Below are 57,671 nucleotides of genomic sequence, written 5' to 3' on the forward strand. Positions count from 1 at the left end.
GGATTCCGTGGCCGAGCAGCGCGCGCTGGGGGCGACCTCGCGCGCGCCGCGCTGGGCCATCGCGTACAAGTACCCGCCGCAGGAGGTGACCACGAAGCTGCTCGACATCGAGGTCTCCGTTGGCCGCACCGGCCGCGCGACCCCGTTCGCGGTGCTGGAGCCGGTGTTCGTCTCCGGCTCGACAGTGTCCATGGCCACGCTGCACAACCAGCACGAGGTCAAGCGCAAGGGCGTGATGATCGGCGACACGGTGGTGGTGCGCAAGGCCGGCGAGATCATCCCGGAGGTGCTCGGGCCTGTGGCGGATCTTCGCGACGGCACCGAGCGCGAGTTCGTCTACCCCGAAAACTGCCCCGCCTGCGGCACGAAGTTGGCACCCGCGAAGGAGGGCGACGCGGACTGGCGCTGTCCGAACACCCGCTCCTGCCCGGCGCAGCTGGCCACGCGCTTGGAGTACATCGCCTCGCGCGGCGCGTTCGACATCGAAGCCCTCGGGGAGAAGGGCGCGGTCGACCTCATCGCCTCCGGCGTGCTCGAGGACGAGGCGAAACTCTTCGATCTCACCGAGGACGACCTGAAAAAGTCCAGCGTGTACACCCGCAAGGACGGCGAGGTCAACGCGTCGGGCAAAAAGCTGCTTGCCAATCTGGAGACCGCCAAGGGCGCCGACCTCTGGCGCGTCATCGTCGCGCTATCCATCCGCCACGTCGGCCCCACCGCGGCCCGCGCGCTCGCGTCGCGCTTCCACTCGATGCAATCGCTTATCGACGCCCCCGTGGCCGACCTCGCCGAAACCGACGGTGTGGGCGACGTGATCGCCGAGAGCTTCAAAGAGTGGTTCACCGTGGACTGGCACCAAAACATCGTGGACAGCTGGGCCGCGGCCGGCGTGACTATGGAATCCGCCGAGGAGGACCGCGCCCCGCAGACCCTGGAGGGGCTGACCATCGTCGCCACCGGCACGCTGGAGGGCTTCACCCGCGATGAAATCAAGGAAGCCATCTTGTCGCGCGGCGGCAAGGCGGCCGGCTCGGTGTCGAAGAAGACCGACTACGTGGTCGTGGGCGAAAACGCCGGATCGAAGGCCGCGAAGGCGGAGGAGCTGGGCCGGCCGATCCTCACCGAGGCGCAGTTTGTGCAGCTGCTCGAGGGCGGCCCCGACGCGCTTGCGTAAGGCGCGCGGCGCTCAGGCCGATCAGTGCAGCCGCCCAGACGGCGAGGGCCCACCACAGCCAGATGGGGAACTGGCCGTTCCAGTTCACGCCGAATGAGAGCAACCACACCACCGCTGCGGAGATCACAGCGTTGACGAGGGCGTAAGTGGGGCCCTTGGCGTTCCGCACGGCGCTGAACGTCGCGGACGCAAGGAGCAGCAGGATCATGACGAGTGCGATCATCGGGTCTCCTTCATAAGGTCGATGCCGAGCGCGTCCACCCAGGCTTCGGTGTCGCCCGCGACAAACGCGGCGCGGCTGTGGTCGGTGCGCTCGGGGTCCCAGACCAACATGGTGCGGAAGCCGCCGGTGCCGCCGTTGTGGAACGTGATCTCCTGTCCGTCTTCGTCGAGGCTTGCCCAGCCATAGTCGGGCACACCGTGCGAGGACACCCATTCCACGTATTTCGCCATGTCGGCAGCAGTGGAGCGGATCGCGCCGGCCGGGGCCCAGCCGTCCATGTCCCACGGGCCGGCGGGGTGCCCGTTGGCGGCCAGGCCTGTGGGTGCTTCGTCGACGGTGCCCGGTAGCGCCACGTAGGTCGACGTCATGCCGGCGGGCTCGAAGATGCGGGTGCGCAGCAACTCGTCGTAGGGCACGCCGGCATGCTTGGCAAGCAGTTGGCCGAGCAGCGCGTGGCCGTAGTTCGAGTACTGCTCCTCGCCGCGGTTGTTCAGCTCGGCGGAACCGGCGGCGTCGAGAATGTCTTGCGGTGTGTCGCGCCGGTAGGGGTTACCGCCATCGCGGATGTTGGCCGCGAACATGTCCGCGAGGCTGAGGCTTTCGGTGGTGGCGAGCCCGGAGGTGTGGTTGAGCAGCTCCTCGATGGTGACATCGGCAACGGGGGCGGAGGGGACGTCGATAAGCTCCTGCACCTGAGTGTCCAGGCTGAGCTCGCCGGCGTCGATGAACTGGCGGACCAGCTCTGCGTTGAATGTCTTGGTGATCGAGCCGATTTCGAATTCGGTGTGCTCGTCGGCGCCGAGGCCGCCGAAGCGGGCCTCTCCGTCGTCATAGGTGAAGGCGGCGAGGTTGTGGTGGCCGTTTTCCGAGAAGCTTTCGAGGGCGGAGGAGATCTCGGTATCGCCAGTGTGCTCGGAGGCCACGGAAATCTCACGGGGGCCGGTGGAGAGCATCAACGCGGCGGCGAGGACGGCGGAGATTCCTCCGGTGGCAATGTTGGTAGCACGCATCAGTGGTCCTCTCCGGCGATCACGATCGCCATCAGTGGGATGACGCGGGCCGGGGGAATCTCAAACATCCCGCCCTGCTTGCGCACCCAGCCGGCGGCCTGCAGTTCCTTCAGGTGGTGGTACGCGGTGCCGGTGGAGGAGACCAGCTCAGATTCGACCAGCTCCGTGACACTCGCTGGTGTGGCTAAGAGGTGGCGCAGGATGGCGCCGCGGACGGGGTGCGCGAGCGCGGCGATGCGGTCCATCGCGTCGTCCCACGGTTGGTCTGCTATCCAGGCTGTGGGGCGGATCCATTCGTACGAGTAAGTGCCGGTCGGCAGCTCCACGTCGCCTTTGAAGGTGACTGTGCCGTGGTGCGTTTTGTCGTCGGAAGCGGGGAGAGTAGTGGGTTCCAGCGATGCCGTCTGTTCGAGCGCGGTAACGCGAGCTTCTAGGTCAGAGAGGCGTGTTTCAATCGGTTGCATAGTTTCCAGAATTACAGAATTCTAGAAAGTGTGCAACGGTGTGGGTTGCGGCTACCGCAGCATCGCGCCGGTGATACAGCCGAGGTCGCCAATCTCGCGCACCTCGGACGCGAGGAAATCCGGTCCGCCCACACGGCCGACCACCAGCACCATGTCGGTGCCGGGCAGGGGAGTGATGGTGAGCGAAGTGCCGAGCTGGAACCAGGACTCCGGGGCCCAGCCGTCGAAGTCCGGCTGGAGGATGCGCGCGACCTCGATGGGCGGCATCTTTGGGTGCGACCCGTCGTCCTCCGGCGCGGCGGGGGAGGCGGCGGCGCGGGTGAGGCCCTCGTCTGAGGTGCGCAGCACCACGGCCCAGGAGGAGGTCACGGCGCTCGGTATGACGTCGACAAGCTCGCTAATCCGGTCCTCGACGCTTCCGGACTGCGCCGCGATTTGGGCGAGCATCTGGATCTGCCCGCGGCGGTCCACGCGTCCGGTGAACGGGCGGATGGAATCCACCTCCGCGCCGTCGACAGAAGAGACGGCGGTGATCAGGGTGTCCACCATCACACCGGTGGGCAGGGTGACCACGATGTCGTCGGTCACAGCGCCGTCGGTGGAGGTTTCCACAATGTCCACGGAGTTGATGTCGGCGTCGACCATGCCGAACGCCTCGGCGAGCTGACCAAGGCTGCCGGGGACGTCCGGAAGGGAAACGCGGATGAGGTACGACATGGCCTTATTTATAGCAATTCGGCACACCGGCAGCGGGTGTACGGTCGAAACCGCAGCAGTCTTCTAACTAAGGAGGAGCACGATGAGCCGCACCGAAATCCCGCAGACCACACTCGCCGGCGCCGAGCCCCGCGCGGTCGGAGACGCGTTGCTTCGCGACGGCGCGAAGTTGGCTCGCGACGGCAAGGAGGTCGTCGTCACGGGCAACGCTCTCGCCCGCGAAGTGGCGGAGAACCCGGAACAGTTCTCGTCGGGTGTGTCGCGATTTTTGCAGTTGCCCAACGGTCTCGACGGCGAAAAGCACACCGAGATGCGCGCGTTGATCGACCGTTACCTCGCGGCGGAGGAGGTCGAGCAGCTCGATCCGGTGTTCCGCAAGATCGCGCGCCAGTTGGCTGAAGAAGCGCTGTCGAACGGCGAGGTCGACGCCGTCGGCGACTTGGGCGCCCAGTATGCGGTCCGCGCCATGACCGCCTGGCTCGGTTGGCCCAGCGAGCTCGACGACACCCTCATTGCGTGGGTGGCCGACAACAACGCGGCAACGCGGTCCGGCGAACTCGAGCGCACAGCGGCGGTCGCTGAGCGTTTCGACGACATCATTCGCTCCGTCGTGCAGCCTCTCCAGGACAGTCCCGACGATTCGGTCACCTCGCGTCTTGTCTCCGACGACAGTTTCGGTCGACGTCTGGAATTCGAGGAAGTGGTCTCGGTGCTGCGCAACTGGACTGCGGGCGATCTGAGTTCGATGGCCTACTGCATCGGGGTTGTGCTGGACGCGCTGATCGAACGCCCTGAGCTCCAGGACCGCCTCGCAGGCGGCGTTTCGCAAAAGGAGTTCACTGCGATCGCCGACGAAATCCTTCGCGCTGACTCGCCGTTTGTGAGCAACCGGCGAGTGACCACGTGCCCGGTGTCGCTCGACGGGCACGATCTGCCCGAAGGCCAAAGGGTGCGCATCCACTGGACAGCGGCAAACCGCGACCCGGAAACGTTTGCAGACCCGGACGGCTTCGAACCGGAGACGAACGCCGACGAGAACCTGGTCTGGGGCGCCGGGCCGCACGCTTGCCCTGGCAAGACGTTGTCGATCGTTGAGCTTCAAGCATTCACCGAGGAACTCCTCGCAGTGGCGGAGCTATCCAGCGCCGGACAAGGCGAACGGGAGGTTCACCCTGTGGGCGGCTGGGCTTCGCTGCCAGTGCGCCTCACCGCTCGCGGGTGAGCGAATTGCGTTGACGTAAGATAAGGCGCGTCATACGCAACCCACGCGATGTGGAAGGGATTGGACTGTGGCTGAGATTTCACGCGACGAGGTGTCGCGCATCGCACGCCTGGCGCGAATCGCGCTGAAGGACGAGGAGCTGGACGACATTGCCCAGCAGCTGGACACGATCGTGGACGCGGTCTCGAAGGTGCAAAGCGTCGACACGGAGGGTGTCACGCCGATGAGCCACCCGCACTCCATCGACGCAGGTATGCGCGAGGACGTGGAGAAGAAGACGCTGACGCAGGCCGAGGCGCTGGACCAGGCCCCGGCCGTGGAAGACGATCGCTTCGTGGTTCCGCAGATTCTCGGAGAGGGAGACTAGAAGGAAATGACGCAGTACACGATTCCGGCCGAAGGTCTCGTCGCAAAGCCAGCGCACGAGCTCGCCGCAATGATCCAGTCCGGCGAAGTCACCTCCCGCGAGGTCACCCAAGCCTTCCTCGACCGCATCGCTGAGGTCGACGGCGATCTCGGTGCCTTCCTGCACGTCGGCGCCGAGGAGGCGCTCGCGGCTGCGGACAAGGTGGACGAGCAGGTGAAAAGCGGCGAGGAGCCGGCCTCCAAACTTGCAGGCGTGCCGCTTGCGCTGAAGGATCTGCTGGTCACCACCGACGCGCCGACCACCGCCGCGTCGAAGATGCTTGAGGGCTACATGAGCCCGTACGACGCCACCGTGGTGGCCAAGCTGCGCGCGGCCGGCATCCCGATTCTGGGCAAGACCAACCTGGACGAGTTCGCCATGGGGTCGTCCACGGAGAACTCCGCGTACAAGCAGACGAAGAACCCGCACGACCTGGAGCGCGTCCCTGGCGGCTCCGGCGGCGGCACCGCGGCGGCGCTCGCGTCCGGCGAGGCCCCGCTGGGCATCGGCACCGACACCGGCGGCTCGATCCGCCAGCCGGCATCGCTGACCGGCACCGTGGGCGTGAAGCCGACCTACGGCGGCGTGTCCCGCTACGGCGTCATCGCCTGCGCGTCCTCCCTGGACCAGGTGGGCCCGTGCGCGAACAACGTGCTGGACACCGCGCTGCTGCACGAGATCATCGGCGGCCACGACGAATTCGACGCCACCTCCGTGGACCGCGAGGTCCCGGCGCTCGCCGACGCCGCCCGCGAGGGCGCTTCCGGCGACCTGAAGGGCGTGAAGATCGGCCGCGTGAAGCAGTTCGAGCGCCCCGGCACGCAGGACGGCGTGAAGGACGCCATCGACAAGGCCTACGCGCAGCTTGAGGCGCAGGGCGCGGAGATCGTCGAGGTGGATTGCCCGAGCTTCGAAGACGTCATGGGCGCGTACTACCTGATTCAGACCTCCGAGGTCAGCTCCAACCTCGCCCGCTTCGACGGCATGCGCTACGGCCAGCGCGTCGGCGACGACGGCTCCCGCTCCGCCGAGGAAGTCATGGCCGCCACCCGCGGCGAGGGCTTCGGCGCGGAGGTCAAGCGCCGCATCATCCTGGGCACCTACGCGCTGTCTGTGGGCTACTACGACGCGTACTACCTGCAGGCGCAGCGTGTGCGCACCCTGGTGGCGCAGGACTTTGCCAAGGCATTCGAGCTTTGCGACGTCATCGCCGCCCCGTCAACGCCCACCACAGCGTTCAAGCTGGGCGACAAGGTGGACGACCCGCTGGCGATGTACAACTTCGACCTGTTCACCCTGCCGCTGAACCTGGCCGGCCTGCCCGGCATGTCGGTGCCGGCGGGCGAGGCGTCCGACACCAACCTGCCGGTGGGCCTGCAGCTGATCGCCCCGGCCTTCGAGGACGCGCGCTTGTACCGCGTGGGTGCCGCTTTTGAAGCCGGCCGTTAATCCCTGGAATACCCTCGCAGCCCTGGCTGCGGGGTATTTTCTTGTCCTGATCGATCAGGGCTTCATGCCCGTGATCACGCCGCTTTTGCCTTTCGACGTCAGCTCCGCCGTGTGGCTGACCAGCATCTACCTGCTGTGCACGGTGGCCCCGATGCCGGCGACGGGCAAACTTGGCGACGCCTTCGGGCAACGCCGCGTCTTCCTCATCGGCTTAGCCATCTACGTGGCCGCACTAGTGTTCGCGGGCGCGTCCTGGTCGTTCTGGGCCCTGGTGGTGGCCCGCGGCCTGCAGGGTGCGGGCGCCGCAGTGTTTTTGCCGCAGGCGTTCGGGCTGATCCCGCGCGTGTTCGCGGAGGACAAACAAGGCCGGGCGTTCGCCGCCTGGGGCGTGATCGGCTCCGTGGCGTCCCTGATCGGCCCGGTGGTCGGCGGGGCAGTGGCAGACGGCTTCGGCTGGCGCGCGGCGTTCTTCGCCCAAGCCGCGCTCGGCGCGGTCGCGCTTGTCGCCGGGCTGGTTGCGCTGCCGCGGCTGCCGCGCAGCGGCGAGCGGGTGACCCTGCTGCCGGTGCTGCTGTCGTTCGGCGGGCTGGGGCTTTTGGTCTACGGCATCCAGTTCGGGCAGTGGCCCTCGATCCTCTTCGGTGCTCTGCTGATCGGCGTGCTGGTGCTCTCCGCCCGCAACGGCACCGACGACGGGTTCCTGCCCCTGGAGCTCATGCTCAACCGCTCGTTCGCCCTCGGCGCCCTGGGCGTGTTCGCGATGGGCTTTACCGTGGCGTCGATGTTCATCCCGCTGATGTACTGGCTGCAAACCGTCGCCGGAGCCTCGCCGACGGCATCCGGCGCGATCACCGCGCCCATGTCCGTGTTCGCGCTCGTGCTCACCCCGGTGGCCGGGTACCTGACGGACCGTCGCGACCCGGGCAAGCTCTGCGCCGCGGGCTTTACCGTCTCCGCGGCCGGGTTAGCGCTCGCGATCGCGCTGATCCACACAGGGGCGGGCGTGTGGTTGTTTACCGCAGTGACCTCGCTTCTGGGCATCGGCGGCGCGTTCGTGTGGGCGCCCAACGCCGCGGTGACCATGCGCGGCATCCCCGAGCACGAAACGGGGGCGGCCTCGGGGCTCTACAACACCGCCCGCCAGGTCGGCTCGGTGCTTGGCGTGGCTCTGGTGGGCGTGGTGCTCGCCTCCGGGGCCATCGAATCCACGGCCGGTTTAGCGCTCGCGCTGCCGTGCGCCGCGATGCTGATCGGGGCGGTGTCATCGCTTCGTCTTCGGGGGTAGCCTGGCAGTCATGCGACTTGCCACTTTGACCTCCGGCGGCGACTGCCCCGGCCTGAACGCCGTCATCCGCGGCATCGTCCGCACCGCCAACACGGAGTATGGCTCCACCGTCGTGGGCTACCGCGACGGCTGGGTGGGCCTGATGGAGGACCGCCGCGTCGACCTCTACGACGACGCCTACATGGACTCCCTCCTCCTGCGCGGCGGCACCGTGCTGGGAACCGGCCGCCTCCACCCGGACAAGTTCAAGGCCGGGCTGGACACCATCAAGGCCAACCTGGACGACGCCGGCGTGGACGCCCTGATCGCCATCGGCGGCGAGGGCACGCTCAAGGGCGCGAAGTGGCTTTCCGACAACGGCATCCCCGTCGTCGGCGTGCCCAAGACCATCGACAACGACGTCGCCGCGACCGACTACACCTTCGGCTTCGACACCGCCGTGTCCGTCGCCACCGACGCCATCGACCGGTTGCACACCACGGCCGAGTCCCACAACCGCATCCTCATCGTTGAGGTGATGGGCCGCCACGTCGGCTGGATCGCCCTCCACGCCGGCATGGCCGGCGGCGCCCACTACACCGTGATCCCGGAGGAGCCGTTCGACATCGCCGAGATCTGCAAGGCCATGGAGCGCCGGTTCCAGATGGGGGAGAAGTACGGCATCATCGTCGTCGCCGAGGGCGCGACGCCTAAGGAAGGCACCATGGACGCCGGCCTGGGCGAGGAAGACGAGTTCGGCCACAAGACCTTCAACGGCATGGGCCAAATCATCGGCGACGAGGTGAAAAAGCGCCTCGGCTACGACGTGCGCACCACGGTGCTCGGCCACACCCAGCGAGGCGGCACGCCAACCGCCTACGACCGCGTGCTGGCCACCCGCTACGGCGTCCACGCCGCCCGCGCCGCCCACGAGGGCAACTTCGGCTCCTGCGTGGCGCTGCACGGCGAGGACATCGAACTCGTGGCGCTCGAGGACGCCGTAGCGCACCTCAAGACCGTGCCGGAGCGCCGCTACACCACCGCGAAGGCCATGTTCACGTAGATGCACGACCGTATCCCGGACCCCTGCCGTCTCCTCATCGTCGGCATCAACCCCGGCCGCCTCACCGAGGAGGTGGACGCGCCCTTCGCGTTCCCGGGCAACCGCTTCTGGCCGGCGCTCGAGGCCGCGGGCATCACGCCCTACCGCGTCCACGCCAACGAGGGGCTGTCCGACAAGGACGCCGCTATGCTCGCCGAGCTCGGCATCGGGTTCACCAATCTGGTGAACCGCATGACGCCGAAGGCGTCCGACCTCACCAAGACAGAGCTTGTTGAGGGAGGCGAGGTCGTGCGGAGTGTCGTCGAAAAGCATCGGCCTAAAGCCGTCATGTTCGCAGGCATCGGGGCGTACCGCGATGCCTATCGACGACCAAAGGCCACCCGCGGCCTCCAGCCCGAGACCCTCGCCGGCGTGCCGGTGTGGGTGGTGGGCAACCCCAGCGGGCTCAATGCGCACGAGACGGTGGTCACGCTCGCGGAGAGCTACCGCGAGGTGTGGGAGGCGACGGCTCGGGAGCGGCGGTAGAGCCAGATCAACAGCACCCACAGCAAGATCGTGATCGCGATCGAGCCGAAGAGACTCGCGACACCGGGAAGCTCTTTGGAGGCGTTGAACGCCCCGTGGATCGCGGCGGCGAGGAGGAACCAACCGATGAGCCGCGACACGCGCCAGCCGAGAGGCTGATCGGTGCGGCACAGGAATTGGCCGAGGCCCCACGCCGCCAGACCGGTGTACACGGCGTGCGAGAACGGGCCCGTGACAACCATTACGAGCATTGACGCGACACCGTCGTAGTACTCGGACTGCAGATCTAGCGCCGCCGCGATCGCGGAATTGTTCACGGTCTCGGCGACGGTGTATCCCGCGCCGATGGCCATGCCGACCACGGCTGCCTCGACGGGCCGGCGCACCGGCGCGAAAGCGGCGATGACAAGGAACGCAGCCAGTAGTTTGGCAGTCTCCTCCGGAATCGAGGAAAACAGGTACGTAACAGCGTCGGGCAGCTCCTGCGCCGCGGCGAGGTACGCGGAGTTGACGAAGGGCACTACGCCGCACAAGCCCGCCGCGGCAATCATGCCGACTGGCAGCCACCACGGATTCTCAGGCCGTCCTGGGTGGCGGTGCAAAAGGAGCCACGCCACCGCGACAGAAATGAGGACGAATGCCGCCGCTGCAGCGCCGAACGCGGGCGTCCACGGCACCTGGGTGAGCGCGTAGACGTAGCGCGCCACGCCCGCGAGGATGACCAGGCCAGCGATGCCTTGGAAAATACGGTTCTTCTGCACTACCGGGCCTCCTCTTCGACTAGACGCTCGACGATCTCTTGGCCGGCGGCGAGAGCCGTTGCCACGTACACCGTGAGGTCACCGCGTTCGACGGCGGCGACGGAAATGTCGTTGCGGTGCACCGCGTACACCCCGGGCGCTGGCTGATCGAGCTCGTCCGTGTCGATTCGCTCGCCGTCTGCTGCCAGCCAGTACATGCGCGTGACCGCGTTGGCGCGCTCGGCCTCGTCGGTCATGGTGTAGTCGGTGCGCAGCTGGATTTTCGTGCCGTCACAGTCCCACACCCACGTGCCGGTGCCGTCACCCGCACTGTCGGCGGCAGCAGTCTGGGTGCACTGTAGAGGAGCGCCGTCCGCGTCGCGCAGTGTGACGCCACCAGCGGACACCTCCGTGGTGGCGGGCTCGCCTCCCTCCGCCGCTGCCTGGGCCACGAATGGTGCCGCCAAGATGAGCGCTCCGACGGCGACGATCCCTATGGTGCCGGTGCGGGTGTTTTTGTCAGAAAAATCGGGGAAATTCACTTGAGCCAGCATAGGGAAACCCTCTCTCGTTCGCATCGGGGTCCTATATGTGCGGGGAGTGGCTAGGGTGATCGCATGAGTCTGCTTGACCAGATGACTAACGCCTACGAGGCGTGGATGCCTCAACAGCTACGCGAGTGGTACACCGCAGACCAGCGGCGTGAGCTCGCGGTGAAGGAGATGCGCCCGCAGGCCGAGCACACTGCCGACGTGGACTTCGGCGCTGGCTTCCGCGACCATCTGAAACCCCTCGGCGGGCCGGACATGTCCGACCCTCTGGCGTGGGCGAACCGGCGCGTGGAGTTTGCGGACGGGCACTGGTGCGTCGCCGGGATCCGCTTTTTGGGGCTGGACCCGGAAAAGCCGTTCGTGCACGTCGTCGCCACGTCGGTGCCGCCGCAGCTCGCTCTCCTAGACGCGTACGCCGAGCAGCTGCACCGCGAGTTCGCGGACTTCGGCCCGCTGGCCATCCGCTTCGAGCTGCCGAACCCGCCGGAGGACGCGGACATCGACCAGTGGATCATCGCCGGGCTCGTCTCCGGGCTGCGGCGGAAACCGCGTCGCCCGCAACACGAACGCGTGCGCCTTACCCCGGCGGACCCCGCGGAGACGGCAGGATATGCCGACGAGGTGCTCGGCAACGTCGCAAAGCAGTTGCCCGAGGTGCGCACCTGGACGGAGGCCGCAACTCTGGAGCAACTGCAACGCTGCGCGGACACGGGCGCGCTGCGCGAAATCGAGGTGGACGGGCAGCGCGCGGGCATCATCGCCGCAGCCCGCGACGACGCAAACGGCATGCGCGGATTCCAGGTCTACGAATTCCTCCTCGACGACAATGCTCGCGGACGCGGCCTCGCACCGGCGGCGATGCAGTTGCTTTGCGACGTCCTACCGGCCCAAACCGGCGACACATTGTGGGGAAGGTGCACGTGGGCAATGGGCCGTCGATAGGCAATGCGCTCGCTGTCGGCCGTGAGAAGACCGCCGCATTTGTGTGGGTGCGGCGGCGCGGCGAGCTGTAGCGCGGGTGCGCGGGGCGGGGCAGTAGACTGATGCGCATGACTGCGTACGACCTGATGGATTACGACGAAGTACTGGAAAAGTACGACCCCGTGATGGGCCTTGAGGTGCACGTCGAGCTCGCCACCGAGACGAAGATGTTCTCCACCTCCTCCGCCCACTTCGGCGCGGAGCCGAACACCAACATCGACCCGGTCTCGCTCGGGCTGCCGGGCGCGCTGCCGGTGGTCAACGCCAAGGGCGTGGAGTGGGCCATCAAGATCGGCCTGGCGCTGAACTGCAAGATCGCCGAGTCCTCGCGGTTTGCGCGCAAGAACTACTTCTACCCGGACCAGCCGAAGAACTACCAGATCTCCCAGTACGACGAGCCAATCGCCTACGACGGCTACCTGGACGTCGTGCTCGAGGACGGCACCGAGTGGCGCGTGGAGATCGAGCGCGCGCACATGGAGGAAGACACCGGCAAGCTCACCCACCTGGGTTCCGCCTCCGGCCGCATCACCGGCGCAACCGCGTCGCTTGTGGACTGCAACCGCGCGGGCATCCCGCTGATCGAGATCGTGACTAAGCCGATCATCGGCGCCGGCGAGCGCGCACCTGAGGTGGCGAAGGCCTACGTGGGCGCGCTGCGCGAGCTGGTCAAAGCCCTCGGCGTCTCCGACGCCCGCATGGACCAGGGCAGCATGCGTTGCGACGCCAACGTGTCCCTGCGCCCGGTCGGCCAGGAAAAGTTCGGCACCCGCACCGAGACGAAGAACATCAACTCCCTGAAGTCCGTGGAGCAGGCCGTGCGCTTTGAGATGCAGCGCCAGGCCGCCGTGCTGCAAGACGGCGGGGAAGTGGTGCAGGAGACCCGCCACTACCAGGAGAAGGACGGCACCACCTCCAAGGGCCGCCCGAAGGAAGAGGCTTCCGACTACCGCTACTTCAACGACCCGGATCTGCCGCCGGTGATCGCGAAGCCGGAGTGGGTCGAGGAGATTCGCGCGACCCTGCCGGAGCTGCCGTGGGTGCGCCGCGCACGCATCCAGGAGGAGTGGCAGCTGCCGGAGAAGGAGTTCCGCGACCTGGTCAACGCCGGTGCGCTCGACCTGATCGTGGACACCGTTGAGGCCGGCGCCACCCCAGATGAGGCCCGCGCCTGGTGGGTCTCTTACATCAACGGCAAGGCCAACGAGTCTGGCAAGGACCTGGACGCGCTCGGCGTCACCCCGGCCGACGTGGCCCGCGTGGTGGAGCTGGTCAAGGAAGGCAAGTTGACCACCAAGCTGGGCCGCCAGGCCATCGACGGCGTCATCGCCGGCGAGGGTGCTGTCGACGAGGTCGTCGCCGCACGCGGCCTCGAGGTCGTGCGCGACGACGGCGCGATTGAGAAGGCTGTCGACGAGGCGCTGGCCGCCAACCCGGACATCGTGGAGAAGTACCGCGCCGGCAACAAGAAGGTCACCGGCGCCATCGTCGGCGCCGTGATGAAGGCGACCCAGGGCAAGGCCGATCCGGGGCAGGTCAACCAGCTCATCGCGAAGAAGCTCGCGGAGTAGCGTCTAACTTCACTAACCCGCCACGAAACCGGCTACCTAGAACCGGCTACCACACGAAATATCTGCTGGTAGCCGGGTGTAGGAAGCCGGTTTTCGCGTCGTTGCCGCGGGATCCCGACGATTCCGAGGCGCCACGCAAAACCCCGACCAACAAACGTTGGCCGGGGCGGAGCTGGACGTCGTAAAGCGAAACGCGCTTACTTGTCCTGGGGCTTGACGGCGGGGAACTCGCCCGTCTTGTACATCTCCTCGTACGCCTCCCAGTGGATCTTCTCGCCCTGGGAATCCGGAGCGCCGGCGTAGGAGTCGGACTCGGGGTCCAGGGCCGGGACGGTCTTGATGTCGAAGTCGCTGGAGGAGTCGGCGTGCATGTCAGCCGCCACTTCCTCCTGCACGGACTGCCACAGCTCGCTGCCGCCGACGTTGGAGTCGGAGGTCAGCTCGTCGACCTCGCTGCGCTCCGCACCGGTGAGATCCGAGCTCTCGGGGTCCAGCTGGCTGCCGGCGAGCTCGGCCAGGCGCTCGCGGCGGCCCGTCTCGTCCTGGATGTTCTTGCGGTCGCGGAACCAGGCAACGCCCATGACGATGCCCAGCACGAGGCCCAGGTAGCCCAGGACCGGGTAGACCCAGCCGACCAGGTCGGCGAAGCCGATGAAGGACAGCGCGAAGCCGACCAGCACGACGATGCCGTAGTAGACGCGGAACTTGCCCGGCTTGTCGTTGCTCAGGCGGCGGCCGAGGGCGTAGAAGAGGCCAACGGCGGTGTTGTAGATCATCAGGTAGATCACGATGGACACGAACACGCCCACGGCTGGGTGCATGGTGTCGAAGACCTTCAGCAGCGGCAGGTCGGCGTCCATGACGTTTTCCATGTTGCAGAACAGGATGAACACCAGGATCATCAGCAGCACCGCGAACATGATGCCGCCGAGCAGGCCGCCCTTGCCGGTCTTGGCCGGGTTCATGTGGGAGCCGGCGAAGACGAGCATCATGGAGGTGTCCATGATCATCACCAGCGTGGCGTAGTTCAGCGCGGTGATCAGCCAGTTGTCGAAGGTGCCGGATGCGTGCGGGTTGGTCTGGGCGATCTCGTTGATGTAGCCGAAGTCGTCCGGGATGTTCATCAGCGTGATCACGAATGCGCCGAGCAGGCAGATGATCAGCAGCGGCGTGATAAAGGAGATCACGCTGGTGAGACGGTCAACGTCGAGAAGCCCGGAGAGCAAAAGCAGCACGACCATGATGGCCGAGCCAACCCAGGTGGGGAAGCCGAACTGCTGCTCCAGGTTGGCGCCTGCGCCGGCGACCATGACGAAGCCGATGCAGAACAGTGTGAACATGGTGGTGATGTCCATGTACTTGGCCAGCCATGGTCTGGACACGCTGCGGAAGACCACACTGTGGTTGTCTGCCAGGTAGTAGGAGCCGAGCTGGTAGACCCAGCCGCTGAACACAGCGATGGCGGTGCCGGCCACCGCGGCGCCGAGGATGCCCCAGTAACCGAATGACAGGAAGTACTGGATCACCTCCTGGCCGGATGCGAAGCCCGCGCCGACCGTGAGGCCCACAAGCGCAAGGGCGATTTTAAAGGTTTTACCCATAATTTTCCTCAAAGAAATCTAGAAAAAGAGCGGAGCCGAGGGTAACACCATTAAGGGGCCATTGCTAGCCGACGCCCACAGGTTCTCCCCGCCAACAGCGCAGCGCACAGGCTCGGATTTGCTGTTTCAACGGCGCGTTACCAAGGATCAGGCAGCGCTTTCGCATACATTTGTTGGCATGGCTAACAACCCACGTGACCTCACGCCTAATGAGCAAAACGATCTGACGAACCTGGATTCTCCTGAGGTGCCGGAGTACACCGGCGACGCGAGGAGCGCCTCGGACGGCCTGTACACCCGCACGGGCAAGGCCGCGCCGACGGAGATTTTCCCGCGCGGCGAACAGGCGGACGGGCCGCTGATCCCGCAGTCTCCGGAGACCACCTCGTTTGCGGGCACCTCTGAAACGGTGGCTGTGAACCGCGAGCCGGCGTACACCGCTGCGACGCCTACGTACGCAACCGACACCACGGAGCCGGTCTACGCAGAGACGGCCGAGCCGGTCGTGGTGGAGGACGAGACCCGCCGCGGCACCACGGACTTCGGCCTGTTTTTGATGCGCCTGTTCCTCGGCGCGTTTTTGATCATCGACTCTGTGGGCACCTTCTTCCGACTCGGCGGCAACGAGGGCATCTCCGGGCTAGAGAGCGCCTTCGCGGATTACCCGTACGGCTCCGGCCTTGCCGTTGTCGTGCCCACCCTGGAGCTGGCCGCCGGCGTGTTCCTGGTGCTGGGTCTGCTCACCCCGGTTGCGGCGCTGGTCGCCATCGCCGTGACCGGCTTTATGGCGCTGCACGCGTTCACTGAACAACCGGACGGTTTCAACGTCTTCGCCTGGACCCCGGAGACCTGGGTGCCGGTCATGCTGCTGGCTGCGTCCCTGGTGGTGCAGTTCACCGGTCCGGGCCGCTACGGCGTCGACGCGTCGCGCGGCTGGGCCAAGCGCCCGCTGGTTTCCAGCTGGATCTGCGCGCTGCTCGGCCTGGCGGCAGCCGGGCTGATGTGGTGGTTCGGCACCGGCATCAACCCGGTCGCCTAGTTAGTCCACCTGGCGCACGGCACCTTTGTCGGCGCTGGTGGCCATCTTCGCGTACGCACGCAAAGCCTTCGACACCTCACGGACGCGGTTCGGCGTCCAGGGGTTGTCGGAGGCTTCCATCGCTTCGCGGCGCTTTTGCAGCTCCGCCTCGTCCACGTCGAGCTTCAGCTCGCGGTTGGACACGGAGATGGAGATGGTGTCGCCGTCTTCAATCAGGCCGATCAGGCCGCCTGCCGCTGCCTCGGGGGAGATGTGGCCGATCGAAAGCCCGGAAGTGCCGCCGGAGAAGCGCCCGTCCGTGATCAGGGCGCACTTCTTGCCCAGGCCGGCGCCCTTCAAGAACGACGTCGGGTGCAGCATCTCCTGCATGCCCGGCCCGCCGGCGGGGCCCTCGTAGCGGATCACCACGACCTCGCCCTCGAGCACCTCGCGGTTGAGGATCATCGAAACGGCCTGCTCCTGCGAGTCCACCACGTGCGCAGGGCCGGTGAACTCCCACAGTCCTTCTTCCACGCCGGCGGTCTTCAAAATCGCGCCGTCGGGCGCGAGGTTGCCGCGCAGCACCACCAGGCCGCCGTCGGAGGTGAAGGGGTGCTCGACGTCGTGGATGACGCCGTTTGCCGCGTCGGTGTCCAGCTCGGCCCACCGCGCGCTCTGGGAGAACGCCTTCGTGGTGCGCTCGCCGCCGGGAGCGGCGTGGTACAGCTCCAGCGCCTCGTCGGTGGCGGACCCGCCGCGGATGTCCCAGTCGGAGAGCCATTCGCTTAACGACGGATACGCGATCGAGTGCACATCCGCATGCAGCAGGCCTGCGCGGTTGAGCTCGCCCAGAATCGCCGGGATGCCGCCAGCGCGGTGGACATCTTCGACGTGGGCTTCGCCGTTCGGCGCCACCTTAGACAGGCACGGGATCTGGTGGGACAGATCGTCGATGTCGTGCAGGTCGAAGTCGATCTCGCCCTCTTGGGCCGCGGCGAGGATGTGCAGGATGGTGTTGGTGGAGCCGCCCATGGCCATGTCCAGCGCCATGGCGTTGCGGAAGGCGTGGACGTTGGCGACGTTACGGGGCAGGACGGATTCGTCGCCCTGGCCGTAGTAGCGCTCGCACAGCTCCATGACGGTGCGGCCGGCCTTTTCAAACAGCTCGCGGCGAGCAGTGTGGGTGGCAAGGGTGGTGCCGTTGCCAGGCAAGGACAGGCCGAGTACCTCGGTGAGGCAGTTCATGGAGTTGGCGGTGAACATGCCGGAGCAGGAGCCGCAGGTGGGGCAGGCGTTGTTGGCGACGGCGTCGAGCTCGTCGTCGGACACGCCGTCGTTGGCGGACAGCGCGATCGCGTCGATGAGGTCGGACTTCGGCTTGGTCACCCCGCCGACGGAGAACGCCTTGCCGGCCTCCATTGGGCCGCCGGAGACGAACACGGACGGGATGTTCAGGCGCATCGCGGCGTTGAGCATGCCCGGGGTGATCTTGTCGCAGTTGGAGATGCACACCATGGCGTCGACGGTGTGCGCGTTGACCATGTACTCCACCGAGTCGGTGATGATCTCGCGGGACGGCAGGGAATACAGCATGCCGGAGTGCCCCATGGCGATGCCGTCGTCGACGGCGATGGTGTTGAACTCCTTGGGCACTCCGCCGGCGGCGCGCACGGCGTCCGCGACGATGTCGCCGACCTCTTTCAGGTGCACATGCCCCGGAACGAATTGGGTGTAGGAGTTCACAATGGCCACGATCGGCTTGCCAAACTCGTTTTCGCCGGTGCCGGTGGCGCGCCACAGTGCGCGGGCGCCTGCGGCCTGGCGGCCGATGGTGGTGACGCGTGAGCGAAGTGGGATCACGGTGTTTACTCCTTAAGCTTCAGGGGAAGTTTTCGGCGCGGACGGGCGCGGGCCCGGCAGGTCCGGGTGCTCGGCTACGTAGGCGTCGTACTCTTCGCGGGAGAGCAGAACCTTGTGGCCGCCCTTGTCGATGATTTCGTACTTGCCGTCGGCAGCCTCCTGGGCTGCGGTGATCACGTCGGTGATGCGGCCGTTGGAGGCCTCGGCCAGGTCGGGCAGGGAATTGAAGGTCACGCCGGGCAGCGGGTGCTCCGCGCCGTCGACAGTTACCGCGTTGACGGCGGAGCCCTTGAAGGCGAGGCCTTTCAGGTCGCGCCACGGCAGGGTGGTGTTCTTGCGCACGAGGTACTTGGCGGTGATGCCGCGCTCGTCCACGGTGGTGGAGGAGGCCAGCACCCACGCCAGCCAGATGGCGGGGAAAATCAGCAGCCAGGCCAGGTACTTCGGCGCCCAGAGGATGCCCATCAGGGCGATGCCGGTGGCAAGCACGATGGCGAGGATGTGCTCGCGCGTCGGCTTGAAAACGTGCTGGGTGTGCTCCGGCGTGTCAGTCATAGTTCGGAATGGTAGTCACCTTTGGTACGTCGATAGGCAATAGCCCGTAATTTAAATACTTGAATAAAAACCCCCGCGACGTTGCCTGTGCCACTACAGTTTGAAATCGTGATCAACGAGCGACTTGTAATTATTCTCTCCCGACGGCGCTTGCCGTAGCGGGTGCGTTTTACACGCCGCTGACACACCAAGCGCCCTCGAGAGCACATCGCTCGCCGGGGGCTTTTGTTGTATTGGATCGCGATTGACAAGCAGAGTCGAGCAAGCAAGGAGCCTTCACGTGGCAGCTGCAGAGAAAAGAAAGCCCGAACGCATGACGGGTGCGGACGCAGTCGTGCGCAGCCTCGAGGAACTGGGCACCGAGATCGTATTCGGTCTGCCCGGTGGTGCAGTGCTCCCGCTTTACGACGCGCTGTTCCGCGCCGAGAAACTGCGCCACGTGCTGGTGCGCCACGAGCAAGGCGCAGGACACGCCGCGGAAGGCTACGCGGTGGCCTCCGGCAATGTGGGCGTGTGCATCGCCACCTCCGGTCCGGGCGCGACCAACCTGGTCACCCCGATTGCGGATGCCTACCTTGATTCGGTGCCGATGGTGGCCATCACCGGCCAGGTCGGCTCGCCGCTTTTGGGTACCGACGCGTTCCAGGAGGCGGACATCCGCGGCGTGACCATGCCGATTACCAAGCACAACCTCATGGTGTCCAAGGCGGAGGAGATCCCCAGCGCAATCGCCGCGGCCTTTCATATCGCCTCCACCGGCCGCCCCGGCCCGGTGCTGGTGGACATCCCGAAAGACGTGCAAAACGCCGAGATCGAATTCGCGTGGCCGCCGAAGGTGGACCTGCCGGGCTACAAGCCGAACACGAAGCCGCACAACCGTCAGATCGCGCAGGCGGCGAAGATGATTGCCAAGGCGAAGCGCCCCGTGCTCTACATCGGCGGCGGCGTGGTCAAGGCGAACGCGCACAAGCAGCTGGCCAAGTTCGTGGAAGCCACCGGCATCCCGGTGGTGACCACCCTGATGGCGCTCGGGGCGTTCCCGCACGACCACCCGCTCTACCTGGGCATGCCCGGCATGCACGGCACCGTGCCCGCGGTGGGCGCGTTCCAAGAGTCCGACCTGCTCATCGCGATCGGCGCGCGTTTCGACGACCGCGTCACCGGCGACACCGACACCTTCGCGCCGCACGCGAAGGTCATCCACGCCGACATCGACCCGGCAGAGGTGGGCAAGATCCGCCCGGTTGATGTGCCGATCGTCGGCGACGCCAAGCGGGTGCTGTCCGAGCTCACCGACTACTTCGACGACAAAGGCAAAGTCAAGGCGCCCAGCATCGAGCCGTGGATCGACCGCCTGGCGGACTTGAAGAAGCGCTTCCCGCGCGGCTACGAAGAGCACACCGACGGCACCCTTGCACCCCAGTTCGTCCTGGAGACGCTGTCGAAGACCGCAGGCCCGGACGCGATCTACGTCTCGGGCGTGGGCCAGCACCAGATGTGGGCCGCCCAGTTCATCGACTACGACAAGCCGCGGCACTGGATCAACTCCGGCGGCGCCGGCACCATGGGCTTTTCCATCCCCGCCGCGCTGGGGGCGAAGGCCGCGATGCCGGACAAAGAGGTGTGGGCCATTGACGGCGACGGCTGCTTCCAGATGACCAACCAGGAGCTCACCACCGCCGCCCTCGAGGGGTTCCCGATCAAGGTGGCCCTGATCAACAACGGCAACCTGGGCATGGTGCGCCAGTGGCAGACCTTGTTCTACGACGGGCACTACTCGCACACCAAGCTCGGCGGCGAGGTCTACGTCCCCGACTTTGTGAAGTTGTCCGAGGCGCTCGGCGCGGTGTCGTTCCGCGTCACGTCCGCCGACGAGGTGGAAGAGGCGATCCAGCGCGCCCACGAGATCAACGACCGCCCGGTGGTGGTCGAGTTCGTTGTCGGCGAGGACGCGCAGGTGTGGCCGATGATCGCGGCGGGCACCTCCAACTCCGACATCGAGTACGCGCGCGGCATGCGCCCGTTCTTCGGCGAGGAGGAGTCTGCGGCGGAGTCGCCGGAGACCATCAACGACACCATCGAAGCGCTCGACCAGGAGGGAAACTAACCATGGCACAGCCCGAACCGATCACCCGCCACACGCTGTCGGTGCTCGTCGACGACGTCGACGGCATCATCACCCGCGTCACCGCGCTGTTTACCCGCCGCGGCTACAACCTGGTCTCCCTCGTCTCCGCAAAGACGGCGAAGGAGGGCATCAACCGCCTCACCGTCGTCGTCGACGCCACGCCGCACTCCGTCGAGCAGATCACCAAGCAGCTGTACAAGCTCATCCAGGTGCATAAGGTGCTCGAGCTTGACGACGCCACGTCTGTCGGCCGCCAGCTGCTCCTGGTGAAGGTCAACGCGGACAACCTGACCCGCCCGCAGGTGGTGGACGCCGCCAACCTGTTCCGCGCCCGCGTGATCGACGTGGCGGTGGACTCCGTGATCATCGAGGCCACGGGCAATTCCGCCAAGCTCAAAGCGTTTCTTGAGGTGATGGACTCCTTCGGCATCCGCGAATTGGCGCGCTCGGGCTCGGTGGCGCTCTCGCGCGGCGCAAAAACGATGGCAAAGTCCGAGTAAATCTTAAAAACCCGGGACGGTTGTGTCATAATGTGAAATGACCGTCTCACAGAATGAAGGAAGTGACGTACACATGGCAATCGACGTGCTCTACGACAACGACGCAGACCTGTCCCTGATCCAGGCGAAGAAGGTCGCCATCATCGGCTACGGCTCCCAGGGCCACGCGCACGCGCAGAACCTGCGCGAGTCCGGTGTCGAGGTGGTCGTCGGCCTGCGCGAAGGCTCCAAGTCCGCCGACAAGGCGCGCGAAGCCGGCTTCGAGGTCAAGACCAACGCGGAGGCCGCCGAGTGGGCCGACGTGATCATGCTGCTGGCCCCGGACACCTCCCAGGCCAAGATCTTCACCGAAGACATCGAGCCGAATCTCAAGGCTGGCGATGCGCTGTTCTTCGGCCACGGCCTGAACATCCACTTCGAACTGATCAAGCCGGCGGACAACATCACCGTCGTCATGGTCGCGCCGAAGGGCCCGGGCCACCTGGTCCGCCGCACGTTCGTCGACGGCAAGGGCGTGCCGGCGCTGATCGCTGTGGAGCAGGACCCGCAGGGCAACGGCAAGGAGCTCGCGCTGTCATACGCCGCGGCAATCGGCGGCGCCCGCGCGGGCGTCATCCCGACCACCTTCGAAGCGGAGACCGTTACCGACCTGTTCGGCGAGCAGGCCGTGCTCTGCGGCGGCCTGGAGAGCCTGATTATGTCGGGCTTCGAGGTGCTCACCGAGGCCGGCTACGAGCCCGAGATGGCCTACTTCGAGTGCCTGCACGAGATGAAGCTGATCGTGGATCTGATCTACGAAGGCGGCCTGGCCAACATGAACTACTCCATCTCCGACACTGCGGAGTTTGGCGGCTACCTGTCTGGCCCGCGCATCATCGACGAAGGTGCGAAGGACCGCATGCGCGAGGTGCTCAAGGACATTCAGTCCGGCAGCTTCACCAAGCGCCTCGTCGACAACGTCGAAGGCGGCAACAAGGAGTTGGAGGACCTGCGGGCGAAGGTCTCCGAGCACCCGATTGAAAAGACGGGCGCAGAGCTGCGCGACATGATGAGCTGGGTGAGAAATCCGCTCACCGACACCGCCCGATAGCTTGTAGGCAGCAAAAACCCCGCGCTCCCGATTGGGAGACGCGGGGTGAAGCTTTTTTGGCGACTAGTTGGTAGCCGCAGCACCCTCCGGAGCTTCCTCCGGTGCGAGGGTCTCGGTGGTCTCGTCAACGATGTTGGTCTCGGTGACCGTCTCGTCTGCCGGCTCAGCGGCGGACTCCTCGGCGCCCGCAGCAGCGGACTCCTCGGCGCCCTCGACGGTGGTGGTCTCGGAGACAACCTCGGTTGCGGCGGTGGTGGTGGAGGTAACGGTCTCGCCCTCGTCATTGTCGCCGGAGAACAGGGACCACAGCAGCCACAGCAGCAGCAGCGCGACGAACAGGCCGAGCAGCCACTTCCACCAGCCGCCACCAGAGTTGCCCTCTTCGGTCACAGCCGTGGAGCCAGAGGTGGAACGAGCCGGGGTGGATGCAGTGCCCTCAGTGGTGGTGCGCTCAACGCGGACATCCTTGTTCGGCTCAACGTTGGTGCGGTCGGTGTTGACGTCCTTAACGCGGTCGGCGCCTTCGCCGCCGCGGCCACGCAGGTCGTCCAGCTTGTCCTTGCCGAGATCCTTCGCGTCGCCGAGTTTGTCCTGGCCGAAGTCCTTAGCGTCCTTGGCGACGTCCTTCGGGTTGCGCTTCGGGTCGATGGGGTTGCTCATTGTGAATTCCTTTCGTGCTAACACAAGTGCTGGCATAACGTCTCCGTCGGACGCATGGCTGAACCAGCATCCGTGGCGAACGAACGCCCACTGTAACAAAACTTCCGCAAGCGGTGCCGCGAGATCCGTGCCACACGTCTCAACGTATTCGGCGTTTTCCCTGCGCTCCCAGGGTGGCCGCTGCCATATGGAACGATTTTCAATTAGTTGTCATTAAGGAATGCAGCGAGTACCGTAGGTCGTCGATAGGCAATGTGCAGAATGTGAAAGGGACCGAAATGCACGATCACCACAACCACAACCACGACCACGCCCACGGCGCTCCGAGACGCGCGCTCGCAGTCGCACTGGCGATCACCGGCACGGTTTTCGTCGCGGAAGTTGTCGGCGGATGGCTCTCTGGGTCGATGGCTCTACTCGCGGACGCGATGCACATGCTTTCCGACGCCGCGGGGCTGATCATCTCCCTTCTTGCCATCATCGTCGGACAAAAGGCCGCTTCCGCAACCGCGACGTACGGCTACCGGCGCGTGGAAGTGCTCGCTGCACTGATCAACGCGGCCACTGTGCTGGCAATTTCCATCTGGATCGTGGTCGAGGCGGTGCGCAGGTTGCGCGACCCGCAACCGGTGGAAACAGGACCGATGATGGTCATCGCGATGATTGGCCTGATCGCGAACGCTGCTTCGGCATGGGTGCTCTCGCGCCACCGGGAGGGCTCGATCAACGTGCAGGGCGCGTACTTACACGTGCTGGTGGATATGTTCGGCTCCGTCGCAGTGCTGGTGGCTGGCGCGGTGATTGCGTGGACCGGGTTTACCGGTGCTGACGTGGTTGCCTCCCTGGTTATTGCGGCACTGGTGCTGCCGCGGGCTTGGCAGCTGATGGTGCGCTCGGCCCGGGTGATGCTCGAACACGTCCCTGCGGGGTTCGATGCGGACGAAGTGGAGCGCGCACTACGGCAGGTCGAAGGGGCGACGGATACGCACGACCTGCACCTGTGGTCGCTGGACGGGGTGAGCGTATTAGCCACGGTGCACGTGGTGGCGGGCCCCGGGGTGGACCGCGACCAGCTGCTGGACCGGGTGCAGGACACGCTGGCGCACCTTGGGGTGGAGCACGCGACGGTGCAGATTGAACCTCCTGAGCACATCGGTCACGAGAAGGTGTGCTGAAACTGCACTACGCTTGGGAGACATGGGTTTCACCACGCCGAGCTACTCACTCAAAGACCTGTTTTCCCGCGCGGGGCGGGGAGAGCTGCAGCTGCCTGACTTTCAGCGGGAGTACCTATGGGACGTCGACAGGGTTCGCACCCTGGTGACTTCCGTGCTGCGCGGCTACCCGGTGGGCTCGTTCCTCGCCCTGGATACGCGCAACACGGAGCAGCGTTTCAAGCCGCGCCCGCTCGAAGGTGTAGTGGTGGAAGGCGTCGCCCCCGGGCTGTTGCTTCTGGACGGACAGCAGCGCCTGACCTCGCTCTACCAGGCGTTCAAGAACGACGGCGAGGTCCACACCGTGGACTACCTGGGCCGGCCGATCCGCCGGCGCTTCATGGTGGACGTGCGCGTAGCAGTGTCCGCAGACCCAATGCCAGTGGAGGCACTATTCGCGGTGGATGAGCAGGGCCAGGTGCGCTCCCACTTCGGGCCGGACGTCGACGGTGCGCTGAATTCGCGCGAGGCCTATATAAATAACGGTGTCATCCCGGTAAGCATGCTGCTGTGGACCGAGGGCAACGACTTGCTTGTGGACATGGCCGCGAGCACCGAAGACGAGCAGCTGCGCGACGCGGTCAAGCACTTTGTCAACCAAGTGATGCGTGGGCTTCCGGCGTACGACGTGCCGGTGATCCGCGTGGACCGCGAAACCACGCAGGCGGGCGTTGGTCAGATCTTCGCGTTCGCCAACTCTGCCGGCGTGCAGATGGACGTCTTCGAGCTGCTCACGGCGGTGTTCGCCTCCGAGGACCCGTCGTTTGTGCTGGCGGAGAACTGGCGGGATACGGAGCACAAGCTGCGCGAGCACCCCGTGCTGGACAGCGTGGGGCGAGTGGAGTTTCTGCGCGCGCTGTCGCTGCTGCTGACCAGCAGGAGGGGCTCCGCGCGGGGCCACCGCGGCGACATCCTGGACATTTCGCTGGAGCAGTACCGGACGCACGCAGGCGAAATGCTGGACGGTTTCCTCGCCGCCGCGAGGTTTTTGGAGGAGCGCCGCGTCGTTTACGCGGACCAGGTGCCGTATCCAGCCCAGCTGATCCCGCTCGCGGTGATCCTGGCGCGCCTGGCTGAGGATTCGGGCGCACTCGAGCGCGAAGGTGCGGCCGACCGGCTCAACCGCTGGTTCTGGTGCGGTGTGTTCGGCGAACTGTACGGTGCTCACGCGCCCACCATCCGGATTGGCTTGGACGTGACTGAGGTGACGCCGTGGGTGCGTGGAGATACAGACGAGCTGCCCCGCACGGTGGCCGAGGCGCGATTTTTTGAGTCCCGCCTGCGCACAGCCGGCCCGGACAGCGGCATCTACCGCGGCCTGTACTCGCTGCTCATGGCCCGCGGCGCACGTGATTGGCGCACCGCGGAACTGTTTACCGCGGAAACGGTGGAGCAGCTGCAGCCCCGCTTCCGCCAGGTGTTCCCGGCGGAATACCTGGCCGTCACCGGTGCGCTGGAGAAGGATCCGCAGCTGGTTGATTCGGTACTGAACCGCACGCCGATGGGCCGGCGCACTGACGTGGTCATTGAGCGCAACGAGCCGAAGCGCTACCTGCCCCGGCTGCAGTCGAAGTCCCTGCTGGAAGACGACGAGTTCGACGCCATGCTTGACGGCCACGAGATGGATCCAGAACTACTTCTGGCCTCTGACTGGGAGGGCTTCGTGGCTGACAGGCGCGAGCGTTTCGTGGGCATAATCGAGTACGCCATGGACCGTGCCGCCGAGCGCGACTGGGAGCCGGGCGAGGCGTAAGTGGCAAAAGCGACAATAATCACGGGGGTGGCAACCGTCGTCGTTGCCTCCGCGATGCTGACGTCCTGTGCTCCCGAGGCGCAGTTGAGTCCGCTCGAGCGTGCCCGCGGCGTGAACCAATCCAAGCACGTGGGGAAGCTGTTCGCGGGCGAGCCGGAGGTCGTCGATGACGTCCTCGGCATCAAAACCACCAAGCTGTTCTTCCCGACGTCTGAGACGCTTGTGCTCAGCGACACCTCCGTCGAAGCGCAGCTGCGCGCGGCGTCCATCGCGGTCACCACGAACGCGCCGATGATGGTGTACGACCCCACCCGTCACGCCGAGTACGTGCAGATGATTGCGGATATGCGCACTGTGAACGTGCTCACTGTGGGAGACGTGGCCATTGCGCCGTCGAAAGGTGCGGTGAGCGTGCAGCGCGACCCTGGCGGGCTGCGGGCATTAGAACAGATGACTGCGCTGCGCTACCGGGAGCACACCGTCGCCACGCCGCAGGAGGCGGTGCGTGAGGTTTCCAGCCTGCACCAGCGCGAGCCGATGTGGCTGCGTGCTCAATGGGCGGACCCGTCGGTGTTGCCCGCGGCGAATCCGGAACCCTTCCCCATTCAGTCCCGCCGCGATGCCAATATGGCACCGCGGGTGGTTGCCACCTGGGAGTCGTCCATCCCGTCAGTGGCAAACGCGCGTAGTTACGGCGCGGATGTGACCGTTGTGCCGTTGGCGGATCCGCGCAAGAGCGAGCAGACCCTGTTCGCCATGGCTGGGCTGGCTGAGCGCCCATTGGTCGCGCTGGGGAGCCAGTTCGGCACCTCCGCTCAGTTGATCGACCGGATCTGGGAGGCGGAAGCGGCCTACTAGCGTGGCGCGAGGTGATAGTCTGAGGCTGTTTTCTACTATGTGAGAAGAGGGTTTCAGAATATGAAAATTGCAGTGCTCGCTGGCGACGGTATCGGACAGGAAGTCATGGCGGAGGGGCTCAAGGTCCTGCGCACCGTGCGCGACGACGTGGAGACCACCGATTTCGACCTCGGCGCCCGACGCTACCTGCGAAACGGCGAGCTGCTCACGGATGCGGACCTTGACTCGCTGAAGGAACACGACGCAATCCTGCTCGGCGCCATCGGTGACCCGGAGCGCGTGCCGGCCGGCGTACTCGAGCGCGGCCTGCTGCTGCCGCTGCGTTTCAAGCTGGACCACTACGTCAACCTGCGCCCGTCGCGGCTGTACCCGTCGTCGGTGAGCCCGCTGGCCAACCCCGGCGACATCGACTTCGTGGTGGTGCGCGAGGGCACCGAGGGACTCTACGCCGGAAACGGCGGCACCTTGCGCCAGGGCACCGAACACGAGGTGGCCTCCGAGGTCTCCCAAAACACCTACCACGGCGTTTCGCGCGTGGTGCGCTACGCCTTCGAGCTGGCCATGACGCGCCGTAAGAAGCTCACACTGGTGCACAAGACCAACGTGCTGGTCAACGCAGGTGGGCTGTGGCAGCGCGCCGTCGACGAAATTGCGGCCGAGTTCCCAGAGGTTGAGGTGGACTACAACCACATCGACGCCGCGACGATTTACATGGTCCAGGACCCACAGCGCTACGACGTCATCGTCACCGACAACCTCTTTGGCGACATCCTCACTGACCTCGCTGGTGCCGTCGCCGGAGGTGTGGGCCTTGCAAACTCCGGCAACATCAACGCCGCCAAGGAGTTCCCCTCCATGTTCGAGCCGGTGCACGGCTCCGCACCGGACATCGCTGGCCAGGGCATTGCGGATCCCACCGCGATGATCTTGTCGGTGGCGATGATGCTTCGCTTCCTCGGCGACGAGGACAACGCCGCACGCATCGAAGAGGCCGTCGAGCGCGATGTAGCTGAGCGCGGCGACGCAAAGGTGCGAACCGCCGAAGTGGGTGACAGGATCGCCGCCGCCCTGAAGTAGGGTTGTGCGCATGCATGTGACCCGCACGATCCCCGCCGTTTTGACCGCAACCGCACTGGTGCTCACCAGCTGCAGCAGTACAGAAGGCGGGGTCGGCGCCCCGGCCGCGCTCGAAACTCACGGTGACGAGGTCATCCAGGACACAGACGGCACCGGTGTGGAGGTCTCCCAGCGCCTCTTCGATTCCTCGGAGACCGTTGTGGTCTCCGCCAAGGACCGCGACCAGCAGCTCAAGGCAGCGGCCATCGCGGTCAAGCTTGGGGCGCCGATGCTTGTGCGTCTCGACGGCACCGATTCCGCCGTCGACGCCGAAGTCGAGCGCCTGGGCGCCACGCGCGTGATCAACGTGCCGGGCGACGAGGAAGACACCGAGGCGGTCGCCTCCGCCGAGCCGGCTGGGGATGCCGCAGCCATCGCCGCGCTGGAGCCGGAGCACCCGAGCGAGCTGACCATGCCGCCGGTGTTCGCCACCGCGCTGTCCTCGCGCGCTTCCGTGGCCACCGCGCGGGCCGCCGGTGCGGACGTGCAGGTGCTGGCGGCACCGGACCCGCGCGCGACGGCGGACAGCATGCGCACGGTCACCGATCAGGACACCCTCGCGCTGGGCCGCCAGTGGGGAGACACCGAAAACTTCCAGGCGCGTGCGGCACTCGCGGAGGGCGGCGAGCTGCCGGGCGGCGGCGGCCTGGTCTTCCCGGGCCGCCGCATGGTGGCGCTGTACGGCCACCCCTACGGCCCAGACCTGGGCGTGATGGGGGAGCAGGACCCGGCGGCCGCGGTGGAGCTGGCGAAGAAGTACGCCGAGGACTACCAGCCGTTTAGCGATGCCCCTGTCATCCCCGCGTTCGAGGTCATCGCCACCGTTGCCTCCGGCGGCCCGGGCGACGACGGTAACTTCTCCAACGAGACGCCGATGGAAGACCTCGTGCCCTACGTCGACGCGATCGTGGACGCAGGCGGCTACGCCGTGATCGACCTGCAGCCCGGCCAGGGCAGCTTCGTCGAGCAGGCCAAGCTTTATGAGGAGCTGCTCAAGCGCCCGAACGTTGGCCTAGCGCTGGACGCCGAGTGGAAGCTCAACCCGGGCGAGCAGCCGCTGTCGCGCATCGGCAGCGCCACCTCGGGCGAGATCAACGAGGTCGCTGACTGGCTCGCGCAGCTCGTCCGCGACAACAACCTGCCGCAAAAGGCGATGATTTTGCACCAGTTCAACGTGGCTATGTACCCGGACCGCGAAAACATTGTCACCGGCCAGCCAGAGCTCGCCTGGGTCCTGCACGCCGACGGCCACGGCGGCCCGGACCAGAAGTTCGATACCTGGAACGTGCTGCGCGAAGGTCTGGACCCGAACTACTTCATGGCGTGGAAGAACTTCTTCGACGAGGATTTCCCGACCTTTACCCCGGAGCAGACCTACCGCGACGTCAACCCGCGTCCATGGTTTGTCAGCTACCAGTAAAAACTGCCGGTATCGGGCGCAGCCGCACGATACTCTTGCTCTATGAGTGTGGAGCTTGATGAGGTCTACGGTTTCCTCGCCCAGCACGAGCCCTTCTCGACGCTTCCCGAGGACACGCTGCGCGCACTGCCGGCGCAGATGGGCATCACTTATGTCCGCCGCGGCCAGACCGTGGTGGAGGTGGGCCAGCCCAACGACACGCTCTACGTCATCCGCTCCGGCGCGGTGGACATCGTCAGCGCGGACAACCTGCTGCTGGACCGGCGTGAGGCCGGGCTGAACTTCGGCTACTCCACGCTGGTGGGCGAGCGTGAGTCCGCCTACCTCATGCAGGCGGTGGAAGACAGCATCCTGCTCTTGCTACCGCGCGAGGCGTTCCTCGAGCTGCTTGCGCAATTCCCCGACATGGGCCGTTTCTTCCAAACCGCCTCGCGCCGCGTGCGTGCCGCCGCCGAGGAGGTGCGCGATGGCGGCGCCACCGACGTGCTGCGCACCCCGCTGCGCGAGATTTTCGCCGGCCGCGGGCCGGTCACCCGGGACAAGCACGTGAGTATCGCCGAGGCCGCTCGCGCGATGGGCGAAGAGGACATCAGCAGCCTGATCATCACCGACGGGCACGAGGTCGCCGGCATCATCACCGACGCCGACATGCGCTCGCGGGTGGTCGCAGGAGGGGTGGACACGTCCAGGCCCGTGGCGGATGTGATGACCAGCCCAGTGCGCACCATCGCTCCCAACGCGCTCGTGTTCGAGGCGATGCTGACCATGAGCGAGCTTGGCATCCACCACCTGCCGGTCGCCGGCCAAGGCCAGGTGGTTGGTGTGGTCACTGCCGCGGACATCATGCGCCAGCTGCAGGCGGACCCGATCTACCTCGCGGCGGACGTGGCGCGGGCGTCGCTGGAGGAGCTGGAGGGCGCCTACCGGGACGCGGCACGCGTCGCGGTACGGTTTTTCGAGCGCGGCGCCTCGGCGGCCGAGACGCAGCGGTTGCTCACCTCGATCGCGGATGCGGTGGCGAAGAGGTTGGGCACTTTAGCCGTCGAGAAGCTTGGGCTCCCGCCTGTGCGGTTCGCGTTTGTGGCGGTGGGCTCGCAGGCGCGCGGGGAGATGGGCCCGGCCAGCGACCAGGACAACGCGCTCGTGCTCGCCGATGACTACGACGCCGCGCGGCACGGCGAGTACTTCGCCGAGCTCAGCGCGTTCGTCTGCGAGGGGCTCGCCCGTGCCGGCCAGGCGTTGTGCCCGGGCGAGATGATGGCGTCTTCGCCGCAATGGCGGATGACGGAAAGCGATTGGGGCCGCACGTTCCATGGCTGGGTCACGGCACCGAAGCCGGACGCGCTGCTTCACGCGCAGGTCTTTTTCGATTTCCGCGCCGTCTTCGGCTTCGGCGAGGGCTGGCAGGACATGGCCGCGCGGGTGCGCTCTGGCGCGCTGGCGTCTGCGCACGGCTCGCGCCGCCTGCACACGCACCTGGCCGCGCTGGCCACGTTCCGCGAGCCGCCGGTGGGCTTCTTCCGCGGATTCGTGCTCGAGCGCAGCGGCGAGTACGCCCACACGCTGGACATCAAGCGCGGCGGCACCGCGGCGGTGGTGCAGATGGCGCGCCTGTACGCCATCGCGGCCGGGGTGGATGGCGTGGACACCATCGCGCGGCTGCGCGGCGCCGCCGGTGGGCCGGTTTCCGCGAAGGGGGCGGCGGATCTTCTGGACGCCTACGAGTACCTCGCCGACCTTGCCATGCGCCACCAGTGCGCCCAGGTGCGCGCGGGCGAGGCGCCGAACTACCGCATCGACCCGAAGCAGCTGCCGGAGCGCGACCGCGCGGCACTCCGCGACGCGTTCGGGGTGATCAAGTCCCTGCAGAACGCGCTGTCCACCGCGTATCCGACCAGGGCGGTGTGAGATGTTCGGGCCGAAGAAACGCCAGCTTATCGACGGCGCCCTGCTCGCCGTGGACGTCGAAACCACGGGGCTCAAGCCCGCACGCTCGCAGCTGGTGTCCGTGGGGTGGGTGCCGGTCAACGGCCGGGTGATCGACCTCTCCGGCGCGGAGTACTTCGTGCTGCGGGGCGCGGACGTGGGGGAGTCCGCCACCCTGCACGGGGTGACGGACGACGAGGTGGCGTCGCTGGGCCGGGAGCCCGCAGAGGTGCTCGAGGCGTTTCTGGCTGCGCTCGACGGGCGGAATTTGCTCGCGCACTTCGCGCAGATGGAAACCGGGTTTCTGGGTAAGCTGCACCAGGATGTGCGCGGGAGCAAGTGGCGGCTGCACGACAGCGAGGTGGTTGACACTTTCGCCATGGAGCGGCGCCACATGGAGCGCATGGGCACCTACCCGCGCGGGGAGGACCTGCGTTTGCCCAGGGTGCGGCAGCGTTATAACCTGCCGGCGTACGCGAACCACAACGCGTTGACCGACGCGGTGGCGTGCGCGGAGCTCTATCTCGCTCTAACCGGGTAACGCCACTTTTGTAATTGGTTGTATGCTCTGTCACATGCGTTTTGGACGAATTGCAACACCTGAAGGAATGACGTTCGCCGTCATCGACGACGAGGGCAAGACCGCGAAAGCCATCGCCGGCACCCCGTTCACCGACCCCGAATACACGGGCAAAGAGTACGCGCTCGAGGACGTCCGCCTGCTTGCCCCGACCCTGCCGTCGAAGGTGGTGGCCGTGGGCCGCAACTACGCCGACCACGTGGCGGAGGTGTTCAAGAAGTCCGCGGAGCACCTGCCGCCGACGATCTTTATCAAGCCGTCCACGGCAGTTGTGGGTCCCGGCGCCGCCATCAAGATCCCGGAGTACGCCACCGGCGTGGAGTTTGAGGGCGAGCTCGCGCTCGTTGTCGGCGTACCGTGCAAGAACGTCAAGGCTGCAGACTGGAAGTCCGTCATCCGCGGCGTGACCATCATCAACGACGTGTCCTCGCGCGACCTGCAGTTCGCCGACGGCCAGTGGGCCCGTGCCAAGGGCATCGACACCTTCGGCCCAATCGGCCCGTGGATTGAGACGGACCTGGAGAAGTTCGACTTTGCCAACCTCCCCATCAAGGCGCACCACACCCACAACGGCGTGACCGAGACCAAGCAGGACTCCAACTCCAACCAGATGATCAAGTCCGTCGGCGAGATGGTGGAGTGGGTCTCCGAGTCCTTCACGCTGCTGCCTGGCGACGTCATCGCCACCGGCTCGCCCGCCGGCACCGCAGAGATGGTGCCGGGCGACTACATCGAGGTGGAGATCCCAGGCATCGGCAAGCTGGGCAACCCGGTCGAGCGGGCGTAACTACAGGCCGAGCGCGCGCATGATGGTGCGCAGCTTGGCCGAGGTTTCGTCGAGCTCGGCCTGCGGGTCCGAGTAGGCGGTAAGGCCCCCGCCAGCCCAGGCGCGGGCCCGGGTGCCGTCCGCGTTGACCTCGGCGCAGCGGATGGCCACCATGTATTCGCCGTCGCCGGCGGCATCCGTGTAGCCCACCGCGCCGGCGTAGAAGCCGCGGTCCGATTCCGCGGTAGTGATCAACGCTTCCGCCGCCGCCTGCGGGGTGCCGCAGACCGCCGGGGTGGGGTACAGGCTCAGCGCGAGGTCGAGCGCGCTCGGGGCGGGATCCTTCAGCACGCCCTCGATCGGTGTGGCCAGGTGCCACATCTCGCTGGTCTTTTCCAGCCGCGGGCGTTCCGGGACAGTGAGCTCGCTGCACAGAGGCGCGAGGATGCGCCGGATGTGGTCGACCACGAAGCGGTGCTCGTCCAAGTCTTTCGCAGAATCGCGCAGTGAGTTGGCCGCCGCCTGGTCTGCGTCCTGGTCGCCGGGGACGCGGGCGTCGGAACCTGCGAGGGGAAACGACCAGACGCGCCTGCCGCGCCGGCGCACCAGCACCTCTGGCGAGGACCCGACGAGGAAATGCCCCGAGCGCCCCGAGGGGGTGAGGTCCGCGATGAACCCGTCGTGCGTGTACGACAGGTCGATCAGCCGCGCTGCGACCAAGCGGGGGTCCACCGGCGGGTCAAAGGCGATGTCTACGGCACGCGCCAGCACTACTTTGTCCAGGGCGGAGCTTTGGATTGTCGAGATGGCGGCTTCGACTCGGCGCAGGTGTTCGGCCGGGGACGGGTCAACGTCGATAAGCATTGCGTTGAGCTTGGAACCCTCGCCGACGCGGTAGTACGGGTGCGGCTCGAGCGCACCCGGCTCCCGGATGATGTGCTCGGGGACCGTGAGTGCCGCTGGGCAGTCGTGATCGAAGGGGAGGGCGCCGACAACCATTTCTTCCTCGCCGCGCGCGATCGCGTCCGCAGCCTCCCACGCATCGTCGAAGGTGCGGAGTGCACCTTGGGTGCGCACGGAGCCGTCGCCACGCGAGAGCAGAAAGTCTGGGGCGCTATCGGGTCTGGAAGTGGGCATGTGACGATACTTTAACGAACCTCCATTTGTGCACGCACGTCTGTATTGCTTGCCGCTACATAAAAGTGGGGTTAGTGTGGCCGGTGTGAAAATTGTGAAAAGCCTTGCAGGTGGTCTCGCTGCCTTGCTCATCGCAGGTAGTGCGGTCGCCCCGGTGCAGGCTGGGGCCCAAGATATGTCGTCCCAAATCAACGGACAGGTAAACCGCGCGATCAACGACGCTAACCGCGCCGCCACCGACGCTGTGAACCAGGCCAACGCCGAGTGGAACAAGTTCGTCAAAATGGCCAACGACACCATCCCCGGCAGCTCGGCTCTTCCGCGCAATCCGCTGCCCGCGCCTGCGCCGGTGCCTGCCCCCGCGCCCTGGGCGCCCCAGGCCCCCGCGCCGGTGGCAAACGGCACCAACGGCGAGATCCATGCCGCCGGCCGCAGCTACCTGGTTTGGGTGCCGCGAGGCTACAACCCGGCGAACCCGACGCCGGTGATGGTGGGCTACTCCGCCTACCAAGATTCCACCGAAAACTTCCGCAACTACTCCCGCCTGCGCGAATCCTCTGTCGGGCGCGACGCCATCATCGTCTACCCCCGAGCCATCGGCGCATCCTGGGAAGGCTCGCCGACCGCCTCCACCCGGCCCGGCCAGGACATTGCCTTCGTGCGCGCGATGATCGACGACGTGCAGCGCTACTACAACATCGACCGCCGCCGCATCTACGCCACCGGCATGTCCACCGGCGGCGGCATGGCAGCAGTCTCCGCCTGCCACATGGCGGACCTCTTCGCCGGCGTCGCGGGTGTATCCGGTGCCTACTACGCGCCGGTGAACCGCGGCTGCCAGAACCTGCCCATCGCGTTTATGGCACTGCACGGCATGAACGACACGCTCACTCCGTACTACGGCACCACCCGCCGCGGCGAGCGCGTCCTGCCGGTGCCGGAAATGTTCGGCTCCTACGCCGCCCGCAACGGTTGCGGACCCGGCCTCGACCGCGCCCCGCTGTATAGCGCCACCCGCGTCTCCGCCCGCGGTTGCCGCAAGGGCGTCGAAGTGATCCAGGTGCACGGCTCCAACCATTACTGGTGGTACTCGCCGTCCGCCGCCGACGAAATGGGGGCGTTCCTCCCCCGCCACTCCAAATAGCGCACCACCTCATCGCCTCCCGGGGCGCGACCCGGGGCGCCTGTCAAGGCGCAGTTTTGTAAAACTCGGCCACAGTGGGGTGGAGGGAGCTGGGGGTATTGGGTTTTGGCCTTTGTTCTAGGCCGAGTTTTACAAAACCATGTTGTGCCGGTTCTGCGGTCGCAGAATGTTGTGCCGGTTCTGCGGTCGCAGAATGTTGTGCCGGTTCTGCGGTCGCAGAATGTTGTGCCGGTTCTGCGGTCGCAGAATGTTGTGCCGGTTCTGCGGTCGCAGAATGTTGTGCCGGTTCTGTCCCGGGGTGGTGTTTCTGCTTCTTACTTTCGACTCGGTGTAAAGCAGACGCAAAGTCTAGGGTGGCCAGCTTAGCAAGGTGAATAGGGGTGACTATCCCTATTGGTAGATGCACTGCTCAATTTCATGACCGGTTTCGCTGACACGAATACCGCGTGTGCGGCTTGGGAACTTCGCAGGGATCCCTGACTCGAAATCAATTTCAAGTTTTGCTGATAATAGTCGCACCGCATCATCGACTTCATTGGGATCACAGGGAACATCAGCAACAGTTACGAAGAAGAATACTGAGTACTCCGCTTCCTCTTCCGGGCTTAGCTTCTCGCTCGGTGGGATGATCTCTGACAGGAGGAGTTCAAAAGTTGGTTCACTGTGTCCAGCTTGGTATGCCTGTTCAGACGAGAAGTGCACTCTGTTTTTCTCGCGCACTACATCGACGCATCTTTGGTGCCTTGCTTTTGCTTCATCAAGTTGGTCGTACCGACACACGAATTTTGTGAAAAAACACCACGTAGATGTCTCATTCATAAAGTTTCCTTATCTGTACGTCGATTTATTTCGTGGCGTGGTCGTCTCTATCCGGCCACCTGAACTAGAAGCGTGTCCGAGGGTAACGTAGAGGGGGGATAAATAAATGTAGACAATGTATGTTTCATTGCTCGCCACTTTTCCGGAGGGTCTCCCTCGTTATATCCAATTGCAACTCGTGCTGGCACCATTCCCATCTCAGGTTTGTACAGGAAAGAGATTGACTCCAGCGACAACTATCGGGTCGCCCGCGCCTATTTCAAGCTGAGCATGTTACGGGACAGGTAGCCGAAACCGTAGATATCGAGCGGGCGTTTTTCGAAACGGTGACCATCTCGTCGAGTTCTTTCGGCATTCGCAGGGCTTTGGATTCTGACAGGCTGGCCGCCGAATCGGAATCGATTGCGTGCTCTTTGCGCGTGATCGGCGCTCGAGTAGTAAGGGAAGGATGGGCCGTGACGGAGTTTCGGCACCGCCACATCGATCGTCCGTGACAGGCTCTTGCGGTTGCGGTGGGGCACGCCCTAGAGAATGAGGCGTCGCCGTATTGGGCGTCGTTGGCAGGGTCAGTTTGGACGCAAGAGGATCTAGTTGAGTTGACTTGTCCAATCGGGGGGTCTCGAGCCAGTTGAACTTTCAAATACGTTGCCGGGAGGATAGGCGGCGCAGCGGTTATTGCCATGCTCCTTTCGGTGGTGCACCGGAGGACGTCGATAGGCGAGGGGCTCTGCGCGCTACGATTGCGCACATGACTGACTCTTCAATGCGCGTACGTTTTTGCCCGTCACCAACCGGAACCCCGCACGTGGGCATGGTGCGCACGGCACTGTTCAACTGGGCGCAGGCGCGCCACTCCGGCGGCACGTTTGTGTTCCGCATCGAGGACACGGATGCCGCGCGTGACTCGGAGGAGAGCTACCAGGCGATCATCGAGTCGCTGGAGTGGCTGGGCCTGACCTGGGACGAAGGTATCAACGTGGGTGGCCCGCACGAGCCGTACCGCCAGTCTCAGCGCTCCGAGATCTACACGGACGTGCTGAACAAACTCATCGAGGCTGGCGAGGTGTACCCGGCGTACTCCACGAACGAAGAGGTCCAGGAGCGCCACAAGGCTGCTGGCCGCGACCCGCAGCTGGGCTACGACAACTTCGACCGCGACCTGACGCAGGAGCAGATCGACGCGTTCGAGGCGGAAGGCCGCAAGCCGGTGTGGCGCCTGCGCATGCCGGACCAGGACTGGACCTGGAACGACTTGGTGCGTGGCGAGGTGACGTTCAAGTCCGAGACGCAGCCGGACTTCGTGGTCGCCCGCTCCAACGGCGCGCCGCTGTACACGCTGGTCAACCCTGTCGACGACGCGCTGATGGGCATTACCCACGTCCTGCGCGGCGAGGACCTGCTGTCGTCCACCCCACGCCAGATGGCGCTGTACGAGGCGCTCAAGCGCGTCGGCGTCGCAGAGTTCACCCCCGAGTTCGGCCACCTGCCGTTCGTGATGGGCCAGGGCAACAAGAAGCTGTCCAAGCGCGACCCGGAGTCCAACCTGTTCAACCACCGGGACAACGGCATTATCCCGGAGGGCATGATCAACTACCTGGCGCTTTTGGGATGGTCGCTGTCCGCGGACCAGGACATCTTCAGCGTCGACGAGTTTGTCAAGGCCTTCGACGTCAACGACGTGCTGGGCAACCCGGCCCGCTTCGACCAGAAGAAGCTTGAGGCCATCAACGCCGACCACATCCGCCTGCTGGAACCGGAGGACTTCCGCGACCGTCTGCGTGCCTACCTGACCGAGCACACCGACTTTCCGGAGGATTATCCGGCGGACAAGTTCGCCGTCGCTGCGGACCTGGTGCAGACGCGCATCAAGGTGCTGTCTGAGGGCTACAACCTGCTGAAGTTCCTCGTCACCGCAGACGAGGACCTGGAACTGGACGAGAAGAGCGCGAAGAAGAACCTCAAGGACACCGCCATCGAGCCGCTGGACGCCGGCATCGCCGCGCTGGAAGCGGTGGAGGAGTGGACCACCCCGAACATCGAGGCGGCGTTGAACAAGGCGCTTATCGACGACCTCGGCTTGAAGCCCCGCGTCGCGTTCGGTGCCCTGCGTGTCGGCGCGACCGGCGCAGCAGTGTCCCCGCCACTGTTCGAGTCTATGGAGTTGCTCGGCCGCGAATCCACGCTGAAGCGTCTGCGCGCGGCACGCGAGGTCACTCCGTACCAGGCAGCAGCGTAGTTACAACGCTGTTGTTATAACGCAACAAAGGCCGCCGCGATTTGCGCGGTGGCCTGCGGATTTGGTTGCTTTAGCTATCCATGGTTATAGTAATCCACGTTGTTCAGCAGACAGGCGCAACACCGAAAGGGAAAGCGCAGGTCAGACTGGAAAACGATGGCCTATGGTGTAATTGGCAACACTACGGTTTCTGGTACCGTCATTCTAGGTTCGAGTCCTGGTAGGCCAGCTGCAGAGCTTTAAGTTCTGTGTCCTAATGCCCCGTTCGTCTAGCGGCCTAGGACGTCGCCCTCTCACGGCGGTAACACGGGTTCAAATCCCGTACGGGGTACAACGCAAAACCTCCGGTCCAGTTTTTGGGTCGGAGGTTTTTCGCGTCCGGTACTGTGAGCGCATGGTGTGGAAGTTGTCGTCGCTGTTCAGCGGTGAAATTCGTCAAAGTGGATCCAGTCTCATCGACGCGTTTAGTGTGCCGGCGGCAGCGTCGAGCCTGTCGTCTTCGATTCCACTGCTCGCAGTGCCGGCGCTGTTCCTCGCGACGCTGGGCGGGGGTGTCTTCGGCGCGCCGCTCTATGAGGAGTCGACGGCAAGCGGGTCGTCGATAGGCGATGGCTCCAGCAACGTCGCCGAGACGTTCCCGGAACCGGACGCCAAGCCCGCGACCCTGAAATCAGTGACGCACATTGAAAACGACGTCTACGAGGTCGTCGTGTACTCGCCATCGATGGATAGAGAGGTCAAAAACGAGGTAATCCTGCCCGGCGGGCCGGATAACGACACTCCGCGGCCCACGTTTTACCTGCTGATGGGTGCGGACGGTGCCGCCAACGGCTGGTCCTGGCGCAACTCGTCCGATTATCAGGAGTTCTTCCAGGACAAACTGGTCAATGTGGTCACTCCGATCGGCTCAGTCTCCTCAATGCAGGCTGATTGGTACCGCGAGGACGATGCGACGGGGCGCAACAAGTGGCTCACGTACTTCACCAAAGAGCTGCCTCCGCTTATGGACGAGCAGTTCCACGACACCGGCACCGACGCCATCGCGGGCATTTCCATGTCTGGCGGGCCGGCACTCAATATTGCGTCGTTGGAACCGGAGCGGTTTGCCGCCGCGGCGTCGTACTCCGGGTGCCCGGCCACCTCCGGTGTTCTCGGCGACACATACGTGCGCCAGGCCTTGAAGCTCAACGGGGCGGATCCCCGCAAGATGTGGGGCATGTCCTCCAACCCGGCGTGGATGGCGCACTCACCCGTGCTGCACCTCGATGCGCTGGAAAACACGAAGTTGTTCATTTCCGCCGCGCAGGGAGTGCCCGGTGCGATCGACGACACAAAGACGTCCTCCGAACGCATAGGTCCGCCCGTGGCGATTGAGTCGGCGTCGTACGCGTGCTCTGAATACTTCGTGGAGAGGGCGCAGCGCGCCGGCTTGGACGTGCAGTGGTACCCGCAGGTGGAAGGCACGCACAGCTGGGGCCTGTTTGAGAAGTCCATGCGCAAAAGTTGGGACGTGATCGGGCCGGCAATCGACGCGCAACCTTTTGAACGCGGGGCGCCGGTGACGAAGGCGCCGCTTCCGGACGAGGCGCCGCAGCCCGTCGGCGGGTCTGCAGGGTCGAGCAAGTGATGGGTGTTCAGCTACAGTTTCGGATGTGAAAGTTTGATCGCCTCGCGCGGACTGCCGTCAAAGTAGGACGTGCTGGTAGAAGATTTTGGGCAACGTTGGGCCCGGCGCTGGGCGCAGAATAGAGCAATTTCATCGGCGAGCGGGCACGCAAATCTGGTGTTAAGGTGAGCCAGGTTTTTACCTTGCATAAAGGAGTCGCTCATGAAACTCACAAAGAAGTCCCTTTCAGTTGTTGCAGCAGCAGGCGTTGCAATGCTCGCTCTTGCGGGTTGCTCCGAACCCTCCGAGAACGCTGGCTCCAACACCGCGTCGTCTGGTGTTAAAGACGGCGCGACGGACTCTGCCGCCGGTTCTCTGACTCTCTACACCTCGGAGCCAGAGGACAAGGTTGACCAGGTTGTCGCGGCCTTCAACGAGGAACACCCGGATGTCGACGTGGAAGTGTACCGAGCTGGCACCGGCGATCTGAAGGCTCGAATTGAGGCTGAAAAGACCTCCGGAGCAGTGGAGGCAGACCTGATTTGGGCAGCGGACGCTCCGACGTTTGAGGACTTCAAGTCCGATGATCTCCTGGCGAAACTGGAGAACGTCGAAACCGGTGATGTGATGGACGGTGCCGTTGATTCTGAGGGCTACTACGTCGGGACCCGAATTATTCCCACTGTCATCGCTTACAACACTTCCGTGATCGATGAATCTGAAGCACCGAAGTCTTGGACTGACCTGACGGATGCACGCTTCCGCGACAAGATTGTCATGCCGGACCCGGCAGTTTCCGGGGCAGCCGCATACAACGCGACAGTGTGGATGAACAACGAGCAGCTGGGTGAGGATTGGATGACCGCTCTCGGTGAGAACGCTCCGATGATTGCCGCATCCAATGGCCCCACCTCGCAGGAAATTGCTGGCGGCGGCCACCCAGTTGGTGTGGTTGTGGATTATCTCGTTCGCGACCTCGCCGCGCAGGGTTCTCCGATTAAGGAGGTGTACGCCACCGAAGGTTCGCCGTACATTACCGAGCCGATCGCGGTGTTTGGGGATTCCAAGAACCCGACTGCAGCAGAGTTGTTCATTACTTTCCTGTTGTCCAAGAAGGGGCAAGAGCTCGCCGTGGAACAAAACTACCTGCCCGTCATCGACGGGGTAGGCACCCCTGGCGATGCCCCGGCACTCGATGACATTGCCCTGATGGATGCAGACCTGAAGACTCTCACCGATGATCGCGCACGTTCCGTAGAGTTCTTCCAGAGCGCGATGAACTAGGTGGCAATGCAACGCGTTTCTTCGCCGGGGCTCAACCTCGCTCGCCTAGGGGTGTGGTTGGTTGCCGCGGCGATTTTCATTGTTCCTCTCGCGATGGTGGTCTCACTCGCGCTCGGGGGAAATCAGTTTCCGGTACTTGTGGAACAAGGCTTGGCGCGCGCCACTTGGAATTCCGTGATTACCACCGTGCTGTCTTCTATGGGCGCGGTACTAATCGGTGGCACGATTGCGATTGTTTTGGAGCGCACCGATGTTGGTGGAGCAACGGGATTACGCTTATTTCTGCTCTCGCCGCTGTTAGTCCCACCGTTCGTCGGTGCCATTTCCTGGCTGCAGCTGTTTGGCCGAAACCAGGGGCTCAATGCGCTGTTCGACCGGCCGCTGTGGGACCTGTACGGAGCCGACGGCATTGTCTTTCTGATGACGTTGCACTCGTACCCGGTTGTGTACGTCATTGTGGCCGCAGCGTTGCGCCAGATCCCCTCTGATCTCGAACTGGCTGCACGCGTTAGTGGCGCGGGCAGTGGCACGGTGCTGCGCACTGTGACCATCCCGCTGTTGGGGCCCGCATTCTTGAGCGCCTTCACCCTGACGGCAGTGTCGAACCTCGCCGACTTCGGTATTCCATCGATTCTGGGGTCGCCGGTGCAGTTCGAGACATTAGCGACAATGTGTTACCGGTTTATGGAATCAGGCACGGTAAGCAACCCGCTGCAGGTCGTGTCCACAGTTGGAGCAGTGTTGATGCTGCTGGGCATTATCGCCGTGGTGGCAGATTACGCGGTGTCGCGCCGAGCCTCCTCGCAAGTCAGTGGTGCCAGCACGATGAAACTTTCACTCGGTGTGGCGAGAGTTCCTGTCACCGTGGTGTCCTGGGTCCTTGCACTCGCGGTTACCCTCGGTCCGATCTTAGGGCTCGCTCACCGTGCGTTGCTTCCGGCCCCGGGTGTGCCGTTTACGTTGGAGACCATCTCGCTGTCGAATTTTCAGCGCACCCTGAGTAACCCGCGGGTGGTTGATGGTTTCACTAACTCGGTCGCTCTCGCAGGCGGTGCCGCACTACTGTGCGGTCTGCTGGGTTGGGCGATCGGCATTTTGGTCACCCGCACCCGCGCGCGTACTAACACGCCGCTATCTCTGGCTACATTGCTTCCGGCTGCACTCCCTGGGCTGATCATTGGCGTCGGATGGCTCATTGTGGGCAGGTACACGGGGCTCTACAACACCCGTTGGGTGATCCTGTTGGCATACGTCTGCGCCTTCACAGCCTTGGTGCTGCAGGCTGTGCGCGCACCGATGAGCAAGATTCCGGTTGCAGTGGAAGAAGCGGCACGAATTTCTGGCGCGGGTAGGGTGCGCTCAATCGTGGATACCTCGGGGCGAATGGCTGTACCAGCGGCGTTCTCCGGGGCAGTTCTCGTTGCAGTCACCGCGGTGCGCGAGCTCACCGTGTCAATTCTGCTCGTTGCTCCGGGCACCACAACAATTGGTGTGCAACTATTCAACCTCCAACAGTCCGGAAACTACAACCAAGCTTCAGCGCTTGCATTGATGTTTGCAGTAATCGGTATTGCCGCCCTGGCACTGACCGTGCGCACCCCTGACAAGGAGTCCTGATGAGTGACATTGCGATTGACGGCCTCAGCGTCGTATTCCCAGACGGTGCCGTTGGGTTGGACGACATCAACCTACGCGTTGGTAGCGGCGAGTTCGTAGCGCTAGTCGGCCCGTCCGGCTCGGGCAAAACCACGCTGCTGCGCACTCTCGCCGGGTTTGTGCAGCCCTCCACAGGCACGGTCTCCCTCGACGGCACAAACGTGACTCGCACACCGCCAGAAAAGCGGCGGATGGGCATGGTGTTTCAGCAGCACGCAGTCTGGCCGCACATGAGTGTTGCGGATAATGTCGCCTACCCGCTCAAACGCGCAGGTACGAGCAAGAAGCAACAACAACAGCTCGTCGAATCGACGTTGCGCACCGTTGGGTTGGAGAGCTACGGAGACCGGAAACCTTCAACGTTGTCTGGCGGTCAGCGGCAGCGAGTCGCACTCGCGCGCGCGATTGTGGCCAAGCCTCAAGTGCTGCTTCTCGACGAAGCTTTGTCGGCTCTCGACGAACCACTGCGAGACAGTCTTCGCCGAGAGCTTGTTGCACTGACTAAGCGGTCTTCCCTAACTACAGTGCACGTGACCCACGACCGCAAGGAAGCGATTGCCATCGCCGATCGCATCGCATTGCTGCGAGACGGAAAGCTCGAGCAGTTTGCCTCGCCGAGGGATATCGTCGCTCAACCAGCTTCGCCGTGGGTGGCCTCCTTTATCGCTGACGCGACGCTGTTAGAGGGACAAATTGTCGACGGCCGCGTGGTCGTCACAGCGCCTGCCATGGAATGGCCGGCTGCGCATGTGGAGATGGTTGGCGCATCAGGCCATAGAGGTGCTGTCACCGTTGCGGTGTTGCCTGAGGCGGTAGAAGTGGCAGCGCCAGGGGAGCGGGACGTACTAAACGGCCGGGTCACCTCCTCGCTTTTTGAGGTGTCCGGCTACTCGCTCACCATCGATGTGGACGGTGTGGAGTTTCGCGCACGCACTTCGGCCCGCACCACCCCAGAAGTTGGCGAAACGGTCGGCGTCAACGTCCACGCCCCGTTGGTCTACACCACATAAAAACGACCCTAACCTGCCGATTTGTTGGTGGACAATAGCGTCCTTTATTGTTAACAAGTCGCAAACAAGCGAGCGCGCCCCGTTCGTCTAGCGGCCTAGGACGTCGCCCTCTCACGGCGGTAACACGGGTTCAAATCCCGTACGGGGTACAAAGTACAACTCCCGATCCGGACTCCGGGTCGGGAGTTTTCGCATTGGTAGCCTTGGCCGGGTGACTACCCTGGAATACTTTGAAATCGACGTCTTCGCCACCGGCGCGTTCACCGGCAACCCACTCGCCGTTGTTTGCGGCGCCGACAACCTCAGCGACGAGCAGATGCAGCAGATTGCGTCCTGGACCAACTTCTCGGAAACCACGTTTCTGCTCGAGCCGACCAGCGAAGAGGCGGACTACCGCGTGCGCATCTTCACGCCGGTGGAGGAATACGCCTTCGCCGGGCACCCCACCCTCGGCACGGCGCGTGCGTGGCTGGAGCTCGGCAACACGCCGCGCAACCAGGGCTGCGTGGTTCAGGAGTGCGGGGTTGGCAACGTCGAAGTGCGTATCCAGGGCGACTCGCTCGCGTTCGCCACCCCGCCACTCAAGCGCGACGGCCAGCTCTCGCCGGAGGAAAAGGATGAGGTGTGCGAGACCTTTGGCGTCGAGAAGCAATTGCTTGTCAGCGCCGCCTTCGGTGACAACGGCCCCGGCTGGAAGCTGGCGCTCCTGGATGGCCTGGATGCGTTGTGGGCGCTTAAGAAGCCGGCGGGCAGCGGCCTGAAGGTGGCGTTTGCAGCGCTGACAGGTGGGTCCGATCCGGCCTATGAGCTGCGCGCATTCACACCGACGTTCGAGGACCCGGTGACCGGCAGCGCGAACGGCGCGATGGCGCAGTGGCTGCGAGGGAGGGGAGATGTACCTGCGCAGTACACGGTCTCGCAGGGCACGGCGCTCGGGCGCGACGGACGGGTGGAGATCACCGACGACGGGGAGAACATCTGGGTCGGTGGTCGCGCGCGGGTGCGGGTGCGGGGGACGCTGGACATGGGATAGAATAGGTGTGCGAATAGCGGGATGGTGATGTCGGCGGCGCTCGTATCGTGTGAAGCGTTCCCGACAGAAAGGGGCTGGCATGACCAATGCTCCCGTCGCGTCCCCGCGACTTATCCAAGCAATCAACACCGCAGCGTGGGCGCACCGCGACCACGTCCGTAAAGGCACCGACATCCCGTACGTTTCCCACGTATTCGGCGTGATGCACCTCGTCTCCCAGGTCACCGATGATGAAGATGTGCTCGTCGCGGCGCTATTCCACGACATTTTGGAGGACGTGCCCGAGGAATACAGCCCCGAGCGTATGGCCGAGGAGTTCGGCGACCGGGTGGTGGAGCTGGTGCGCGGGGTGACCAAGGACAGCACGCTTTCCAGCTGGCAGGACCGCTCGGACGCCTACCTGGCGCATCTGCGGGAGGCGGACGACGGCAGCGTGCTCATCTCCGCGGCCGACAAGCTGCACAACCTGTTGTCCATCCACGCGGACCTGGACCAGTTGGGCGATGAGCTGTGGGGCCGCTTCAACTCCGGCAAGGAGCGCCAGCTGTGGTGGTACCGCTCCGTGGCGGACCTGGTGCAGGAACGGCTACCGGGAAATCCGCTGGGTGAGGAGCTGGCCCGCCAGGTTGAGCGGCTGGAGGCACGCGGCGCATAAGCTGGAGCGCATGCAAAATTCGGTGATGAAGGTAGCGATTATCGGCGCCGGCCCGCGCGGCCTGTGGGCGTCAGAAGAGCTCATGGAACAAGCACGGGAGCGCGGCGCGGCTATCGACGTGACGGTGTTCGACGCCAAACCGTTGGAGGAGTCCTCCGCACCCGGGGCGTTTCGAGCTTCGGTGCCGGAAGAGTTCATCCTCAACGCACCCAAGTCCATCGTGGAGACGAAACTCGGGCCGCTCGACCCGGACGATGAGCTTCCGGACGATTTTCCCAGCCGCCGGCACGTCGGCGAGCACCTGGATAAGTCGTGGCGCGCGCTCGAGGAGAACCTGCCGGAGCGCTGCAGCCTCACCCACCGGGTGGAAAACATTGAGATGGTCGAGCCCACCGACAGCGGGGTGGACGTGCTCGGCGAGCACTTCGACGAGGTGCTCATGGTCACCGGGCATGCGCATGACTGGCCCGGCTCGCTCGCGCACGCGGACCTCGGCGACCTCAAGGTGGTCGCCCCCGCCTATCCGGCGTCGAACCTGGACGCAGTGAGCCCGGACGATGTGGCGTTGGTCCGCGGCGCCGCGTTGACCTTCATTGACGTGGTGAAGTACGCGGACGCGAAAGTGTTCTACCCCGTGACCCGGTCGGGGCGGTTCATGGAGGTCAAGGCGTACTTCGAAGGCAAGGCGAAGGAGGCGGCGCAGCCGCACATCGAGGAGGCCTCGCAGAAGATCCTCGACTGCGAAGGCCTCGAGGAGTTGGAAGACATCCTTGCGGACTGCGCCACGGAGATCCTCCGCATCGCCGGCGGCGACGGCGGGGAAGACGACATCCGGAAGGTGTTGCGCGGCGAGGACTTCACCGGCGATCCGGTAGCGGAGCTCCGCGCTTCCGTTGCGGCGGCGCGCGGGGAGCGCCCCTGGACGCCGGCGCTCGCCGTGGCGCTTGCATTCCGCGACACCTACGACGCGGTGATCGACCGCGCCTCCTACGGCGGCCGCCACACCTTGGGTGGGAAGGACTTCGACGCTTTCGTGTCCACGCTGGAGCGCGTCGGCTTCGGCCCTCCGGTGGAGTCCGCGCAGACCATGCTCGAGCTTATCGACGAAGGCCGGATCCGCATCGAGCTCATCGCCCGCGGCGAGGAGGACCTCCGCGACTTGGCCGAGGAGGTCAGCGCGACCGTCGTCATCGACGCGGTGCAGGCGCCGCCCGGGATTGTCGAAGGCACGCTGGTGGGCAACTTGGTGGACGCCGGAATCGGCCTGCGCTACGCCGACACGAATGCGCTGCACGTGAAGCCGGACGCCACGCTCGTGGGGCAGGAGCACCTCGCCGCGGCCGGCCGCATGAACGAAGGGCTGGTGCTCGGCCACGACACGCTGAAGCGCACCAAGCAGCACGGCATCGAACGCTGGGCTGACCGCGTGACCGCAGCTGCGGCAGAGCGCTAGAAACGGCTGCTTAAAACACAGAACCCGCCACTGCGACCTGGGGGATCGCGGTGGCGGGTTGTGCGTTTGGCGCTAGATGTTGAACTGCTTGCGGATGTCCTGAATCCACTGCGGGTGGACGTACGACAGTGCCGCGAAGATCGCGCCCAGCACCGCGATCAGGATTGCCAGGACCGTGAGGATGATGCCGCCGGTGCTGCTGCCGGACACGCTGCCCGCGGCGTCCTTGCCTGCGTCCTGATCCTCAGCCGGCTCCTGCGGCTCGGCGTTCTTGGTGATGGTCTCCTTGATCGTGGTCGGCACCGTCTTGGTCTTTTCCACGATCTTGGTTTCCGGCGAGGTCTGCGTGGACGTCTCGGTCACCGTGGCGGTGGCGACGGAAGTCTTGGTGGTGACCTCCGGCTCAGCGCCCTTGGTGATGGTGGTCGGCACCTCAACCGTCTCGGTCTTCGTCACGGTTTCCTTCACCGTGGTCGGCACCGCCTTGGTCTTCTCCACGACCTTGGTTTCCGGCGAAGTCTGCGTGGACGTCTCCGTCACGGTCGCGGTGCCAACAGAGGTATTCGTGGTGGTGACCAGCTTCTCGGAGGTCTGCGTCGTCGTGATTGTCTCCGGAGCAGGCTTCTGCTCGGTGATTGCCTGTTCAGAGGTCGGCTTCTGCTCGGTCGTCGGCTTCTGCTCGGTGGTCGGTTTCTGCTCGGTCGTCGGCTTCTCCGCGTCCTTCTTCTGCAGCGTGACCTGGTCCACCACGTACGGGGTGTTGATGTTGTAGGTGGTGAGCTTCAGCTCGGTCGGGGAGACGCTGATGTTGGTGTAGTCCGGGTTGTAGTCCTGACGCCAGCGGGCGGTGGAGTCGTGCGCCAGGTCGCGGGCACGCTCTTCGCGAATGTTGGGGTGCGTGTCGCCGAACTTGTCATGGAAGTCGTAGTACTTGCCGCCGGTTGCGGTGGTGGAGGTGAGGTAGAGCACCTCGCCATCCTCCGGGATGAGCACGTCGCCGGACTTGGCCGCGCCTTCGGGGATGACCGGGTCGAAGCCGTTCATCAGGTGGGAGCGGGTGTAGATGTGGTCGTGGCCGCTTAAGACCAGATCCACGCCAGCCTCGGACAGCTTCGGGGTGAGCTGCTCGCGCAGGCGCACCACATCCGAGTCGGTGTAGTGGGTGCCCTGAGAGAACGGTGCCTGGTGGATGCCAACGATGACCCAGTCCGCGTCCGCGCCGTTGGTGGCGATGGCGTCGTTAACAAACTGCGCGTGCGTCTCAATATCGGCCGCGTCCGAGCGGTTGCCGTCGAGGCCGATGAACAACACGTTGTTGTAGTTGAAGAAGTAGTTCGCGGTTGTGCCAACCTCGTTGGGCAGGAAGTAGGTGTCCTGGAAGTGGCGGTCCGGCGCGTAGGTCTCGTGGTTGCCCTTCAGCACAGCGAGGCGGTAGTTCTGCAGTTTCTCGGGCGCGGTAAACGCCTCGAGCTGCGCCACCGGTGCACCCCATCCCTCGGCTTGGTCGCCGAGGAGCATGAGGAATGCGGAATCCGGGTGCTCGCCGGTGGCGACGTCGACGGCCTTGTTCCATGCTGCGGACTGCTCGGCGATCTTGGCGCCCACGCCGATCTGCGCGTCGGCCATGGCCAGGAAGTTCCAGGTGTCGGAATCGGTGCCGGTGGTGAAGGTGCGCTGCTCGCTCCAGCCGCGGTCGTCGTTGCCGACGCGGTAGACGTACTCGGTGTCCGGCTCCAGGCCCGTCATCGTGGCCTCGTGCGGGTAGAAGATCGCGGCGTTATAAGGGCCGCGCGGGGATTCGACGCTGGTGACGTCGCCCGGGTTGTCCGCCGGCCAGTACTCCAGGTACTGCAGCTCGTTGGTCTTGGACTGCCACGCCAGGTTGGCCTCGGTGGCGTCCGAACCGATGCCGAGCACGATGCGGCTGATCTTAGAGTTGACGGCCTCTTCCTGAGCGGAGGCGTCAACGGCGACGGTAAACGGTGCAAACAAAGAAACAACCACCGCGGCGGCAACAGCGCTGCGGCGGTGGGAACGGTGGGGCTGGGATCGCAGAACAGTCATGTGCCCCTACATAAGTCACGCGGTTTTAACAGCCGGTTACAAGAATCTCGTCACCTCGGTGAATTTGAAGTGAACATTAGGCAACTCCGCGCAGTTGTAATGGCGCGGCACTGATAGCTCGTTGAAAGTAAGCTGCATGAGCTCAAAGTTCCGTGTGAATCGTCGTGTGTTCCTGCAAACTGTCGCAGCGACCGCTGCCGCAACCGCTATCGGCACCGGCGGCGCTTACGCCGCGCGGCGCGGCACGGTGTCCACCCCGGAAGAACCGGCCCCGGCAAGCGAGTGGGACCTGCCGTTCCTCCACGGCGTCGCATCCGGCGACCCGCTGCCGGACCGCGTGGTGCTGTGGACCCGCGTGACCCCGTCGCGTGAGGCGCTGCCGGGCTCCGGCCTGGGTGAGGGCGTGGAGCTGGAGTGGCAGATCGACACCTCGGAGGACTTTGGTAACCCGCAGACGGGCACCGTGACCACCTCGGCGGACTCGGACCACACTGTCCACGTCGACCCGGACGGCCTGGAACCGGCGACGGAGTACTTCTACCGTTTCATCGTAAAAAGCGGAGAGTTCGAGGGCGCGACCTCCCCGGTCGGCCGAGCGCTTACGGCGCCGGAGGCTGACGCGAGCGTGGACAACCTCAACCTGGCCATCGCCTCTTGCGCGAACTGGGAGTCCGGCTTTTTCGCCGCGTACGGCGACATGGCGCAGCGCGCCCGCGCAGGCGAGATCGACCACGTGGTCTTCCTCGGCGATTACATCTACGAGTACCCGACCGGCGAGTACGCAGGTAAGAGCGGTGTCGCGCGAATGCACCACCCGGAGTGGGAGATCACCACGCTGGAGGATTACCGCCAGCGCCACGGCCGCTACCGCACGGACCTCAACCTGCAGGCCGCGCACGCGGCGTGCCCGTGGATTGTCGTCTGGGACGACCACGAAACGGCAAACAACAGCTGGCTCAACGGTGCGGAGAACCACACCGACGGCCGCGTGGAGGGCGAGTGGCCGGAACGCTTGAGCGCTGCGAAGCAGGCCTACTTTGAGTGGCTGCCGGTGCGCGCGCAGTCCGCGGGTGAGGAGCAGCTGCTCTACCGCAGCTTCAAGTTCGGCGACCTGGCGCAGCTGACCATGATGGATCTTCGCACCTACCGCGACGCGGAGACCTCCGGCGCGAACTTCGCCAACGACGACCGCACGATGCTGGGCAAGGCTCAGTTCGATTGGGTGGCACAGCAGCTGCAGGAGTCCACGGCCCGCTGGGATGTGCTGGGCAACTCGGTGATGGTCTCGCCGATGCGATTTGTCACCATCCCGGACGACGAGAAGGCCAACATCGCTGCAGGTTATATGAAGGAGCGCGCAACGGGCATCGCGGTGAACTCGGATCAGTGGGACGGCTACGCCGCGGAGCGCGACCGCCTGCTCACCATGTTGGATGAGCAGGAGTCGAACGCACTGTTCCTCACCGGCGATATTCACTCGGAGTGGGCGAACTCGATCGCCTCGCCGTCCGGCTTCGGCGAGATCGGCTGCGAGATGGTCACCACTTCCATCTCTGCGCCGAATGTGGACGAGATCCTGACCACCGCGTTCGGCACTTACCACAAGGAAGACAACTCCACCTCGCTGCTGGTGGAGAAGGTTATCCGGGACTACAACCCGTGGGTCAACCACATCGACTTTGACGCGCACGGCTACGGCATCGCCAGCATCCACTACGACTACGTGGACATGCTGTACTACCGCGTCTCGGACGTGGAGGACCCGGACGCCGCGGTCAGCCTCGGCACGAAGCGCCAGTGGCGCATCGGCGAGGGGTTCGTCGAAGCATAAGCTGCTTATCGACGACGGTCGCGAAATCTGGGTGGGCGGGCTGGTCACCGCGCGCGTGCGTGGCACCATCGAGCTGTAGGCGGGCGGCCTACGTCATCATCACCTTGGTCTGGGCGACCGCCTCGTCCATGCGGCCGATCGCGTGGTGCAGCCGGTGACGCAGCCAGAGGCCGAGGAAGAGGAAAGGCAGCACGAAGAGGACGAGGCAACCGAGGGCTCGCCAGAAGTCCCAGCCGTAGGTGCCGAAGACCGCGGCGCGCATAGCGCGGATCGAGTAGGTCGCGGGCAGCCAGGGGCTGATCGCCTGCGTCCAGCCCGGCAGCAGCTGCAGCGGGTAGGCTCCGCCCGCAGCCGAGACCTGGAGCACCAGGATGAGCACGCCCACGGCTTTGCCGGCGTTGCTCAGGGAGAGCACCAGCGTGTAGCAGATCAGGTGGAAGACCAGGCTCGAGACCCACCCCGCCATGTAGAGGAGGAAGGGGTGCGCGGGCTCGATGCCCACGTAGACGATGAGCCCCGCCATGAGGAGCGTGGATTGGGCCAGGCCGGTGGTCACGAACGTCAGGTAGCGGCCAAAGTACTTCTGGCCCGCGGTGAGGCGGTCGGGATCGACCACGTTCTGTTCGATGGAGCGATCGTCCGTGCGCACGGCCACCGACGTCAACAGGGCGCCCACCCACAGGGCGAGCACCGTGTAGAGCGGGGCCATGCCGGCGCCGAAGCTGACGCGGGGGAAGACCTCCTTGCGCTCCACCTTGACTGGGTCGACGAGGGCGTCGGCGAGCACTTCCGGGTGGCTGGAGACGAGGTCGGCCAGCTTCGTCAGGTCCCCGCTCGAGCGCGCCTGCGCGATCGACTGCTTCGCCTCCTGCATCCTCGCCGCGTTGGCGCGCAGAGATTCCGCCGTGTCGCGCAGGTCCGCGCCGGAGGCTGCGAGGGTGTCGCGAAGCGAGCCGGGCCGGTTGGCCAGGGCAGAGGAGACGCCGTCCATGTCCGAGCGGGCCTTGTCGACGTTCGCGCGGACGTTGTCCAGCGAGCCCGACAGCGCCTCGAGGCGCGGGCGGATCCCGGTGTCGTAGGAATTCTTGGCCGAGTCCATCGCCTCGCGGGCCCGGGCGATCGAGTCCTCGATCTCCTGCCGGTCTGCGTTCTTCCCGTCCCGGCCGCCCTGCCCGGCGGTGAGGTGCGCGGCGGCGTCGTTGAGTCGGTCGCGCACGGCCGTCTGGCGGGCGATGGCGTCGTTGAGGTGGCCGACCACCGCGCGCACCCCCGGCTGGGCGTCGGGGGGAAGCGCCGGGGCGACTTGGCCGTTGATGGTGTCGCGCAGGGCCGTGTACTGCTTCACCTGGACATCGATGCGCGCGGCGATGTCCGTCAGGCTCGCGGCGGTGGCCTGGGAGGTGGCGGAGGAGTCCGCCAGCAGCTGGTCGACACGTTCGCTCACGGCGGCGAAGCTTACCGACGTCGCCCCCAGCGCCGCCGCAAGCGCCGCGCCGTCTCCGCCGAGGCTCGCCCCGGTGACCCCGAGGTCGACGGGGTGGACCTGCCCGAGAGAGTCGCCCAGCGCCCCGGAGATCCGCTCGGCGCTGTCGACGAGCGGCACGCTCGACTCTGTGAGCGAGGCGAGCGCGTCGACGGTGTTGGCGCTGGAGAGCAGCTGGTCGCGGGCGTTGGCGGTGCGGGTCGCGATGGAGTCGAGCGCCTGCTTGGTCTCCGCCTCGTTGAAGTAGTCCGAGGTCGTCTCGATCAACCCGAATGACACCTCGGAGAGGGCCCTGGTGAACGACGCGCTGATCTGGGCGCTGACGCCCTGCGTGCCGCTGGAGATGAGCAGCGGGGAGATGGGGTTCTTCTTCTCGTTGATGTAGAGGTCGATCCGGCTGGGTTCGGCGTCGTCGGCGTAGAAGGTGAACATGTCGTCGCTCAGCGTGGGAGGCAGGACGATGGCGGCGTAGTACTCGCCGGATTTCGCGCCCTCGATGGCGTCGTCGACGTCGGTGATGACCCAGTCCATCGAGTCGTCGCGGTAGAGCTGGGAGAGCACCATGTCGCCGACGTTGACGGCCAGCGGGGTGAGGTCGCTCGTGTGGCCGCGGTCGGTGTTGGCCACCGCGACCTCGAGGCGATCGGTGTTGCCGAATGGGTCCCACGCGGCCAGCACGTTGAACCAGGCGAAGAGGCAGGGGATGGCGATGAGGCCGACCATGACGATGCCCGCCATGACGTTGGTGTAGAGCCGGCGCAGGTCGTTGTAGGCGATGGAGAAGACGGTTCTCACTTGGTGTCCTCGCTTTCGGCGTCCGCGGGCCCGATGGTGACGCTGGTGCCGGCGGAGTCGTGGCGGTGGATCACGGCGTCGCGCAGCTCGGCCTCGCCGAGGCGTGAGACCTGTTCGGCGTCGACGAGGCTCTGCGTGAAGTACTCCACCGCGCCGAGGTAGAGGGTGACCAGCAGCGACCAGGCGACGACGATGGCCAGCATGATCGTCTTGTCGGTGGGCAGGAGCATGGTGAGCAGGGTGATGATGGCGATGCCGACAACGCCCACGACGATCCCGCCGAAGATGAGGGTGCGGTAGTTCTCCCGCAGCATCCGCGCCCGCTTCTCGACGCCACCGCGGAACTCATCCCGGTCCGACAGGGCGGCCATGATGTCGGACGCGCGGTAGGGCGAGCCCATGACCTCCACCTTCTCGTTGGTGATCAGGTTCGTGCGCGCGAGCTGGCGGTTGAACAGGAGGTTGGCGTGCGAGGAGGTGAGTCGGAACAGCCACCCCAGGGCGAAGGCCGCGGCGGACATGGCGAGAAGCGCCGCCATGAAGCGGAGGTAGTGGTGGTCGTAGAACCCGGCGATGGTCTCGCGCATCGCGTCGATGCCGTAGCGGAAGGGGAGGAAGGGGTAGATGTGGCGGAAGAAGTCGGGCATGAGCTCGATGGGGTAGAGGCCCGACGCGCCCGGGATCTGGATGACGACGAGGAAGACGGCGATGCCGCGGCCAATGTGGCCGAGCGCGGAGACGATGGAGTAGATGATCGCCGTGTAGGCGACCCCGATGGCGATTGCGGTGGCGAGAAAGGCCGTGACGGACTGCATCTGCACCCCGAAGGCCACGTTGCCGAGCGTCACCACGACGGCCTGGAGCACCGAGAGCGTGGCGAAGAGGAGGAAGCGGCCGAGGTAGGCCTGGCCGACGGTGAGGCGGCGGAAGCCCTCGGTGTCGACCTCGACGCGGAAGATGATCGTCAGCACGAACGCGCCGATCCACAGGGCCAGGTTGGTGAAGAAGGAGGCCATGGAGCTGCCGTAGTTCTCCGTGGGGAAGACGGCCTGCTGCTCGACGGTGACGGGCGAGGAGATGTACTCGCCGATCTTCGCGGAGTTGAGGTTCGTGACAGTGTTGAGGGCCTTCGAGTCGGAGGTGGCCAGGAGGGCGTTGATGTCGGACTGGGCGGAGCGGGCGCCGTCGGCAAGCGTGCCGAGGTTGCCCGAGACCTCGTCGAGGATGCCGAGGCTGGCCGCGAGCTGGTTGTCCACCCCGGCGAGCAGGGAGGTCGTTTCCTCGCGCAGGGCACGCTGGCTGCTCAGCGCGCCGCGCACGGAGGCGACGCTGCCGGAGGCCTGCGCGAGCGAGGCGTTGATCGCGGGCACGGACTCGCCGAGCTGCTTGCTCGCGTCGCGCGCTGCGGCGTTGGAGTCGGCGGTCGCGGCCTCGAGGGAGTCGCCGAGCTCGCCTATCGACGCCAGCGCGGCGCCCGCGCTGCGGTCCACGTTGTTCAGGCCGTCGAGGACGGCGCGGGAGGCGGCGGTACGCTCCTCCAGCGCGCTGGCCGCGGCGTCGAGCTGAGCGCGGACCTCGGGCGATAGGGCCGCCCCGGCCGACATGGCACGCAGCTGCGCGGCGGCGGATTCGCCCTGCTTGACCACGCCGTTGACTTCGCCGACGGCCGAGCGCACCCGCCCCTGGGCGGTGCCGAGCTGGCCCGTCGCCTCCGCGATGGAGGCGCTGGCGGAGGCGGCGCCGAGGCTGAGTGCGTTGGTGGACTCGACGAGCGCGGCCGACGTGTCGGCGCTGAAACCGGCGGAGGACTTCTGCAGCTCGGCGATGATCCCCTCGGCCTCGCCGAGGGAGGAGTCCACGGACCGGAGGGTGTCGTCGACGGAGCCGACGAGGGTGTTCAGCTCGGCGACGACCGGGCGCGCCCCGATGATGCTCTGCTTCATCGTGGCCACCCGCCCCTGGGAGGCGTCGAGGTCGGCGGCGATCTGGCCGAAGCTCCCGGAGGCCTTGCCTCGGGCCTCCTCGGCGTTAGCGCGCGTCGCGAATCCTTTGTTGCGCAGCTCGGTCGCCGCGGCCTCGCCGACCTTCTTCTTGAAGGCCTCGGACACGGCCGTGTCGACGGCGGAGGCGCCGGCGTCGGTGATCGAGGGGGCGACGCCGTTGCTCTTCTCGTTGACGTAGTACTCCAGCACCGGCTGCGTGTAGGTGCCGCTGACCAGGCTCAGCAGGTCCTCGCTGAACTCCGGCGGGATGAGGAACATGGCGTAGTAGTCGCCGCGCATGAGCCCGTCGCGGGCCTCGTCCTCGGGGAGGAACACCCACCCGATCTTGTCGTTGCCCTTGAGCTGCTCGGTGATCTGCTCGCCGACGTCGACCTCGCCGACGCGTTCGGCGGAGGCGCCACGGTCGTTGTTGACCACCGCGATGCGGATGTTCTGGGTGTGGTTGTAGGGGTCCCAGAAGGCGTTGATGTTGAACCACGCGTAGAGCGCGGGGATGATGAGCACGCCGACGATGATGATGAAGGCCCGGGGAACGCGCAGTAGACGACGAATGTCCCGTACAAGAATCTGCCCGCTCTTTCTCACGTGGCGAGCGTACCCTCAAATAGAGCGTTAGGGGAAACGCCCCGGGTCTGGGCCAAACTCGAGTCCTTCAACCCCGGCGGCAGCGCCAAGGACCGCAGAGCCCGCGCCCTCGTCGCCGACGCCCTCGAGCGCGGCGTGCTCGGCCCGGGACTGGCAGGAGCCGACGCGCGGCGCGTGGCTCACCGAGGTACTCTCCGGTGGCGTCGCAGAGGCGCTGCGCGAGCGCGGGTTGCGTCTGTATCTTGAGCCGGGGCGCTCGCTTGTCGACGGCTGCGGGCTAACCCTTGCCGAAGTCGCCTTCACCAAGACCCGTTCCGACGGCGTGCCCCTGGTGGGCCTAACCATGAACCGCATCCAGTGCCGCACGGCCTCGGATAGCTTCCTCATCGACCCCTACCTGGTCAAGCGGACCCCGCCGAGTGAGGAGATCGAGGTGTTCTTGGTCGGCGCCTACTGCATCGAGGACGAACTGATCCTGCGGCGGAAGATCCGCTTCCCCCGCGGTGTGGCGGCGGGGGACCTCGTCGCGATCCCGAACACCGCTGGTTACTTCATGCGCATCCTGGCGAGCGCGTCGCACCAGATCCCGCTGGCGAAGAACGTGGTGTGGCCCGCGGGGCGCTTGGACGACATCGACGTTCGCTGAGGCCCGTTGGCGCCCCCAGTACCAGGCCGGAGCTCGGCTAGAGCTCGGCGCTCAGCCGAGCGGTGGCGTCCTTGAGCGCGGCGCCCCACTTGGCTGTGGGGCTCGGTCCGAGCCGCTCGGCCGGGCCGGAAATAGACAGCACGGCCACCAGCGCACCGTCCGGTTGGAACACCGGCGTGGACACCGATGCGAGCCCGACTTCGCGCTCGGCCACGGATTCAGCGAAGCCGTCGTCACGGACTTGCTGCAGGTCAGCGGCGTCGAAAGGCGCGTCGACGGGGGCAAAAGCCGCGAACACGCGGGCGGCGGAGCCGGCGGATAAGGTCAGGTGGGAGCCGACCGGGACCACGTTGTGCAGTCCGCTTTCGGGTTCCGCGGCGGCGATGCAGGTGCGCGTGGTGCCGGTGAGCTGGTAGAGCTGGGCGGACTCGCCAGTGGTCTCGACGAGATCTCGAAGCACCGGGGCCGCGGCCGCGAGCAGTCTCGGCGACGGCCCACCGGTGTAGCTGGGCAACGCGGGCCCAAGCGACCATTCGCCGCGTTCGTTGCGGGCGAGCACATGGTGCACCTCGAGTGCCGTGGCGATGCGGTGTGCGGTGGCCCGGGGCAGCTCGGTGGCGTCGCTGAGCTCTGCGAGCGATTTGTCGCCGCTGGCTACGGCCGCCACGATGGCGACTGCGCGGTCGAGCACTTTGATGCCTGATCCTTCGTTATACTGTCTCACAGTTCGAATCCTATCATCTCATTATGTGGGAAGGTGGGGAGGAAACGCGAAGGAGTTTGCTATGGCGGATACACCGTTGACGTTGGCGGAGAAGGTGTGGCGCGACCACGTGGTCAAGCAGGGCGAAAACGGCGAGCCCGACCTCATCTTCATCGATTTCCAGCTTCTGCACGAGGTCACCTCGCCGCAGGCGTTCGAGGGGCTGCGCTTGGCCGGGCGCACGATGCGCCACCCGGAGCTGCACCTGGCCACCGAGGACCACAACGTGCCCACCGAGGGGATCGTCTCCGGCCAACTGCTCGAGATCGCGGAGCCGACCTCGCGCACCCAGGTTGCCACGCTGCGCGAGAACTGCGAGGAGTTCGGCGTAACCCTGCACCCGATGGGCGACGTCAAGCAGGGCATCGTGCACACCGTCGGCCCGCAGCTGGGCATCACCCAGCCGGGCATGACCATCGTCTGCGGCGACTCGCACACCTCCACCCACGGCGCGTTCGGCTCGATTGCCATGGGCATCGGCACCTCCGAGGTGGAGCACGTCATGGCCACCCAGACCCTGCCGCTGAAACCCTTCAAGACCATGGCCATCGAGGTCACCGGCGAGCTGCAGGAGGGCGTGACCGCGAAGGATCTGATCCTGGCGATTATCGCCAAGATCGGCACCGGCGGCGGCCAGGGCCACATCATCGAGTACCGCGGCGAGGCCATCGAGAAGATGTCCATGGAAGCGCGCATGACCATCTGCAACATGTCCATCGAGGCAGGCGCGCGCGCCGGCATGGTCGCACCCGACCAGAAGACCTTCGATTACGTCGAAGGCCGCGAGTACGCACCAAAGGGCGCGGACTGGGACGCCGCGGTGGAGTACTGGAAGACACTGCCCACCGACGCGGGTGCCACATTCGACACCGTGGTGGAGATCGACGGCGCGTCGCTTACCCCGTTTGTCACCTGGGGCACCAACCCCGGCCAGGGCCTGCCGTTGGGCGAAAACGTGCCGGACCCGGAGGACTTCACCGACGAGACCTCCAAGCAGGCCGCCGCCAAGGCCCTGAACTACATGGACCTCACCCCAGGCACGCCGCTGCGCGACATCGCCATC

Annotated in this window: 50 protein-coding genes, 3 tRNA genes and 1 pseudogene (2 of these 54 running past the window's edge); 36 read left to right on the forward strand and 18 right to left on the reverse strand. The window is 65.5% G+C overall.

Annotation, left to right across the window (positions count from 1 at the left end):
• Positions 1-1,174: the 3' portion of an NAD-dependent DNA ligase LigA gene (ligA, locus tag H0193_RS01660; protein ID WP_181888274.1), read on the forward strand. 854 nt of this gene lie to the left of the window's left edge; 1,174 of the gene's 2,028 nt are visible here — the last part of the coding sequence; the start codon falls outside the window, past its left edge; it ends in the stop codon at positions 1,172-1,174.
• Here ligA and H0193_RS01665 read toward each other — a convergent pair.
• The 4 genes from H0193_RS01665 to H0193_RS01680 are packed head-to-tail and all read right to left on the reverse strand — an operon-like array spanning position 1,119 to position 3,588.
• Complete coding sequence (locus H0193_RS01665; protein WP_070474869.1) at positions 1,119-1,397, reverse strand: hypothetical protein; 279 nt, start codon at positions 1,395-1,397, stop codon at positions 1,119-1,121. The two genes, ligA and H0193_RS01665, sit on opposite strands and share 56 nt — an antisense overlap.
• A complete protein-coding gene (locus tag H0193_RS01670; RefSeq protein ID WP_181888275.1) occupies positions 1,394-2,407 on the reverse strand; it encodes a serine hydrolase domain-containing protein in 1,014 nt (337 codons plus the stop codon). The genes H0193_RS01665 and H0193_RS01670 overlap by 4 nt, the downstream gene beginning before the upstream one ends.
• Positions 2,407-2,871, reverse strand: coding sequence for an ArsR/SmtB family transcription factor (locus H0193_RS01675; RefSeq protein WP_181888276.1), 465 nt, complete (start codon positions 2,869-2,871; stop codon positions 2,407-2,409). The genes H0193_RS01670 and H0193_RS01675 overlap by 1 nt, the downstream gene beginning before the upstream one ends.
• Positions 2,872-2,922: 51 nt before the next feature.
• Positions 2,923-3,588 (reverse strand): ACT domain-containing protein, encoded by a 666-nt coding sequence (locus H0193_RS01680; RefSeq protein WP_181888277.1) that lies wholly within the window; start codon positions 3,586-3,588, stop codon positions 2,923-2,925.
• Between the two features lie 82 nt (positions 3,589-3,670).
• On the opposite strand from H0193_RS01680, the gene H0193_RS01685 reads away from it, so the two are divergent.
• The 6 genes from H0193_RS01685 (at position 3,671) to H0193_RS01710 (ending at position 9,517) form a co-directional block, all read left to right on the forward strand.
• Positions 3,671-4,810: a cytochrome P450 gene (locus H0193_RS01685; RefSeq protein ID WP_181888278.1), complete on the forward strand. Its 1,140-nt coding sequence runs from the start codon at positions 3,671-3,673 to the stop codon at positions 4,808-4,810.
• 67 nt (positions 4,811-4,877) lie between these two features.
• The gene (gene gatC, locus H0193_RS01690; RefSeq protein WP_070474874.1) at positions 4,878-5,177 is read left to right on the forward strand and encodes an Asp-tRNA(Asn)/Glu-tRNA(Gln) amidotransferase subunit GatC; all 300 of its coding nucleotides are present in this window, start codon (positions 4,878-4,880) and stop codon (positions 5,175-5,177) included.
• A gap of 6 nt (positions 5,178-5,183) precedes the next feature.
• Entirely contained in the window at positions 5,184-6,665 is a 1,482-nt protein-coding gene (gatA, locus tag H0193_RS01695) for an Asp-tRNA(Asn)/Glu-tRNA(Gln) amidotransferase subunit GatA (RefSeq protein ID WP_181888279.1), read from the forward strand.
• Positions 6,640-7,950, forward strand: coding sequence for an MFS transporter (locus H0193_RS01700; RefSeq protein ID WP_338026565.1), 1,311 nt, complete (start codon positions 6,640-6,642; stop codon positions 7,948-7,950). Before gatA ends, H0193_RS01700 begins: the two co-directional genes overlap by 26 nt.
• A gap of 10 nt (positions 7,951-7,960) precedes the next feature.
• Positions 7,961-8,992: a 6-phosphofructokinase gene (locus tag H0193_RS01705; RefSeq protein WP_181888281.1), complete on the forward strand. Its 1,032-nt coding sequence runs from the start codon at positions 7,961-7,963 to the stop codon at positions 8,990-8,992.
• Entirely contained in the window at positions 8,993-9,517 is a 525-nt protein-coding gene (locus H0193_RS01710) for a mismatch-specific DNA-glycosylase (RefSeq protein WP_181888282.1), read from the forward strand.
• Here H0193_RS01710 and H0193_RS01715 read toward each other — a convergent pair.
• Together H0193_RS01715 and H0193_RS01720 are read right to left on the reverse strand one after the other, a co-directional pair.
• On the reverse strand, positions 9,475-10,278 hold the full coding sequence (locus tag H0193_RS01715) for a PrsW family glutamic-type intramembrane protease (RefSeq protein WP_181888283.1): 804 nt from the start codon (positions 10,276-10,278) through the stop codon (positions 9,475-9,477). The two genes, H0193_RS01710 and H0193_RS01715, sit on opposite strands and share 43 nt — an antisense overlap.
• Positions 10,278-10,799, reverse strand: a complete 522-nt coding sequence (locus tag H0193_RS01720) for a hypothetical protein (RefSeq protein ID WP_181888284.1) — start codon at positions 10,797-10,799, stop codon at positions 10,278-10,280. The genes H0193_RS01715 and H0193_RS01720 overlap by 1 nt, the downstream gene beginning before the upstream one ends.
• A 75-nt stretch (positions 10,800-10,874) precedes the next feature.
• Between H0193_RS01720 and H0193_RS01725 the strand changes: the two genes are divergently transcribed.
• Positions 10,875-11,750 carry a hypothetical protein gene (locus H0193_RS01725; protein WP_181888285.1) on the forward strand — a complete coding sequence of 292 codons (876 nt, stop codon included), beginning with the start codon at positions 10,875-10,877 and terminating at the stop codon, positions 11,748-11,750.
• A gap of 107 nt (positions 11,751-11,857) precedes the next feature.
• Positions 11,858-13,360 (forward strand): Asp-tRNA(Asn)/Glu-tRNA(Gln) amidotransferase subunit GatB, encoded by a 1,503-nt coding sequence (gene gatB, locus H0193_RS01730; RefSeq protein WP_181888286.1) that lies wholly within the window; start codon positions 11,858-11,860, stop codon positions 13,358-13,360.
• A 197-nt stretch (positions 13,361-13,557) separates the two neighbouring features.
• Here the strand turns inward: gatB and H0193_RS01735 are convergent, their stop codons facing one another.
• Positions 13,558-14,961, reverse strand: coding sequence for a YkvI family membrane protein (locus H0193_RS01735; protein WP_181888287.1), 1,404 nt, complete (start codon positions 14,959-14,961; stop codon positions 13,558-13,560).
• 178 nt (positions 14,962-15,139) lie between these two features.
• On the opposite strand from H0193_RS01735, the gene H0193_RS01740 reads away from it, so the two are divergent.
• Positions 15,140-16,000 (forward strand): DoxX family protein, encoded by an 861-nt coding sequence (locus tag H0193_RS01740; RefSeq protein WP_181888288.1) that lies wholly within the window; start codon positions 15,140-15,142, stop codon positions 15,998-16,000.
• On the opposite strand, the gene ilvD is transcribed toward H0193_RS01740, so the two are convergent.
• Both ilvD and H0193_RS01750 read right to left on the reverse strand, forming a co-directional pair.
• A complete protein-coding gene (ilvD, locus tag H0193_RS01745; protein WP_181888289.1) occupies positions 16,001-17,839 on the reverse strand; it encodes a dihydroxy-acid dehydratase in 1,839 nt (612 codons plus the stop codon).
• Between the two features lie 12 nt (positions 17,840-17,851).
• The gene (locus tag H0193_RS01750) at positions 17,852-18,394 is read right to left on the reverse strand and encodes a PH domain-containing protein (protein WP_181888290.1); all 543 of its coding nucleotides are present in this window, start codon (positions 18,392-18,394) and stop codon (positions 17,852-17,854) included.
• 313 nt (positions 18,395-18,707) lie between these two features.
• Here H0193_RS01750 and H0193_RS01755 point away from each other — a divergent pair, with 313 nt between their 5' ends.
• From H0193_RS01755 to ilvC, 3 genes are all read left to right on the forward strand, one after another.
• The gene (locus H0193_RS01755; protein WP_236883469.1) at positions 18,708-20,501 is read left to right on the forward strand and encodes an acetolactate synthase large subunit; all 1,794 of its coding nucleotides are present in this window, start codon (positions 18,708-18,710) and stop codon (positions 20,499-20,501) included.
• Between the two features lie 2 nt (positions 20,502-20,503).
• Positions 20,504-21,022, forward strand: coding sequence for an acetolactate synthase small subunit (gene ilvN / locus H0193_RS01760; RefSeq protein ID WP_181888292.1), 519 nt, complete (start codon positions 20,504-20,506; stop codon positions 21,020-21,022).
• A 73-nt stretch (positions 21,023-21,095) separates the two neighbouring features.
• On the forward strand, positions 21,096-22,112 hold the full coding sequence (ilvC, locus tag H0193_RS01765; protein ID WP_181888293.1) for a ketol-acid reductoisomerase: 1,017 nt from the start codon (positions 21,096-21,098) through the stop codon (positions 22,110-22,112).
• Positions 22,113-22,175: 63 nt separating this feature from the next.
• Here ilvC and H0193_RS01770 read toward each other — a convergent pair whose 3' ends face one another.
• Positions 22,176-22,772 (reverse strand): hypothetical protein, encoded by a 597-nt coding sequence (locus H0193_RS01770; RefSeq protein ID WP_181888294.1) that lies wholly within the window; start codon positions 22,770-22,772, stop codon positions 22,176-22,178.
• Positions 22,773-23,050: 278 nt separating this feature from the next.
• Between H0193_RS01770 and H0193_RS01775 the strand changes: the two genes are divergently transcribed.
• The 8 genes from H0193_RS01775 to H0193_RS01810 are packed head-to-tail and all read left to right on the forward strand — an operon-like array spanning position 23,051 to position 32,426.
• On the forward strand, positions 23,051-23,947 hold the full coding sequence (locus H0193_RS01775; RefSeq protein WP_181888295.1) for a cation diffusion facilitator family transporter: 897 nt from the start codon (positions 23,051-23,053) through the stop codon (positions 23,945-23,947).
• Between the two features lie 22 nt (positions 23,948-23,969).
• Positions 23,970-25,739 carry a DUF262 domain-containing protein gene (locus H0193_RS01780; RefSeq protein WP_070474891.1) on the forward strand — a complete coding sequence of 590 codons (1,770 nt, stop codon included), beginning with the start codon at positions 23,970-23,972 and terminating at the stop codon, positions 25,737-25,739.
• A gap of 27 nt (positions 25,740-25,766) precedes the next feature.
• The gene (locus H0193_RS01785; protein WP_338026566.1) at positions 25,767-26,597 is read left to right on the forward strand and encodes a hypothetical protein; all 831 of its coding nucleotides are present in this window, start codon (positions 25,767-25,769) and stop codon (positions 26,595-26,597) included.
• Between the two features lie 60 nt (positions 26,598-26,657).
• Positions 26,658-27,674 (forward strand): 3-isopropylmalate dehydrogenase, encoded by a 1,017-nt coding sequence (locus H0193_RS01790; RefSeq protein WP_181888296.1) that lies wholly within the window; start codon positions 26,658-26,660, stop codon positions 27,672-27,674.
• Between the two features lie 10 nt (positions 27,675-27,684).
• Complete coding sequence (locus tag H0193_RS01795; RefSeq protein ID WP_181888297.1) at positions 27,685-29,133, forward strand: cell wall-binding repeat-containing protein; 1,449 nt, start codon at positions 27,685-27,687, stop codon at positions 29,131-29,133.
• Positions 29,134-29,175: 42 nt separating this feature from the next.
• Positions 29,176-31,041 (forward strand): DUF294 nucleotidyltransferase-like domain-containing protein, encoded by a 1,866-nt coding sequence (locus H0193_RS01800; protein WP_181888298.1) that lies wholly within the window; start codon positions 29,176-29,178, stop codon positions 31,039-31,041.
• A 1-nt stretch (position 31,042) separates the two neighbouring features.
• Entirely contained in the window at positions 31,043-31,600 is a 558-nt protein-coding gene (locus tag H0193_RS01805; protein ID WP_181888299.1) for a 3'-5' exonuclease, read from the forward strand.
• A gap of 34 nt (positions 31,601-31,634) precedes the next feature.
• On the forward strand, positions 31,635-32,426 hold the full coding sequence (locus H0193_RS01810; RefSeq protein ID WP_181888300.1) for a fumarylacetoacetate hydrolase family protein: 792 nt from the start codon (positions 31,635-31,637) through the stop codon (positions 32,424-32,426).
• Here H0193_RS01810 and H0193_RS01815 read toward each other — a convergent pair whose 3' ends face one another.
• Complete coding sequence (locus H0193_RS01815; protein WP_181888301.1) at positions 32,427-33,542, reverse strand: isochorismate synthase; 1,116 nt, start codon at positions 33,540-33,542, stop codon at positions 32,427-32,429. It lies immediately after the preceding gene.
• 85 nt (positions 33,543-33,627) lie between these two features.
• Here H0193_RS01815 and H0193_RS12265 point away from each other — a divergent pair, with 85 nt between their 5' ends.
• On the forward strand, positions 33,628-34,686 hold the full coding sequence (locus H0193_RS12265) for a PHB depolymerase family esterase (RefSeq protein WP_181888302.1): 1,059 nt from the start codon (positions 33,628-33,630) through the stop codon (positions 34,684-34,686).
• A gap of 390 nt (positions 34,687-35,076) precedes the next feature.
• Here the strand turns inward: H0193_RS12265 and H0193_RS01825 are convergent, their stop codons facing one another.
• Together H0193_RS01825 and H0193_RS01830 are read right to left on the reverse strand one after the other, a co-directional pair.
• Positions 35,077-35,505, reverse strand: coding sequence for a hypothetical protein (locus H0193_RS01825; RefSeq protein WP_083290308.1), 429 nt, complete (start codon positions 35,503-35,505; stop codon positions 35,077-35,079).
• Positions 35,506-35,759: 254 nt separating this feature from the next.
• The gene (locus tag H0193_RS01830) at positions 35,760-36,026 is read right to left on the reverse strand and encodes a hypothetical protein (RefSeq protein WP_181888303.1); all 267 of its coding nucleotides are present in this window, start codon (positions 36,024-36,026) and stop codon (positions 35,760-35,762) included.
• Between the two features lie 227 nt (positions 36,027-36,253).
• On the opposite strand from H0193_RS01830, the gene gltX reads away from it, so the two are divergent.
• The 11 genes from gltX (at position 36,254) to H0193_RS01885 (ending at position 46,438) form a co-directional block, all read left to right on the forward strand.
• Positions 36,254-37,741: a glutamate--tRNA ligase gene (gene gltX / locus H0193_RS01835; protein ID WP_181888304.1), complete on the forward strand. Its 1,488-nt coding sequence runs from the start codon at positions 36,254-36,256 to the stop codon at positions 37,739-37,741.
• A 157-nt stretch (positions 37,742-37,898) separates the two neighbouring features.
• A tRNA-Gln gene (locus tag H0193_RS01840) sits at positions 37,899-37,970 on the forward strand.
• 29 nt (positions 37,971-37,999) lie between these two features.
• Positions 38,000-38,072 (forward strand) — tRNA-Glu (locus H0193_RS01845).
• Between the two features lie 63 nt (positions 38,073-38,135).
• Entirely contained in the window at positions 38,136-39,368 is a 1,233-nt protein-coding gene (locus H0193_RS01850; RefSeq protein WP_181888305.1) for an alpha/beta hydrolase, read from the forward strand.
• 201 nt (positions 39,369-39,569) lie between these two features.
• The gene (locus H0193_RS01855; protein ID WP_181888306.1) at positions 39,570-40,631 is read left to right on the forward strand and encodes an ABC transporter substrate-binding protein; all 1,062 of its coding nucleotides are present in this window, start codon (positions 39,570-39,572) and stop codon (positions 40,629-40,631) included.
• Positions 40,632-40,637: 6 nt separating this feature from the next.
• A complete protein-coding gene (locus tag H0193_RS01860) occupies positions 40,638-42,248 on the forward strand; it encodes an ABC transporter permease (protein WP_181888307.1) in 1,611 nt (536 codons plus the stop codon).
• On the forward strand, positions 42,248-43,297 hold the full coding sequence (locus H0193_RS01865) for an ABC transporter ATP-binding protein (RefSeq protein WP_181888308.1): 1,050 nt from the start codon (positions 42,248-42,250) through the stop codon (positions 43,295-43,297). Before H0193_RS01860 ends, H0193_RS01865 begins: the two co-directional genes overlap by 1 nt.
• Before the next feature lie 76 nt (positions 43,298-43,373).
• Positions 43,374-43,446 (forward strand) — tRNA-Glu (locus H0193_RS01870).
• A 62-nt stretch (positions 43,447-43,508) separates the two neighbouring features.
• Positions 43,509-44,330, forward strand: coding sequence for a PhzF family phenazine biosynthesis protein (locus H0193_RS01875; protein WP_338026568.1), 822 nt, complete (start codon positions 43,509-43,511; stop codon positions 44,328-44,330).
• Between the two features lie 79 nt (positions 44,331-44,409).
• On the forward strand, positions 44,410-44,985 hold the full coding sequence (locus tag H0193_RS01880) for an HD domain-containing protein (RefSeq protein WP_181888309.1): 576 nt from the start codon (positions 44,410-44,412) through the stop codon (positions 44,983-44,985).
• Positions 44,986-44,995: 10 nt separating this feature from the next.
• Complete coding sequence (locus H0193_RS01885; protein ID WP_181888310.1) at positions 44,996-46,438, forward strand: FAD/NAD(P)-binding protein; 1,443 nt, start codon at positions 44,996-44,998, stop codon at positions 46,436-46,438.
• Between the two features lie 72 nt (positions 46,439-46,510).
• On the opposite strand, the gene H0193_RS01890 is transcribed toward H0193_RS01885, so the two are convergent.
• Positions 46,511-48,502, reverse strand: a complete 1,992-nt coding sequence (locus H0193_RS01890; protein WP_181888311.1) for a fibronectin type III domain-containing protein — start codon at positions 48,500-48,502, stop codon at positions 46,511-46,513.
• 136 nt (positions 48,503-48,638) lie between these two features.
• Here H0193_RS01890 and H0193_RS01895 point away from each other — a divergent pair, with 136 nt between their 5' ends.
• Positions 48,639-50,333 carry an alkaline phosphatase D family protein gene (locus H0193_RS01895; protein WP_181888312.1) on the forward strand — a complete coding sequence of 565 codons (1,695 nt, stop codon included), beginning with the start codon at positions 48,639-48,641 and terminating at the stop codon, positions 50,331-50,333.
• Between the two features lie 88 nt (positions 50,334-50,421).
• Here H0193_RS01895 and H0193_RS01900 read toward each other — a convergent pair whose 3' ends face one another.
• From H0193_RS01900 to H0193_RS12550, 3 genes are read right to left on the reverse strand one after another with little or no spacing between them, the layout of a single operon-like run.
• Positions 50,422-52,611 carry a YhgE/Pip family protein gene (locus H0193_RS01900; protein ID WP_181888313.1) on the reverse strand — a complete coding sequence of 730 codons (2,190 nt, stop codon included), beginning with the start codon at positions 52,609-52,611 and terminating at the stop codon, positions 50,422-50,424.
• Positions 52,608-55,199, reverse strand: a complete 2,592-nt coding sequence (locus H0193_RS12495; RefSeq protein ID WP_181888314.1) for a YhgE/Pip family protein — start codon at positions 55,197-55,199, stop codon at positions 52,608-52,610. Before H0193_RS12495 ends, H0193_RS01900 begins: the two co-directional genes overlap by 4 nt.
• 27 nt (positions 55,200-55,226) lie before the next feature.
• Positions 55,227-55,382 carry a hypothetical protein gene (locus tag H0193_RS12550; RefSeq protein ID WP_181888315.1) on the reverse strand — a complete coding sequence of 52 codons (156 nt, stop codon included), beginning with the start codon at positions 55,380-55,382 and terminating at the stop codon, positions 55,227-55,229.
• Between H0193_RS12550 and H0193_RS01915 the strand changes: the two are divergent.
• Positions 55,351-55,845 (forward strand): annotated as a pseudogene (locus H0193_RS01915) (type III PLP-dependent enzyme domain-containing protein); the annotation flags it as partial. The gene H0193_RS12550 and the pseudogene H0193_RS01915 sit on opposite strands and share 32 nt — an antisense overlap.
• 37 nt (positions 55,846-55,882) lie before the next feature.
• Here the strand turns inward: H0193_RS01915 and H0193_RS01920 are convergent.
• Complete coding sequence (locus H0193_RS01920; RefSeq protein ID WP_338026570.1) at positions 55,883-56,536, reverse strand: IclR family transcriptional regulator; 654 nt, start codon at positions 56,534-56,536, stop codon at positions 55,883-55,885.
• Between the two features lie 94 nt (positions 56,537-56,630).
• Here H0193_RS01920 and leuC point away from each other — a divergent pair, with 94 nt between their 5' ends.
• Positions 56,631-57,671, forward strand: the 5' portion of a protein-coding gene (leuC, locus tag H0193_RS01925) for a 3-isopropylmalate dehydratase large subunit (RefSeq protein ID WP_181888317.1). The gene runs 381 nt beyond the window's last position; 1,041 of the gene's 1,422 nt are visible here — the first part of the coding sequence; the start codon lies at positions 56,631-56,633; its stop codon lies beyond the right edge, outside the window.

Source organism: Corynebacterium haematomassiliense (assembly GCF_013978595.1).
GTDB lineage: Bacteria > Actinomycetota > Actinomycetes > Mycobacteriales > Mycobacteriaceae > Corynebacterium > Corynebacterium lehmanniae.

Coding starts and splice junctions, on each gene's coding strand:
- H0193_RS01665 (WP_070474869.1), bottom strand. CDS start 1,397: ATGATCGCACTCGTCATGATCCTGCTGCTCCTTGCGTCCGCGACGTTC.
- H0193_RS01670 (WP_181888275.1), bottom strand. CDS start 2,407: ATGCGTGCTACCAACATTGCCACCGGAGGAATCTCCGCCGTCCTCGCC.
- H0193_RS01675 (WP_181888276.1), bottom strand. CDS start 2,871: ATGCAACCGATTGAAACACGCCTCTCTGACCTAGAAGCTCGCGTTACC.
- H0193_RS01680 (WP_181888277.1), bottom strand. CDS start 3,588: ATGTCGTACCTCATCCGCGTTTCCCTTCCGGACGTCCCCGGCAGCCTT.
- H0193_RS01685 (WP_181888278.1), top strand. CDS start 3,671: ATGAGCCGCACCGAAATCCCGCAGACCACACTCGCCGGCGCCGAGCCC.
- gatA (WP_181888279.1), top strand. CDS start 5,184: ATGACGCAGTACACGATTCCGGCCGAAGGTCTCGTCGCAAAGCCAGCG.
- H0193_RS01705 (WP_181888281.1), top strand. CDS start 7,961: ATGCGACTTGCCACTTTGACCTCCGGCGGCGACTGCCCCGGCCTGAAC.
- H0193_RS01710 (WP_181888282.1), top strand. CDS start 8,993: ATGCACGACCGTATCCCGGACCCCTGCCGTCTCCTCATCGTCGGCATC.
- H0193_RS01725 (WP_181888285.1), top strand. CDS start 10,875: ATGAGTCTGCTTGACCAGATGACTAACGCCTACGAGGCGTGGATGCCT.
- gatB (WP_181888286.1), top strand. CDS start 11,858: ATGACTGCGTACGACCTGATGGATTACGACGAAGTACTGGAAAAGTAC.
- H0193_RS01735 (WP_181888287.1), bottom strand. CDS start 14,961: ATGGGTAAAACCTTTAAAATCGCCCTTGCGCTTGTGGGCCTCACGGTC.
- H0193_RS01740 (WP_181888288.1), top strand. CDS start 15,140: ATGGCTAACAACCCACGTGACCTCACGCCTAATGAGCAAAACGATCTG.
- H0193_RS01750 (WP_181888290.1), bottom strand. CDS start 18,394: ATGACTGACACGCCGGAGCACACCCAGCACGTTTTCAAGCCGACGCGC.
- H0193_RS01755 (WP_236883469.1), top strand. CDS start 18,708: ATGACGGGTGCGGACGCAGTCGTGCGCAGCCTCGAGGAACTGGGCACC.
- ilvN (WP_181888292.1), top strand. CDS start 20,504: ATGGCACAGCCCGAACCGATCACCCGCCACACGCTGTCGGTGCTCGTC.
- ilvC (WP_181888293.1), top strand. CDS start 21,096: ATGGCAATCGACGTGCTCTACGACAACGACGCAGACCTGTCCCTGATC.
- H0193_RS01770 (WP_181888294.1), bottom strand. CDS start 22,772: ATGAGCAACCCCATCGACCCGAAGCGCAACCCGAAGGACGTCGCCAAG.
- H0193_RS01775 (WP_181888295.1), top strand. CDS start 23,051: ATGCACGATCACCACAACCACAACCACGACCACGCCCACGGCGCTCCG.
- H0193_RS01780 (WP_070474891.1), top strand. CDS start 23,970: ATGGGTTTCACCACGCCGAGCTACTCACTCAAAGACCTGTTTTCCCGC.
- H0193_RS01790 (WP_181888296.1), top strand. CDS start 26,658: ATGAAAATTGCAGTGCTCGCTGGCGACGGTATCGGACAGGAAGTCATG.
- H0193_RS01795 (WP_181888297.1), top strand. CDS start 27,685: ATGCATGTGACCCGCACGATCCCCGCCGTTTTGACCGCAACCGCACTG.
- H0193_RS01800 (WP_181888298.1), top strand. CDS start 29,176: ATGAGTGTGGAGCTTGATGAGGTCTACGGTTTCCTCGCCCAGCACGAG.
- H0193_RS01805 (WP_181888299.1), top strand. CDS start 31,043: ATGTTCGGGCCGAAGAAACGCCAGCTTATCGACGGCGCCCTGCTCGCC.
- H0193_RS01810 (WP_181888300.1), top strand. CDS start 31,635: ATGCGTTTTGGACGAATTGCAACACCTGAAGGAATGACGTTCGCCGTC.
- H0193_RS01815 (WP_181888301.1), bottom strand. CDS start 33,542: ATGCCCACTTCCAGACCCGATAGCGCCCCAGACTTTCTGCTCTCGCGT.
- H0193_RS01825 (WP_083290308.1), bottom strand. CDS start 35,505: ATGAATGAGACATCTACGTGGTGTTTTTTCACAAAATTCGTGTGTCGG.
- gltX (WP_181888304.1), top strand. CDS start 36,254: ATGACTGACTCTTCAATGCGCGTACGTTTTTGCCCGTCACCAACCGGA.
- H0193_RS01850 (WP_181888305.1), top strand. CDS start 38,136: ATGGTGTGGAAGTTGTCGTCGCTGTTCAGCGGTGAAATTCGTCAAAGT.
- H0193_RS01855 (WP_181888306.1), top strand. CDS start 39,570: ATGAAACTCACAAAGAAGTCCCTTTCAGTTGTTGCAGCAGCAGGCGTT.
- H0193_RS01860 (WP_181888307.1), top strand. CDS start 40,638: ATGCAACGCGTTTCTTCGCCGGGGCTCAACCTCGCTCGCCTAGGGGTG.
- H0193_RS01865 (WP_181888308.1), top strand. CDS start 42,248: ATGAGTGACATTGCGATTGACGGCCTCAGCGTCGTATTCCCAGACGGT.
- H0193_RS01880 (WP_181888309.1), top strand. CDS start 44,410: ATGACCAATGCTCCCGTCGCGTCCCCGCGACTTATCCAAGCAATCAAC.
- H0193_RS01885 (WP_181888310.1), top strand. CDS start 44,996: ATGCAAAATTCGGTGATGAAGGTAGCGATTATCGGCGCCGGCCCGCGC.
- H0193_RS01890 (WP_181888311.1), bottom strand. CDS start 48,502: ATGACTGTTCTGCGATCCCAGCCCCACCGTTCCCACCGCCGCAGCGCT.
- H0193_RS01895 (WP_181888312.1), top strand. CDS start 48,639: ATGAGCTCAAAGTTCCGTGTGAATCGTCGTGTGTTCCTGCAAACTGTC.